General features: G+C 58.3%; 49 protein-coding genes and 1 riboswitch (2 of these 50 only partly in view). Of the genes, 25 read left to right on the forward strand and 24 right to left on the reverse strand.

Features of this window, described 5'->3' with window-relative positions; genetic code table 11:
* On the forward strand, positions 1–273 hold the 3' end of the coding sequence (locus tag ACUZ9P_RS04065) for a putative bifunctional diguanylate cyclase/phosphodiesterase (RefSeq protein ID WP_449248738.1). It extends 1,971 nt beyond the left edge of the window; the window shows 273 of its 2,244 coding nt (coding positions 1,972–2,244); its start codon lies beyond the left edge, outside the window; it ends in the stop codon at positions 271–273.
* A gap of 117 nt (positions 274–390) precedes the next feature.
* Here ACUZ9P_RS04065 and ACUZ9P_RS04070 read toward each other — a convergent pair whose 3' ends face one another.
* Complete coding sequence (locus ACUZ9P_RS04070; RefSeq protein WP_324835750.1) at positions 391–960, reverse strand: hypothetical protein; 570 nt, start codon at positions 958–960, stop codon at positions 391–393.
* 152 nt (positions 961–1,112) lie between these two features.
* Between ACUZ9P_RS04070 and panC the strand changes: the two genes are divergently transcribed.
* The 6 genes from panC (at position 1,113) to ACUZ9P_RS04100 (ending at position 7,884) form a co-directional block, all read left to right on the forward strand.
* Entirely contained in the window at positions 1,113–1,961 is an 849-nt protein-coding gene (gene panC / locus ACUZ9P_RS04075; protein WP_449248739.1) for a pantoate--beta-alanine ligase, read from the forward strand.
* A gap of 40 nt (positions 1,962–2,001) precedes the next feature.
* Positions 2,002–3,174: a methionine adenosyltransferase gene (gene metK / locus ACUZ9P_RS04080; RefSeq protein ID WP_298993905.1), complete on the forward strand. Its 1,173-nt coding sequence runs from the start codon at positions 2,002–2,004 to the stop codon at positions 3,172–3,174.
* A gap of 350 nt (positions 3,175–3,524) precedes the next feature.
* Positions 3,525–4,622 (forward strand): chorismate synthase, encoded by a 1,098-nt coding sequence (aroC, locus tag ACUZ9P_RS04085; protein WP_449248740.1) that lies wholly within the window; start codon positions 3,525–3,527, stop codon positions 4,620–4,622.
* Entirely contained in the window at positions 4,619–4,930 is a 312-nt protein-coding gene (locus tag ACUZ9P_RS04090) for a helix-hairpin-helix domain-containing protein (protein ID WP_449248741.1), read from the forward strand. The genes aroC and ACUZ9P_RS04090 overlap by 4 nt, the downstream gene beginning before the upstream one ends.
* Positions 4,927–7,167 carry an SF1B family DNA helicase RecD2 gene (gene recD2 / locus ACUZ9P_RS04095; RefSeq protein WP_449248742.1) on the forward strand — a complete coding sequence of 747 codons (2,241 nt, stop codon included), beginning with the start codon at positions 4,927–4,929 and terminating at the stop codon, positions 7,165–7,167. The genes ACUZ9P_RS04090 and recD2 overlap by 4 nt, the downstream gene beginning before the upstream one ends.
* A gap of 84 nt (positions 7,168–7,251) precedes the next feature.
* Entirely contained in the window at positions 7,252–7,884 is a 633-nt protein-coding gene (locus ACUZ9P_RS04100) for a CatA-like O-acetyltransferase (protein WP_449248743.1), read from the forward strand.
* A gap of 266 nt (positions 7,885–8,150) precedes the next feature.
* Here ACUZ9P_RS04100 and ribB read toward each other — a convergent pair whose 3' ends face one another.
* From ribB to dsrA, 5 genes are all read right to left on the reverse strand, one after another.
* The gene (ribB, locus tag ACUZ9P_RS04105) at positions 8,151–8,822 is read right to left on the reverse strand and encodes a 3,4-dihydroxy-2-butanone-4-phosphate synthase (RefSeq protein WP_449248744.1); all 672 of its coding nucleotides are present in this window, start codon (positions 8,820–8,822) and stop codon (positions 8,151–8,153) included.
* A 115-nt stretch (positions 8,823–8,937) separates the two neighbouring features.
* Positions 8,938–9,088: riboswitch (FMN riboswitch) on the reverse strand.
* 83 nt (positions 9,089–9,171) lie between these two features.
* Positions 9,172–9,747 carry an AmmeMemoRadiSam system protein A gene (gene amrA / locus ACUZ9P_RS04110; protein WP_449248745.1) on the reverse strand — a complete coding sequence of 192 codons (576 nt, stop codon included), beginning with the start codon at positions 9,745–9,747 and terminating at the stop codon, positions 9,172–9,174.
* A gap of 541 nt (positions 9,748–10,288) precedes the next feature.
* Positions 10,289–10,525, reverse strand: coding sequence for a dissimilatory sulfite reductase D family protein (locus ACUZ9P_RS04115; protein ID WP_022658933.1), 237 nt, complete (start codon positions 10,523–10,525; stop codon positions 10,289–10,291).
* Between the two features lie 60 nt (positions 10,526–10,585).
* Positions 10,586–11,731 (reverse strand): dissimilatory-type sulfite reductase subunit beta, encoded by a 1,146-nt coding sequence (dsrB, locus tag ACUZ9P_RS04120; RefSeq protein WP_449248746.1) that lies wholly within the window; start codon positions 11,729–11,731, stop codon positions 10,586–10,588.
* Positions 11,732–11,749: 18 nt separating this feature from the next.
* On the reverse strand, positions 11,750–13,063 hold the full coding sequence (dsrA, locus tag ACUZ9P_RS04125) for a dissimilatory-type sulfite reductase subunit alpha (protein WP_022658935.1): 1,314 nt from the start codon (positions 13,061–13,063) through the stop codon (positions 11,750–11,752).
* Positions 13,064–13,634: 571 nt separating this feature from the next.
* Between dsrA and ACUZ9P_RS04130 the strand changes: the two genes are divergently transcribed.
* Genes ACUZ9P_RS04130 through ACUZ9P_RS04140 form a run of 3 tightly spaced genes read left to right on the forward strand, consistent with a single transcriptional unit; the run spans position 13,635 to position 15,600 of the window.
* Positions 13,635–13,904, forward strand: coding sequence for a hypothetical protein (locus tag ACUZ9P_RS04130; protein ID WP_449248747.1), 270 nt, complete (start codon positions 13,635–13,637; stop codon positions 13,902–13,904).
* On the forward strand, positions 13,901–14,899 hold the full coding sequence (locus ACUZ9P_RS04135; RefSeq protein ID WP_449248748.1) for a hypothetical protein: 999 nt from the start codon (positions 13,901–13,903) through the stop codon (positions 14,897–14,899). The genes ACUZ9P_RS04130 and ACUZ9P_RS04135 overlap by 4 nt, the downstream gene beginning before the upstream one ends.
* Positions 14,890–15,600: a septal ring lytic transglycosylase RlpA family protein gene (locus ACUZ9P_RS04140; RefSeq protein WP_374042247.1), complete on the forward strand. Its 711-nt coding sequence runs from the start codon at positions 14,890–14,892 to the stop codon at positions 15,598–15,600. Before ACUZ9P_RS04135 ends, ACUZ9P_RS04140 begins: the two co-directional genes overlap by 10 nt.
* 175 nt (positions 15,601–15,775) lie before the next feature.
* On the opposite strand, the gene ACUZ9P_RS04145 is transcribed toward ACUZ9P_RS04140, so the two are convergent.
* A complete protein-coding gene (locus ACUZ9P_RS04145; RefSeq protein ID WP_298997564.1) occupies positions 15,776–16,798 on the reverse strand; it encodes an NAD-dependent epimerase/dehydratase family protein in 1,023 nt (340 codons plus the stop codon).
* 226 nt (positions 16,799–17,024) lie between these two features.
* Between ACUZ9P_RS04145 and ACUZ9P_RS04150 the strand changes: the two genes are divergently transcribed.
* Complete coding sequence (locus ACUZ9P_RS04150; RefSeq protein WP_449248749.1) at positions 17,025–18,182, forward strand: glycosyltransferase family 4 protein; 1,158 nt, start codon at positions 17,025–17,027, stop codon at positions 18,180–18,182.
* Positions 18,179–19,528 (forward strand): sugar transferase, encoded by a 1,350-nt coding sequence (locus ACUZ9P_RS04155; protein ID WP_449248750.1) that lies wholly within the window; start codon positions 18,179–18,181, stop codon positions 19,526–19,528. The genes ACUZ9P_RS04150 and ACUZ9P_RS04155 overlap by 4 nt, the downstream gene beginning before the upstream one ends.
* Before the next feature lie 89 nt (positions 19,529–19,617).
* Here ACUZ9P_RS04155 and ACUZ9P_RS04160 read toward each other — a convergent pair whose 3' ends face one another.
* The 7 genes from ACUZ9P_RS04160 to ACUZ9P_RS04190 all read right to left on the reverse strand — a co-directional run bounded on the left by ACUZ9P_RS04160 (position 19,618) and on the right by ACUZ9P_RS04190 (position 29,676).
* Positions 19,618–22,674, reverse strand: a complete 3,057-nt coding sequence (locus ACUZ9P_RS04160) for an EAL domain-containing protein (RefSeq protein ID WP_449248751.1) — start codon at positions 22,672–22,674, stop codon at positions 19,618–19,620.
* A gap of 341 nt (positions 22,675–23,015) precedes the next feature.
* Positions 23,016–23,423 (reverse strand): (deoxy)nucleoside triphosphate pyrophosphohydrolase, encoded by a 408-nt coding sequence (locus ACUZ9P_RS04165; RefSeq protein WP_192113060.1) that lies wholly within the window; start codon positions 23,421–23,423, stop codon positions 23,016–23,018.
* Between the two features lie 121 nt (positions 23,424–23,544).
* On the reverse strand, positions 23,545–25,545 hold the full coding sequence (locus ACUZ9P_RS04170) for an ATP-binding cassette domain-containing protein (RefSeq protein WP_449248752.1): 2,001 nt from the start codon (positions 25,543–25,545) through the stop codon (positions 23,545–23,547).
* Positions 25,542–26,627, reverse strand: coding sequence for an NAD-dependent epimerase/dehydratase family protein (locus ACUZ9P_RS04175; RefSeq protein WP_449250234.1), 1,086 nt, complete (start codon positions 26,625–26,627; stop codon positions 25,542–25,544). Before ACUZ9P_RS04175 ends, ACUZ9P_RS04170 begins: the two co-directional genes overlap by 4 nt.
* A gap of 2 nt (positions 26,628–26,629) precedes the next feature.
* Positions 26,630–27,760, reverse strand: coding sequence for a hypothetical protein (locus ACUZ9P_RS04180; protein WP_449248753.1), 1,131 nt, complete (start codon positions 27,758–27,760; stop codon positions 26,630–26,632).
* Positions 27,761–27,762: 2 nt separating this feature from the next.
* A complete protein-coding gene (locus ACUZ9P_RS04185; protein ID WP_298997575.1) occupies positions 27,763–28,689 on the reverse strand; it encodes a dihydroorotate dehydrogenase in 927 nt (308 codons plus the stop codon).
* Between the two features lie 177 nt (positions 28,690–28,866).
* A complete protein-coding gene (locus ACUZ9P_RS04190) occupies positions 28,867–29,676 on the reverse strand; it encodes an iron-sulfur cluster-binding protein (protein WP_449248754.1) in 810 nt (269 codons plus the stop codon).
* Between the two features lie 200 nt (positions 29,677–29,876).
* Between ACUZ9P_RS04190 and ACUZ9P_RS04195 the strand changes: the two genes are divergently transcribed.
* The 11 genes from ACUZ9P_RS04195 to lepA all read left to right on the forward strand — a co-directional run bounded on the left by ACUZ9P_RS04195 (position 29,877) and on the right by lepA (position 41,143).
* On the forward strand, positions 29,877–30,950 hold the full coding sequence (locus ACUZ9P_RS04195; RefSeq protein WP_449248755.1) for a M24 family metallopeptidase: 1,074 nt from the start codon (positions 29,877–29,879) through the stop codon (positions 30,948–30,950).
* A 9-nt stretch (positions 30,951–30,959) separates the two neighbouring features.
* Positions 30,960–31,505, forward strand: coding sequence for a shikimate kinase AroL (gene aroL, locus ACUZ9P_RS04200; RefSeq protein ID WP_449248756.1), 546 nt, complete (start codon positions 30,960–30,962; stop codon positions 31,503–31,505).
* Between the two features lie 36 nt (positions 31,506–31,541).
* Positions 31,542–32,612, forward strand: a complete 1,071-nt coding sequence (locus ACUZ9P_RS04205) for a glycosyltransferase (protein WP_449248757.1) — start codon at positions 31,542–31,544, stop codon at positions 32,610–32,612.
* Between the two features lie 426 nt (positions 32,613–33,038).
* Positions 33,039–33,458: an ATP synthase F0 subunit B gene (locus ACUZ9P_RS04210; RefSeq protein WP_449248758.1), complete on the forward strand. Its 420-nt coding sequence runs from the start codon at positions 33,039–33,041 to the stop codon at positions 33,456–33,458.
* 106 nt (positions 33,459–33,564) lie between these two features.
* Entirely contained in the window at positions 33,565–34,146 is a 582-nt protein-coding gene (locus ACUZ9P_RS04215) for an ATP synthase F0 subunit B (protein ID WP_449248759.1), read from the forward strand.
* The gene (gene atpH, locus ACUZ9P_RS04220) at positions 34,143–34,694 is read left to right on the forward strand and encodes an ATP synthase F1 subunit delta (protein ID WP_449248760.1); all 552 of its coding nucleotides are present in this window, start codon (positions 34,143–34,145) and stop codon (positions 34,692–34,694) included. The genes ACUZ9P_RS04215 and atpH overlap by 4 nt, the downstream gene beginning before the upstream one ends.
* A 3-nt stretch (positions 34,695–34,697) precedes the next feature.
* Entirely contained in the window at positions 34,698–36,206 is a 1,509-nt protein-coding gene (atpA, locus tag ACUZ9P_RS04225) for a F0F1 ATP synthase subunit alpha (protein WP_449248761.1), read from the forward strand.
* Positions 36,207–36,232: 26 nt separating this feature from the next.
* Positions 36,233–37,117: a F0F1 ATP synthase subunit gamma gene (locus ACUZ9P_RS04230; RefSeq protein WP_298997590.1), complete on the forward strand. Its 885-nt coding sequence runs from the start codon at positions 36,233–36,235 to the stop codon at positions 37,115–37,117.
* Between the two features lie 10 nt (positions 37,118–37,127).
* Positions 37,128–38,549 (forward strand): F0F1 ATP synthase subunit beta, encoded by a 1,422-nt coding sequence (gene atpD / locus ACUZ9P_RS04235; protein ID WP_298997594.1) that lies wholly within the window; start codon positions 37,128–37,130, stop codon positions 38,547–38,549.
* A 97-nt stretch (positions 38,550–38,646) separates the two neighbouring features.
* A complete protein-coding gene (locus tag ACUZ9P_RS04240; protein WP_298997597.1) occupies positions 38,647–39,048 on the forward strand; it encodes a F0F1 ATP synthase subunit epsilon in 402 nt (133 codons plus the stop codon).
* Positions 39,049–39,337: 289 nt separating this feature from the next.
* On the forward strand, positions 39,338–41,143 hold the full coding sequence (gene lepA, locus ACUZ9P_RS04245; RefSeq protein ID WP_449248762.1) for a translation elongation factor 4: 1,806 nt from the start codon (positions 39,338–39,340) through the stop codon (positions 41,141–41,143).
* Positions 41,144–41,413: 270 nt separating this feature from the next.
* On the opposite strand, the gene ACUZ9P_RS04250 is transcribed toward lepA, so the two are convergent.
* The 9 genes from ACUZ9P_RS04250 to ACUZ9P_RS04290 form a co-directional block, all read right to left on the reverse strand.
* Positions 41,414–41,689: a hypothetical protein gene (locus ACUZ9P_RS04250; protein WP_449248763.1), complete on the reverse strand. Its 276-nt coding sequence runs from the start codon at positions 41,687–41,689 to the stop codon at positions 41,414–41,416.
* A 41-nt stretch (positions 41,690–41,730) separates the two neighbouring features.
* Positions 41,731–43,545 carry a KUP/HAK/KT family potassium transporter gene (locus ACUZ9P_RS04255; RefSeq protein WP_298997605.1) on the reverse strand — a complete coding sequence of 605 codons (1,815 nt, stop codon included), beginning with the start codon at positions 43,543–43,545 and terminating at the stop codon, positions 41,731–41,733.
* 204 nt (positions 43,546–43,749) lie between these two features.
* The gene (locus tag ACUZ9P_RS04260) at positions 43,750–45,390 is read right to left on the reverse strand and encodes an L-lactate permease (RefSeq protein ID WP_449248764.1); all 1,641 of its coding nucleotides are present in this window, start codon (positions 45,388–45,390) and stop codon (positions 43,750–43,752) included.
* A 174-nt stretch (positions 45,391–45,564) separates the two neighbouring features.
* Positions 45,565–46,539, reverse strand: a complete 975-nt coding sequence (locus ACUZ9P_RS04265; RefSeq protein ID WP_449248765.1) for a glycosyltransferase family 2 protein — start codon at positions 46,537–46,539, stop codon at positions 45,565–45,567.
* Complete coding sequence (locus ACUZ9P_RS04270; protein ID WP_449248766.1) at positions 46,536–47,072, reverse strand: GtrA family protein; 537 nt, start codon at positions 47,070–47,072, stop codon at positions 46,536–46,538. The genes ACUZ9P_RS04265 and ACUZ9P_RS04270 overlap by 4 nt, the downstream gene beginning before the upstream one ends.
* Before the next feature lie 27 nt (positions 47,073–47,099).
* The gene (locus ACUZ9P_RS04275) at positions 47,100–48,239 is read right to left on the reverse strand and encodes a DegT/DnrJ/EryC1/StrS family aminotransferase (protein ID WP_449248767.1); all 1,140 of its coding nucleotides are present in this window, start codon (positions 48,237–48,239) and stop codon (positions 47,100–47,102) included.
* A gap of 157 nt (positions 48,240–48,396) precedes the next feature.
* Positions 48,397–48,864, reverse strand: coding sequence for a chemotaxis protein CheW (locus ACUZ9P_RS04280; protein WP_027180850.1), 468 nt, complete (start codon positions 48,862–48,864; stop codon positions 48,397–48,399).
* 244 nt (positions 48,865–49,108) lie between these two features.
* Positions 49,109–49,933, reverse strand: a complete 825-nt coding sequence (locus ACUZ9P_RS04285; protein WP_449248768.1) for a glycosyltransferase family 8 protein — start codon at positions 49,931–49,933, stop codon at positions 49,109–49,111.
* Positions 49,930–52,761 (reverse strand): response regulator, encoded by a 2,832-nt coding sequence (locus ACUZ9P_RS04290; RefSeq protein WP_449248769.1) that lies wholly within the window; start codon positions 52,759–52,761, stop codon positions 49,930–49,932. The genes ACUZ9P_RS04285 and ACUZ9P_RS04290 overlap by 4 nt, the downstream gene beginning before the upstream one ends.
* Before the next feature lie 170 nt (positions 52,762–52,931).
* On the opposite strand from ACUZ9P_RS04290, the gene ACUZ9P_RS04295 reads away from it, so the two are divergent.
* Positions 52,932–53,867: a DMT family transporter gene (locus ACUZ9P_RS04295; protein ID WP_449248770.1), complete on the forward strand. Its 936-nt coding sequence runs from the start codon at positions 52,932–52,934 to the stop codon at positions 53,865–53,867.
* Between the two features lie 9 nt (positions 53,868–53,876).
* Here ACUZ9P_RS04295 and ACUZ9P_RS04300 read toward each other — a convergent pair whose 3' ends face one another.
* On the reverse strand, positions 53,877–55,511 hold the full coding sequence (locus ACUZ9P_RS04300; RefSeq protein ID WP_449248771.1) for a cobyric acid synthase: 1,635 nt from the start codon (positions 55,509–55,511) through the stop codon (positions 53,877–53,879).
* Positions 55,512–55,793: 282 nt separating this feature from the next.
* On the opposite strand from ACUZ9P_RS04300, the gene ACUZ9P_RS04305 reads away from it, so the two are divergent.
* Positions 55,794–57,671: the 5' portion of an AsmA family protein gene (locus tag ACUZ9P_RS04305; RefSeq protein ID WP_449248772.1), read on the forward strand. Its footprint extends 165 nt past the window's final position; only the first 1,878 of its 2,043 coding nucleotides appear in the window; its start codon is at positions 55,794–55,796; its stop codon lies beyond the right edge, outside the window.

Raw genomic sequence — 57,671 nt, forward strand, 5'->3', positions numbered from 1 at the left:
ATTGTGGCCCGCAACACCATCGCTCTGGCGCGCGACCTTGATATGTCCATTGTGGCTGAAGGCGTGGAAACCAAGGAACACGCCCGTTTCTTGCTCAACAGCGGTTGCAACTGCGCCCAGGGTTTCTATTATTCCAGGCCAGTGGATACGGCGGAGTTTGAAGTGCTCAGCTTTGTGCAGGAAAAGGCCTTCTGGGTGCATCCGCAGCTGAAGGAAGACGCCATCCGTCTGGGGCTGCCCATAAGCACGGAAGCCCCCATTAAAGAATACTGATTTCCCCCGACACGCCTTCTCGCCACGCCCCGGCAACACTGATTCAAGCCGTAAAACCACAGCAGAACTGTTGCTGCGCCTGCTGCCTCATCATGCATGGCCGCGGGCTTGCCCCGTTTACAGCGGCAGACGCAGCAGGCGGATGGTATGCGGCTGGATATACAGCAGCTTGCCTTCGCGAATGTCGTCCGCGCGGGTCACAAAGCTGTCCTTGTTCACGTTCAGGATGGCTTCTGCCTCGTGGCTGCAGTCAAAAAGATGCAGCACGTCACCGGTCAGCGAGTCGGCGGTGGTCCAGTGCCGGTTCACAGGCGGGCCATCCGGGGTGATGTGACGCAGAAAACGGAAGATCACAGCCCTGCCGCTGCCCGGCGCAAGCCATGTGCGGCAGCATTCCCATACCTGATCCACAGAGGGGTCGTCCTCATCTGTAAAGGGCTGGCGCACTTCCAGCGGAAAGGAACGGCTCTGGATACGCAGCATGCCGTCAACCAGCCCGCAATAGTCAGTTTCCTGCTCCAGCACGGCACGGAAGGCTTCAGGCGAGGCCGCAAGTCCCATCAGGGTTTCATTAAGAATGTCGCGCGCCTTGAGAACCCTGATGGTGTGGGTCAGCCGCAAGCCGTTGAGCACTGCATAAATTGCGCAAAAAGTGTCCAGTTTGCCCTGATAAAACGGTTTCAGCATGAATACCCCCATCGGTTGTTATGCCCACAGCAACACCCAGGGTCAAGCCTTCCACCCCGCCAGCATTTCTGCTTTTGCAAAGGTCTTTCTTTACAAGCTGCTGCCTCACGTGTATAAATGAGCCTTCACAAACAATATCACAATACCTTGATATGCAGATATTCACAAATCCCCGAGAGTTGGCGGCCCAATGCAAGGCCTGGCACTGCGCCGGAGACGATATCGCTCTGGTGCCCACCATGGGCTACTACCATCAGGGGCACGAAGACCTCATGGCCTATGCCCGCACGCAGGCAAAACGTCTGGTGGTGAGCCTTTTTGTCAACCCTACCCAGTTTGGCCCCGGCGAGGATCTGGAAGCATACCCCCGCAATGCCGAGCGCGATGCGGACATAGCCCGCAGTCATGGGGCGGATGCGCTTTTTATGCCGCAGCCCGAAACCATGTACGCGCAAGACCACGCCACCTGGGTGGAAGTTCCCGAACTTTCCCGAGGCCTGTGCGGCCTCACCCGGCCTGTGCACTTTCGCGGCGTATGCACCGTGGTGCTCAAGCTCTTTATGCTGACCGGCGCGGAAGTCGCCGTTTTTGGGCAGAAGGATTGGCAGCAGCAGGCCGTTTTGCGCCGTATGGTACGCGACCTTGATGTGCCTGTGCGCATTGAAACGCGCGAAACCGTGCGCGAAGCTGACGGCCTGGCCCTTTCCTCGCGCAACGTCTACCTCAGCCCGGACGAACGCGCCCATGCTCCGGAGATCCGCAAGGCCCTGCTCTACGCTCAAAAACTGGCCCAGAACGGTGAAACCAGCGTCAAGCTGCTGCGCGAGGCTGTGCTGCGCCGCTGGGCGGAATTTTTGCCCATGGGGCGCCTTGACTACCTTAGTATTGTTCACCCGGAATCCATGACTCCGCTCACCGAAGTCACCGGTCCGGCGCTTATGGCCTGTGCCGTGCGCATGGGCAAGGCCCGGCTTATCGACAATATTCTGTTGCGACCCTAAAACCCGCGCCGCACTGACGCGAGCGCCCAAGGAGATTCATATGCATACCAAGGGCAAATACTTTTTCACTTCCGAATCTGTAACTGAAGGCCACCCCGACAAGGTCGCCGACCAGATTTCCGATGCCATCCTTGATACCCTGCTTGCACAGGACGCCAACGCCCACGTGGCCTGCGAAACCCTGGTGACCACGGGTATGGCTGTTATCGCTGGCGAAATCACCACCAGCGGCTACGCCGACCTGCCCCATGTGGTGCGCGAGACCATCAAAGGCATTGGCTACAACAGCTCAGAAATGGGTTTTGACTGGCAGACCTGCGCTGTTATCAACGCCATTGGCCGCCAGTCGCCCGACATCGCTCAGGGCGTACTGCGCGAAAAGCCTGAAGATCAGGGCGCGGGCGACCAGGGCATGATGTTTGGCTATGCCTGCAACGAAACCTCCACCCTTATGCCAGCCCCCATCTATTGGGCGCATCAGCTTTCGCAGCAGCTGGCGAAAGTGCGCAAGGACGGCACCGTGGACATCTTCCGTCCCGATGGCAAGACTCAGGTTTCCTTTGAATATCAGGACGGCAAGCCCGTGCGCATCAACAACGTGGTGGTCTCCACCCAGCACAGCGCCAACGCCAGCCAGGCTGATGTGGCCGAAGCCGTGAAAAAGCACGTCATTCGCCCCATCCTGGAACCCTCCGGCTATTTTGACGAAAAGGCCTGCGAAATTTTCATCAACACCACGGGCCGTTTTGTGGTGGGTGGCCCCATGGGCGACTGCGGCCTTACAGGCCGCAAGATCATTCAGGACACCTACGGCGGCAGCGGCCACCACGGCGGCGGCGCGTTCTCCGGCAAGGATCCCTCCAAGGTTGACCGTTCCGGCGCGTACATGGGCCGCTACATTGCCAAAAACGTTGTTGCCGCAGGCCTCGCCCCAGTGTGCGAAGTGCAGATCGCCTATTGCATTGGCGTGGCCCAGCCTGTCAGCGTGCTTGTTTCCTCGCAGGGCACCAGCGACCTGCCGGACGAACTGCTGACCAAGGCCGTGCGCGAAGTCTTTGACCTGCGCCCCTATTTCATCAGCAAGCGCCTTGATCTCAAGCGCCCCATCTACCAGAAGTCTTCCTGCTACGGTCACTTTGGCCGCGAACTGCCGGAGTTCACCTGGGAAAAGACTGATGCCGTAGCCGACCTGCGCACCGCCGCCAAGGTGTAGCGCGAGCCTGCGTATTTGCCCTTTTGAGGTGCAGGAAACTCCTTGCTGAATTTTCTGCACCTCATTTTTTGTCCATATCTTTTTCCTCGCATATTCCGGCCACAGACGTTTTACCGCCTTAATTCCGGGAAAAAATCCCGTTCGCCCGCACGAGTTGCAAGCCGCCCCGCCCTTGCCTATACTGACTCACTTGACCGCGCCGCTCCGGCGCTATTCCGAGCAGTTTCCCCCTGGAACTGTCCGGCGTCTGTTCAAGCAGACCCCCGCCACGAAGGCCCAGGCGCAATACCTTGCGCTGACAAACGCCCACGTGAGCGACTTACAATGCTGTAGTGAAGGCGAGGTAGCACATGGCTGGCAATACATTCGGACAGGCCCTGCGGCTGACAACATTCGGCGAATCCCACGGCGTGGGCCTTGGCGGCATCATTGACGGCTGCCCGGCGGGCCTAGCCCTGACAGAGGCCGACATTCAGGCCGAGCTTGACCGCCGCAAACCCGGTCAGGGCCCCACCGCCACCAAGCGCAAGGAATCGGACACGGTCCGCCTGCTCTCCGGCGTGTATGAGGGCGTCACCACGGGCACGTCCATTGCTTTTTACATCGCCAACGAAGACCAGCGCTCGCACGACTACGGCAATCTTGCCGAAGTTTTCCGCCCCGGCCATGCGGACTGGGGATATTTTCAGAAGTACAACGGCATACGCGACCATCGCGGCGGCGGGCGCTCCTCTGGGCGCGAAACCGCAGCCCGCGTGGCTGGCGGCGTTATTGCCCGCAAGATTCTTGAACGCCGCGGCGTAAAAATCATGGCCGCCTGCGTGGAACTGGGCGGTACCGCCGTGCAGGACTGGGCAACCCTTGATTTGGACAATGCCCGCAATCGTCCCTATTGTGCCGCTACAGAGGCCATGCCCTCCCTGTGGGATCAGGTGGTGCTGGCTGCCCGCAAAGCGGGCGACACATTGGGCGGCATTGTGCGCATTGAGGCGCGCAATGTGCCCGCAGGCCTTGGCGAACCCGTTTTTGACAAGCTGGAGGCCGTGCTGGCCCATGCCATCATGAGCATTGGCGCAGTCAAAGGCTTTTCTGTGGGCGAAGGTTTTGGCGCGGCCAAGTTGCATGGCTCGCAAAACAACGACCCCCTGCTCCCCGCCGACCCGGCGCAGCCCGGCAAGGCCAGCTTTGCTTCCAACCACGCAGGGGGCATATTGGGCGGCATTTCCAGCGGGCAGACCATTGTGATGCACGCTGCGGTCAAGCCTATCGCATCCATAGCCGTTACCCAGCAGACAGTGGACAAGGAAGGCAATGCCGCCTCCGTACTCATTGGCGGGCGGCACGACCTTGCCGCGATCCCGCGCGTTGTGCCGGTTCTGGAAGCCATGACGGCTCTGGCCCTTGCCGATGCCCTGCTGCTCCAGCAGCGCATGGGACTGGGCCTGTGAACAAAAAGGCCGACGCTCGCGCTCTGAACGCCCTGCGTTCTGTTGGCCCGGCAACCATTGAAGACCTGCGCCAGCTTGGCGTTACTGATATTTCCGACCTGGCGGGGCGCGCCCCTCAGGCTCTGTATGATGAATTGTGCCGCATCAAAGGCCAGAAAATTGATATCTGTTGCCTTGATGTTTTCTATTGCGCTGTTGCTCAGGCAAAGAATCCGGAACTACCTGATGATCAGCGCGACTGGTTCTGGTGGTCGCGGCAACGCAAAGCTGCAACAAGCCCAAGGATTGCTGACAAGGCGAGTGCATGAGCAACCTGCCCCTTTTACAAGATCCCGATTCCGTTGAACTCACCGGCACGGTGGAGCGCGTTGTCTTTCATAATGAAGAAAACGGCTACACGGTGCTGCGTCTGTTGCCTGCAAGCGTGAACAGCGGCAGCGGCAATGCTGGCCTCACCCGCCCGCGCGACCCTGTTTCGTGCATCGGGCACATGGTCAACCCGCAGGCGGGAGTGCAGCTCAAAGTATCAGGCCGTTGGGTCAACAACCCCCGATTTGGCCGTCAGATCGAGTTTCAGAACGCCGATGAAATGCTGCCCGCCACCAGCGAGGGCATCCGTCTCTATCTCGCCTCTGGCCTTATCAAGGGCGTTGGCGAAGAAATGGCCGGGCGCATAGTCGAGGCCTTTGGCACGGATACCATACGAATTCTTGATGAAGAGCCAGAGCGTCTGCTCAAGGTGCGTGGCGTGGGCAGCAAGAGCCTTGACCGCATCCGCACCTCCTGGGCTGAACACCGGGGCATGCGCGACCTGCTGCTTTTTTTGCAGCCCCACGGCATCACGCCAGCCTACGCTGTACGCATCTACCGCGCCTATGGCGCGGATGCGCTCGCCATTGTGCGCGAAAATCCCTATCGGCTTGCTATGGACATTCACGGCATTGGCTTTGTCACCGCTGATGCCGCCGCCAGCAAGCTGGGCTTTGAACACGACAATCCCCTGCGGGTACAGGCGGGTACACTCTACGTGCTGCAAAAAGCCACGGACGATGGCAACGTCTATTTGCCGCAGGCGGAGCTGACCGAGGCGGTCTGCGCCCAGATCGGCATTGACGAAGGCCTTGTGGAGGATGCCCTCGCCGCGCTCGAAGCTGATGAACGCATTGTGCGCGAAGAGCTGGACATGCCCGACGCCCCCGGCGAGATCGGCGTGTACATGCGGCGCTACCACCACTGCGAGTCAAAAACCGCCTTCTACATCCAGCGCCTCTTGGGCTCGCCCAAATCCGTGCGTTTTGAAAAGCCGGACGCGCTGGTGGACAAGGTCGTGGGCGAGCTGAACATTTCCCTCGCGCCCGAACAGCTTGAGGCCGTGCGCACCGCCGCCCGCAGCAAGATGATGGTGCTCACCGGCGGCCCCGGCACGGGCAAAACCACCATCATCAACGCCATTATCAAACTCTTTGGCGAGGTACGCGCCCGCATACTGCTGGCCGCGCCCACAGGCCGCGCCGCCAAGCGCATGTCTGAAACATCTGGGCGCGAATCGCGCACCATCCACCGTCTGCTGGAATACAGCCCCAAGGAAGACGGCTTTGCCCGCAATGAGGACAATCCCCTCGCCTGCGGCCTCCTCGTGGTGGACGAAGCCTCCATGATGGACACCCTGCTCTTCTATCACCTGCTCAAGGCCGTGCCGCTGGGCGCAACGCTTGTTCTGGTGGGCGACGTGCACCAGTTGCCCTCGGTAGGCCCGGGCAACGTACTTGCAGACATTATCCGCTCCGGCGTTGTGCCTGTCGTGGAGCTGACCGAAATTTTCCGTCAGTCCGCCGAGAGCGAAATCATCTGCAATGCCCATCTTATAAACCGTGGCGAAATTCCCTCGCTGGAATCCAGCAAGGAGCGGCTCTCGGACTTCTACTTTATCCACCAGAACGATGCAGAAAAAGCTGCGGAACTTATCGTGGATCTGGTGCGCAACCACATTCCCCGGCGATTCAACCTCGACCCCGTTGATGACATCCAGGTGCTCACGCCCATGCACAAGGGCGCTGTGGGCGCTGGCCGCATGAACGCCTGCCTGCAGGAAGCCCTGAACCCGCACGGCATTGAAGTGCGCCGTGGCGACCGCTGCTTCCGCCTGCACGACAAGGTCATGCAGATACGCAACAACTACGACAAGGACGTTTTTAACGGCGACATGGGGCGCATCAGCTTTATGGACGTGCGCGAACGCACCCTCAGCATCACCTTTGACGAACGCGTTGTGCCCTACGAATTTGACGAACTGGACGAAATCGCGCCCGCCTACGCCATTTCCATCCACAAATCGCAAGGCTCGGAATACCCTGCTGTGGTTATTCCCGTCATGATGCAGCACTATGTGCTTTTGCAGCGCAATCTCATCTACACGGGCGTAACGCGCGGCAAAAAACTGGTCATCCTGGTGGGCGAATCCCGCGCCCTGCACATGGCCGTCAAAAACAACAAGACCCGCAAGCGCTTCACCCGCTTGGCGCAACGCCTCGCGCCTGTGGAGTAGCGGGGTCTTCACGAGTTATCTTTCTGAAACTCCCGCCAGTTTGTACTGCGGATTTTAAAGAAACCGCGCCGACCAGGATTCAGTATGAAATACCTTGATGACTCATGGGAAAGAAATGAACACTTCAATTTTTTTCAGTCGCGAAAAAATCCGTGCTTCAGCGTCTCATTTTCGGCAAATGTTGCCAGATTGTACGAAGTAAAAAAACAGAATGGCTTTCGGCTTACGGATTGCATCTATTTTGCCGCAATGCTCGCCGTTCATGGCGTTGTCGGCTTCAGGCAACGCATCGTCAATCTGCGCCCTGTGGAATTTGAGCGCATTGATGCGGCGTTTACCTACATCCCTAAAGGCAGGGCATTGCATTGCAACTGCGTTGCAGAGTTTGATCGTAAGTTTTCCGTATTCAGCAGCAATATCAGCGCGGCGCGGGCCATTGCCGACCAGAATCCAACCCTTTGCCCCGAGGGCGGCGATGTGCAAAGCTTGATCTACTTTAGCTGCCTGCCAGACGTTCCCATACTTTCAGCAACAAATCCCTGGGGTGACCCGTGGGCTGACAGCGTGCCCAGAATCCTTTTTGGCAAAAAGGACGCTTCGGGGAATATCACCATATCCATTGAAGCGCTCCACAGCTTTATTGACGGAACACATCTGGCTGAGTTTTATAAGCTCTTCACGCAAATCATCGAATCTCCCCACGAATACTTCAGCTAATCACAACAGCGCCATTCAAAATTCAAGCCCGGCTCATTCCATGAACCGGGCTATCATTTTTACATAAAGGCCAGATTTGTGTCGCGCCATGTGAGGACGGCGTTTTGCATGTAGGGAGTGTCATTCTTTTGCTCTCCCGCACGATGGATTTTGTTCGCTGACGAGAAAAGCAGGGCTTTTTGCGCAGGGAGTGTACTTTAATGGTACTCGACCGGAGCAAAAAGCCCTGCTTGACGCTATCAGCGGGCAAAAAGACGCGCGCGGAGCTAGGCACTGACGGCAAGATGCAGATCACCCATAGCCAACCTCCACGCAGCAATATCTTCCACACTGCACAAAGGCATATTGTGGGCGCGGGCAAAACCCGCAACTTCGGGCAGACGGGCCATTTCGCCGTCATCCAGAGTCAGCTCGCAGAGTACGCCGCAGGGTTCAAGGCCTGCCATGCGCATGAGGTCAACCGTGGCCTCCGTGTGGCCGCGCCGTTCCAGCACGCCGCCGGGACGCGCCCGCAAGGGGAACACATGGCCGGGGCGGCGAAGATGGGCGGGTTGGGCATCGGGTGCAGCGGCGGCCTTGATGGTGGCAACGCGGTCAGCGGCGGAAACACCTGTGGTAACGCCCGTGGCCGCCTCAATGGTGACGGTAAAGGCAGTTCCCTGCGTGTTGGTGTTGTGGTCGGTCATCATGGGCAGGTCAAGGCGCTGCACATGCTCGTCCGTAAGGCACAGGCAGACAATGCCGCTGCAATGCCTGATCAGCATGGCCATCTGCGGCACAGTGATGTGCTGCGCGCTGAAAATGAGGTCACCTTCGTTCTCGCGGTTTTCGTCATCTACAACGCAAACGCCGCCGCCTTTGCGCAATGAGGCAAGAGCAGCACGAACACGTTCTTCAGAGGTGCCGAAAGACGCAAGGGATAATGAGGACTGATGCATTCCGTTCTCCTGTTTCCGGCCTTGTTTGCCGGGAGATGGTGCATCAGGGCGTGGACGGGCCGCAACACAAAGTACGCCTTCAAATAAAGGACGCACCGCTTTGTGCGCGGCAAAAAACCGTTCTCTTCCATCCGGACTATAACCGTCGGCTTCGGATTCTCACCGAATCTGCTGACCCCAAACACTGGGCGCTCGCGGGCTGGCGGAAGCCTGCTGGCCGCCGCATCACCGCCGGTGGGGACTTTCACCCCGCCCTGAGAAATCTTGTGCAGCTTACACCCCGGAAGGCGCATGTGCAAGTATCTGGTTCAGCTGCCGCTGCCCCCTGCGTGATTATTCTGACACGCACTCAGGCCGCAAAGACAGTGGCCTCGTACCAGAACAATTGCGCACCCGGCAGCTTCCATGAGCCAGGAGCCACACCAGCCTTGAGACACAGATTGTCCAGATAGGCCAGTCGATCCCAGCCTTGCTCCACGGGCACCTGCGGCAAGAACACGCCGCTGCGCCCCTCATAGACAAGCACAAGGCCGTGCCGACCCACTTCTACCGCGTCCGGTCCGGGGCAAGGGCTGAGCTCGTCCAGAACAGAAATATCAAGGGTGACGTGCGGCCATTCGGCAAACGTCAATGAGGGGAAACGCGGGTCTGCAAAGGCTGCGGCCTGCGCCATATGCCACACAGTAGCATACAGAGGCTCACGCCCCACAATATTGCCAATGCAGCCGCGAAGCCTCTCACCCATATTCAGGGTTACAAAAGCCCCAAGCGTTCGCCACAGGGCGCTTTCTGGCGCGAATTGGTCGGCAGGAGGTTGCGGAACATCCGCCACGCTTTTTCCTGCCAATCCGGCTTCGATGGACATGCGGGCATGATGCGACAAAAATTGCTTTTCAGCGTCAGACAGGGAAAATGCAATACTCATTCTGCCTCCCGCGTAACAAACAGAGGGTGAAAGCGAGACAGGACAAACCGGGATACAGGTTTGCCCGTTCAGCACAGATTGCGGGAAACACCCGCGCAGAGCAATCCTTTGTGATCACGCGAGAGCATGGATGCTGCCACGTATGCCTTGTGACTTTCAGCTATGCATCTGTAGGCCAGTCTGCCGTAGCGCTTTAAACAAAGCCGAAGGCGGAGGAGCATACGACCGCCCCCCCAAAAAAACAAGAAATGCCACAACTCGCGTTGCGGCATAACTTGCTGAGGCTTACACGCAAAGGCTGACGCACCTTGCGAAGGCGCATGCATCAAGACATGTCCTTGCCGTTCGGGATAGGAATCCCGACAAATAATCCTGAGGCATTCTGACGAAATATGCCAGACTACATCGGCCAGCAGCCAGATACAGTCGGCAACAAAGACGCGCTTTTTATGCAGGGAACGTACACGTTGTACTCGACCATAATAAAAAGCGCGTTTTGGCGCAGCCGAAAGCAAAGACCCTGGGCCAATGCGGTTTGCTGCTAATCTTCGCCTTCAGCGGCAGACTGCTTGCCCGCGCCCTTCATGCCGTACATGGTGGTGGAACCGGAAGACCAGAATTCCAGCACTTCTTCGTTCACCAGCTTGGTGAGAACTTTCTTCACGTCGCGGGGTCCCTTGTCGGGGAACAGTTCAAGGAAATCCTTGAAATAGAACTTGGACTTGGACGAGGATTTGCTTTTCAGGAATTCAACAACAACGTCTTTGTCGTCAGCCATGGTGAGTCTCCTGTCCCGGCGGCGCAAATAGCGCTGCCGGGGTTGATAAACAAGCTATATCTAGAACTTGAACTGCGTGCTCTGGCGCCACGTGTAGTAGGCGGGATCACGGAAGTCGTCGATGAGGTGGTGGGTGAATTCAAGGCCGGTCATCTTGAAGAAGGTTTCCCAGCCGATGCGTTCAGCCCAGTCGCCCAGACGTTCGTACTTGTTGGCGTTGGCCGCGTACACTTCAACGATGTGCTTCACGGTCTTGGTCAACGAAGGCCAACGGGGCGGTTCGTTGGGGATGTAACCCACAACGACCTTGGAGAACTTGGGCATGCTGATGCGGTTGGAAACTTTGCCGCCAACCATGATGGCAACGCCGTCGCCTTCGCCGTCCGAGATGGGCAGCGCGGGGCACATGGTGTAGCAGTTACCGCAGTACATGCAGCGGTCTTCCTTGATGGCGATGGAGTTCACCTTTTTGCCGTTGTATTCCACCTTGGTGGGACGCACAGCGGCGGTGGGGCAAGCAGAAACAGCCAAAGGAATTTCGCAGAGCTGGTCAGCCCATTCATGGTCGACCATCGGGGGCTTGCGGTGGATACCCACAAGGCCGATGTCCGAGCAGTGCACGGCGCCGCACATGTTGATGCAGCAGGCAAGCGCGATGCGCACGGGGGCGGGCAGACGCATGGACTTGAAGTCTTCAAACACGGCGTCCATCACGGCCTTGACCGGGCCGGAAGCGTCGGTCGCGGGGGTGTGGCAGTGCACCCAACCCTGGGTGTGCACCATGTTGCTGATGCCAGCGCCGGTGCCGCCCACGGGGAACTTGAACGAGCCACCGTCAAACTTGCGGCTGTTCAGGTCGTCGCGCAGGGCCTTCATGCCGGCTTCGCTGTCCACCATGAATTCAATGTTGTTACGGGTGGTCCAGCGCAGGTAGCCGCCACAGTACTTGTCGGCGATGTCGCACAACTCACGGATGTGAGTGATGGACATGGTACGGGTGCCGCCCACGCGGACGGTAAAGCACTTGTCGCCGCTTTCGGCCACGTGCACGAGCACGCCGGGCTCCAGAATTTCGTGATAGAGCCACTTGCCGAAGTTGTTCTTGATCACCGGCGGGAAGTATTCATTATACTTATGGGGTCCGATGTCAGTAATGCGGCCTTCCATCGGTTTTGCGGGATTGTACCCGGAAGAAATAAAAGCCATGTTCTTCTCCCCCTTTGACTAGCGTTGATGGCGTTTGCGGTAAGCAGCAAGGTCACGGGTCCAGCCGCCAGGCACTTCTTCTTCCTTGAAGAAGATGTACGGGTTGGAACGCGGTTCCTTAACATGGTAGGCAGCGGCGGGAGTGTCGGTGACTTCCAGCAGCTTCTGGAACGACAGGCGCTTCATGGTTTCACCCACGCGCTCGCGGTTCTTGCCTTCTTCCATCCACCAGTCCCAAATCTTTTCGATGACTTCTTTCACGTCATCGTAAGGGGCTTCACAGGAAACGAAAGGCACGAGCAGCGAACCCATCTGGGCGCCGTCCACCACGGGGGCCTTGGCACCCACGAGGATGCTCGCGCCGCGTTCGTCACCGATGTGCAGAGCGCGGGGCATGGTGTTGATGCAGTGCATGCAGCGCACGCAGTCGGCGGTCTTGATGGAAAGCTTGGAGCCGTCCCACTTCATGCACTTGGAGGGGCACAGGTCCACGACTTCCTTCTGGATGTCGAACTTGCCCCAGTCGCGACCGGAGTGAGCGCCGGCGTTGGGGGCGAATTCGCCGCCCACGTAGCCCTTCACGGCGTCCTGGTCAATCTTGATGTCGTCCTTCCAGGTACCGACAACGGCAAAGTCGGAACGCGCCATGGCGCACACGCAGCCGTTGGGGCAACCGTCGAACTTGAACTTGAACTTGTAGGGGAAGGCGGGACGGTGCAGTTCGTCCTGATAGTCCATGGTCAGCGTGTAGCACATGTCCTGCGTGTTGTAGCAGGCATATTCGCAGCGCGACTGGCCAAGGCAGGATTCGGGCGTACGCAGGTTGGAACCGGAACCACCCAGGTCAACATTCATGTTGTGGGTCAGTTCGTGGAAGATTTCTTCCAGCTGGGCAGTCTGAGTACCGAGCAGCACGATATCACCGGTGGAGCCGTGCATGTTGGTCAGACCGGAACCACGCAGATCCCAAATATCGCACAGGTCGCGCAGGAACTTGCTGTGGTAGTACTTGCCGGAAGGCTGGGCCACACGCATGGTGTGGAAGTGCGCCACGCCGGGGAACATTTCGGGCTGGTCGCAGTAACGGCCGATAACGCCGCCGCCGTAACCAAACACACCCACGATGCCGCCGTGCTTCCAGTGTGTTTCCATTTCGTTGTAGGAAAGCTCAAGCACACCCAGAAGGTCTTCAGGACAGTCCACAGGGATCTGATAATCAAGACCCTTGGGATTCTGGGCCCGAGAGGCCGCCTCCTGTTTGATGTCGGACACAAAGCTCGGCCAAGGGCCGCTTTCAAGCTGGTCCAACAAGGGGGTTGCATGTTTCGCCATTGCCATACCTCCACATGGTTTGTTTGTATCACGCGCTCGCGTGACGTGCCGGTCAACTGCGGCGATCCGGTGCGGCAATCCGGGGTACAGGCGCGAAATCGCTGCCCGTGCATGCGGGGATACTCCCCCCAGCACACGCATGAAGGTAAAAACCTGCATGCGCCCGCCCCGTAAAATCGGGACGCCCCAAGGGATCGCGGATAACGGACGTGCAAGGGCCACCGACCGTCAGGCCGCAACGCGGTCAAAACACTGATTAGCCCATTTTCCACTTAATGACAACCGGGGCGGCATGATATACGCAAAAGGCGCAAGAATACCCGGCGATCAAGGCTTTGCGACACAATGCACGTGAGCACAGTATGCCAAAATCATTACTTTAGACGAGACGCACAGGCATTTTTTTACGTAAAAAAGCAACTTTTTTCTTAAATATTGTACTATTTTTCACAACAATGTCGCACGGCCTTGGCAAAGTGCTTTCTTGCGCGTATGATTAAAAAGGAATGTGCGGATGCGCCGCACCAACAACGGCCTCGCATGGCCCATATCCGCAAGGATTATCATTATAATGAAAGACGAACTTGGACTGTACTATCACCCGCAGGCGGGCAATGCCCTTTCGCGCGTCTACGTGCGCCGCGGGCCTGACGGCGAGGTTGAATTTCGCCTCTGGCGCGCCGACCATCCCGAAGTGTGGGAGCGGCACCCCTGGCTGAGCATGGCTGTGGTGCGCAGTGCCGCGCGCATGTATCAGCAAGAACGCAAAGCCGAATCTGACCCCCTGCTGCTGTACGACATCGCCGTGGCCCGCGCCCTGCTCCAGGAGGACGAAGCGTGAACGGACGCTGGCTGCTGGCCAACCGCGATTTTCTTGTGCGCGATCTGGTGCGCGACTATTGCACCGTTTACAGCCTGCTGGTCGACCAGCGCCGCCGCTTTGACGTGGACGGAGCCGTTTCTTACACAGCCTTGCGCGACCTTTTGGGCGAGGCCATGCGCAAAGGCGTTTTCTGGCGGCTCAAGGATACGGCCCACCACCTTTTCCGCAACAGCCCCGGCATAGAGGCCATGGCCCCCGGCGGCATGCCGCCGCTGGAGCTGCCGTTGCCGGAAGAACCCGCCGATGATAACGGCAATGCCGCAGAGATGGCGCAGATCACGGCGTTACGCCGCCATGCGGACAATGTGCTGCCTGGCGGCGCTCATGCCCAGAAGGCTTTTGAAACCCTCATTGACTGGTGCATCGGCTACGCCTTTCACGAATGCGCCAAACTGAAGGAAGACGCCTTTCAGGGCCAGCACTACGCCAACCGCCTTATCCAAATTTCGCGCAGGCCTGGGGTTACGGCAGACATGTACAACCCCTTGCGCGGCCTTGGCGGCCAAACCTCTGAAAGCTCCTCGCGCGAACTTTCGCGCATAATGCACGTTCTGGCCCACGGGCTGCGGCTCCTCACAAGTTATCTGGCGGTCGAGCGGCACAACGCCCATCTGGCGCGCTGGCTTGCCACAGAAGAAGACTTTGCCCGTCAGGTCTTTGGCCCGGGTTACGAACACCTCCTGGCTTCGCTCTTTGGCAATGACAGGGAGCGCCTCTACCTTCTGGCTGCAAGGGATTTTCTCAATGCTGGCCGCCGCAACCCGGCACTGGCCCTGCTTGCCCGAGCACGCGATCGCGGCAGTCTGGGGCAGGAAGGCCTTGCCCTGCTGCATGAACTGGAATACACCGCCGCGTCTGAGGCCGACTGCTCCGGTCTGTGCGCCGCCTGCGGCAAAAAGAACACACTCCCCTGCCTGCCCTACCTGAGCAGCCAGGGGCGCGGATGTGCATGACGGTCAGACCGCTCCTTGTTTTTCTTGTTGCTCTGCTTTGCGCCGCGCTCTTGAGCGGCTGCGGTTCACGCTCCTGGCGTAAGGGCGGGGTTCCCGGCAGTCGCCCTTATACGGTGCGCGGCAAGACCTACTATCCCCTCAAGTCAGCCAACGGTTTTGTGGAAGAAGGCACGGCCTCATGGTACGGCCCTGGTTTCCACGGCAAAACTACGGCCAATGGCGAGACCTACAATCAGTACGCCATGACGGCAGCCCACAAGCTGCTGCCCCTGGGCACCAAGGTGCGCGTCACCCATATGGGCAACGGGCGCTCCATCATTGTGCGCGTCAACGACCGTGGGCCTTTTGTGGACGACCGCGTCATTGACCTCTCCCGCGCTGCGGCCACCCGCCTGAACATCCTTGGCCCCGGCACGGCGCGGGTGCGCATTCAGAGTATGGGCGGCGTTGAGCGCATGAAGGAAGACGGCGATCTTACCGGTGCTTTTTATGTGCAGGTGGGGGCGTTTGCCGACAGGGTGAACGCCGACAACCTCATCAACATCCTTTCCCAGACCGGCAACCGAGGACGCCTCATCTACGGCAGCAACAACATGTGGAATGTGCAGGTGGGGCCGTGGCCCGATTCTTTCGGAGCACAGCAACAACTTGATATTTTCCGCGCCATGTATCCCGGCGCTTTTGTAGTGGGCGACAATTAGGGACAGTGTATAGAGGTCAGAGGCGTGAGGATTTCGGCGGAGGGAGCCTCCACCGACTTGAAGAAGTCACCAGCCGCCGGGATTCTCCCGATCTCTGTACCCATTTCTATTTTGACCTTGGACAGCAAAAACCCCGCTTGCGCGGGGTTTCATATTTCTAGTATGCGGTTGGCTGCTACAGGTTGGCTGCGTACCAGTCGCCTGCAAGCCGCAGGCCCTGGCGCACGTCAAACTGGGGGCCGTAGCCCAGCAGGTTTGCTGCACGGCTGATATCGGCAAGGGAGTGCCGCACATCGCCAGCGCGGAAGTCGCGATGCACGCATTCGGCGCTCATGACTTCGGGCTTGTGGCGGGCCACCTCTTCCTTGATGAGGTCAAAAAGCTCATTCAGGGTGGTGCGCTGGCCAAAGGCCACGTTGTAAATCTTATTGGTGGCATCGCCCTGGGCAAAGCTGGCAAGCAGATTGGCCTGCACCACGTTGTCGATATAGCAAAAGTCGCGGCTGGTTTCGCCATCGCCGTTCACAAAAACGGTTTCCTGCTTGATGAGGCTGGCGAACCACTGGGGAATAACGGCGGCATACGCGCCGTAAGGATCCTGGCGCTGGCCGAACACGTTGAAATACCGCAGGCCAACGCTGGAGAAGCCATAGCAGCGGTTGAACACGTCCGCATACAGTTCGTCCACGTACTTGGTGACAGCATAAGGGGAAAGCGGGCTGCCGATCTTGTCTTCCACCTTGGGCAGTTCGGGCGAATCACCGTAGGTGGAGGAAGACGCGGCGTACACAAAGCTCTTCACGCCCGCATCGCGCGCGGCCACAAGCATGTGCAGATAACCGGTGATATTGCAGCTGTTGGACAACAGCGGGTCGTCAATGGAGCGCGGCACAGAACCAAGGGCCGCTTCGTGCAGAACATGCTGCACGCCCTTGCAGGCGGCGTGGCAGGTGTCGATATCGCGAATGTCGCCTTCGATGAAGGTAAACCGACTCCACGCTTCTGGGCCAACGATGTCTCGCACCATGTCCAGATTTTTCTGGTAGCCGGTAAGAAAGTTGTCCAGACCAACCACGGTCTGCCCAAGTTTCAGCAGATGTTCCAGCAGGTTGGAGCCAATAAAACCCGCAACGCCGGTGATAAGCCAACGCGAAGGCTGGGCAGTCATGGACTTGGTAAGATCGGAATACGCGCTCATTTTTGCGTCCTGTTTTCAGATTTCCGGCCTGCGCCAAGGCATACTCCCGGGCAGCAGAACCATTCCTCTTTTACCCTGTAGCAGCGCGACTGTAAAGCTGCGGCGGCCTGCGCCGCCTATATATGCAAAAGCTTCTCCCCTTTTCATAACACGGTTGTAGTGCTATAGGCTTGCGCATGCGACACAAGCCCGCAGGGCAAGCGCCGAACAAGGGAGAGCGCCGAGCATGAAGATCATTGTTCTGGGCAACCAGACCAAAGCCATGAGCAACTTCTGGAGTGTATTGATCCGGCACATGCGCAAGGCCGGGCACGAGGTAGTTTGCTGCGCCCCGCCAGGCGATGCCGATGCTGAAGCAGCACTGGCCGCTCAGGGCGCGCGCCTGCGCCACTATTCGCTGGACAGAAAGGGGCTGAACCCCCTGAGCGACCTGCGCACCACGCGGGAGTTGTTCAGCCTTTTCAGGGACGAAAAGCCAGACCTGCTTTTCGCCTCCACCATCAAGCCTGTGATCTACGGCTGCATGGCGGCAAGAGCGGCTGGGGTTCCCCACATTTATGCCACCATCACCGGCCTTGGTTATGCCTTTGAGGCTGATTCCTTCTTCAAGAAATGCGTCAACCTTCTGGGCCGCCTGCTATACCGCTTGGCGCTTTCGGGCGCGGAAGGCGTTTTTTTTCAGAATCAGGACGACATACAGGTTTTCCGCCAGTCGGGCATCCTCGGGCGCAATGCGCGCGTGCTTACGGCGCGCGGCACCGGAGTGGATACCAAGCGCTTTGCCCCCAGCCCTTTCCCCAACTATTCCGCCGATGGCCGCCTGAGCGGGTCACCCGTTTTTTTGCTGGTGGCGCGGCTGCTTGAAGCCAAGGGCTTGCCGGAATATGCCGAAGCCGCGCGTCTGCTCAAGGCCCGGTACCCTGATGCCCGCTTTCAGGTGCTCGGCCCGCCGGAAAAAGGCCTTGGCAGCGTGAGCATGGAACAGATGGATGCGTGGCAGAAACAGGGCTGCATAGAATACCTTGGTGAAACACGCGATGTGCGCCCCTATGTGGCTGCCGCCCATGTACTTGTGCTGCCTTCGTGGCGCGAGGGAACGCCGACCTCCATTATGGAAGGAATGAGCATGGGCCGCCCCGCCGTGGTCACGGACGCCCCCGGCTGCCGAGAGGTTGTGCGCAACGGCGTCAACGGCTATCTTGTGCCGGTACGCGACCCGCAGGCACTGGCTGGCGCCATGGAATCCTTTATCACCAGCCCTGAAAGCATTGCCCGCATGGGACAGGCCGGGCGCGAACTGGCCCTGAGTGAATTTGACGCAGAAAAAGTGGCCGCGCGCATTCTTGTAGACATGCGCGTGCCCGCCATTGAGGATACCCTATGATAAGCACATACCGCATGGCCATGCTGCAGGTTCTGGATCTGATCTGCATTTTACTGGCTCTCAGCATTTCCGGCTTTCTGACGGTCGAATCCGATCTGAGCATTTTCCACGACTATACGGGCGCTACGCTCTTTACCATCTTCTTTTACATGCTCTTCTTTTACATCCTCGATGCGTACAGCGTGGGCAACGAGGACTTCAAGGAAACCGTGGGCCGTGTGCTGGTAGCCTGCCTGCTTGGCATTATTTCTTCGGCTACCGCATCCTATGCCTTTCAGCACTGGCGTTTTGACCGCGAAACCGTGGCCATGCTTTTTGCCCTTTCGCTGGCCTTTTCTCTGGGCTGGCGCTGGATTTACCATCTCAACGCCGAAAGGCTTACCCACCCGCTGCGCATTTTGCTGGTAGGGGTGGACCGCGCGGGCAAGGTGCGCCAGTTGCTCGCAGAAGGCCTGCCCAAGGCCGAGATTCTTGGCTATGTGGGCGAACGCGATCAGGGGCCTGATGCCGGGCCTTGCCTTGGCGCGCCCTTTATGGCTCTGGACATTGCCAAAGAAAAAAATGCGACCATGATCCTGCTGCTGCCCGATGCGCCCATTGACGACGACATTGCCCATGACCTTCTGGAAGCAAAGCTGCGCGGCAGCATGGTGGTGGATATCCGCAGTTTTTACGAGCACGTGGTGCAGCGCCTGCCGCTCTCGCAGATCAACGATGAGTGGCTGTTGCAGACCGAGGGTTTTTCGCTGAACACGCGTGGCTCGCTGCGCAGGCTCAAGCGCGCGCTGGACGTGCTGATTTCCCTGCTCCTCCTCATTCCCGCAGCACCCATCATGCTGTTGACGGCCATTGTGGTGCGGTTGGAATCGCCCGGCCCGGTCATTTACAAACAGGATCGCGTGGGCCTTTTTGAAAAGGAATTTACGGTCTACAAGTTCCGTTCCATGCGCGCCGATGCCGAAAAGAACGGAGCCGTATGGGCCAGCACCCATGATGCGCGCGTGACAAAGTTCGGCAAGTTCATCCGCAAGGTGCGCATAGACGAGCTGCCCCAGATCTGGAATATCCTGAAGGGCGACATGAGCTTCATCGGCCCGCGCCCCGAGCGTATGGCCTTTGTGACCAAACTCAAAGAAACCATCCCCTACTACAGCCTGCGGCATACGGTTAAACCGGGCCTCACCGGCTGGGCGCAGGTGTGCTATCCCTACGGCGCGTCAGAAGACGATGCCCGGCGCAAACTGGAATATGACCTGTACTACATCAAGAACATGTCCATTCTGCTGGACATAAATATCGTGTTCAAAACGGTCGGCGTTGTGCTCTTCCCCAAGGGAGCGCGCTAGTCCGAGCCTGAAAGCGCATCGCTGCTGCAAATGCCAAAGCCCCGCAGGATAACCCTGCGGGGCTTTTTACGGCCTTGAAAAAAGATAAATTAAGCCATTACCGCCGCAATACTCTTGGCGGAACCTTCCAGATAGGTTGCAAAGTCGCTGCCGCTGAGCGCCTGCGAAAAAATGTACCCCTGAATAGTACTGCAACCATTTTCTGCCAAGAAATCAAGCTGTTCTCGTGTTTCAACCCCTTCGGCTACTGTTGCCATGCCAAGGCCGGAGGCGAGAGTCAGGACGGTTTTGACAAGTTCGTTAGAGGCATTGAGCGGCGCGTTAATGGCGTCAATGAACGACTTGTCGATTTTCAGGCTGGCGATGGGCATGGTGTGCAGGTAATACAGCGATGAATACCCGGTTCCAAAGTCATCCAGATATATCTGTATTCCCTGCTCGCTCAATGCCGCAATGGCCCGGGACGCCTCCGCCATATTGGACATAAAGGCGGTCTCGGTGATTTCCATGCCCAGGTGCTCGGGGCGCATGTCTTCCCGGCCCAGCACATCCAGCACATCATCCACAAATGTTTCAGCAATGATGCTGCGCCCGGACATGTTCACAGACATATGGACATTCCCAAGGCCCTGCTCCCGCCATTCCCTCTGCTGCCGGCACGCCTTGCGCAGCACAAACATGTCGAGCCGACGCACAAGCCCGGTTTCTTCAGCCAGGGGGATAAACACAGAGGGAGCAATCCATGTGCCGTCAGCGCGCTTCCAGCGCACCAGAGCTTCGCAGCCTGCCACTGCGCCGTTGCCAATATCAATCTTGGGCTGGTAGTGCACCTCAAAGGCGGCACTGTCCATGGCGCGAAAAAGCTCAGTTTCCAGCGCCATGCGGTCATTGGCCGCCACCGTGAGGTCTTCTGTAAAGAACGTATGCGTGTTTTTGCCCTTGGCCTTGGCTCTGTACATGGCAAGGTCGGCGCTTTGCATCAGCGCTTCCACTGTAGTGCCATCGCCGGGATAGCAGGCAATACCAATGCTTGCGCTAAGATAGATGGAATATTCGTCCACATAAAAACAGCGGTTCAATGAATGCAACACATTGTTTGCCAGGGCCTCAAGCTGGACCTTCCCCTGCGCCTTGCCCACAACAATGACAAATTCATCGCCGCCAGTCCGGGCCACGCAGTCATCCTGCCGGGCCAGATACGTCAGACGCTCCGCAGCCTGCCGCAAGAGCTTGTCGCCCAGCGAATGCCCGAAGCTGTCGTTCACCTGCTTGAAGCGGTCAAGATCGATAAGCAGCACGCCGACCATCCCCCCGGATTCATGCACTTCCTGCATGGCGGCCATGAGCCGCGTTGCCACCAGAGCCTTGTTGGCAAGCCCTGTGAGCAGGTCATGGTTGGCCCTGTAGGCCAGTTCCCTCTCCATTGCCGAGCGTTCCGAAATATCCAGCAGGGAAATGACTGACAGGCCGCTCTCTGGAACTTTTGCCCGGGTTACCAGCACATTGATGGTTTTTCCCGTGCTGCTCCGGATTTCTGCTTCATATTTTTCACTGCTCCGTGTTGCAGAAGAGCCGAACGACAGCGGCGAATGCCCTTCGCCCTTGCCCAGAAATCTGCTTATGAAGAGCTTTCCTTCAATCTCATCCTGCGGCATGCCCACAAGGTTGGAAAATTCTGTATTTGTCAAAAATATCAGCCCGGTACTGCTGATAACTGCCGTTGCCGTGCCAGTGTTCATAAACAGGGTCTTGTACCGCTCTTCTGAGCGTTGCAGTTCCTTACGTGTTGTTTCCAGATCCGTTATATCCACAAACGATTCCAGAAAAATCTCTTCACCCTTCATCTCAATGGCGCGCACGGATTTGACGATGGTCTTCATGGTGCCGTCTACAGACGTCAGCTGGCCTGCGAGCAACTCGCCCTTGGGATTGCCCTTGCTCATGGGACAGAGATCCACCCCGCCGGGGCAGATAAATTCATGACAGGGCCTGCCCACAATTTCATCAGCGGGCAAGCCGATGAACTGTTGCGCAAAAGCATTGATACTGCGCACTTTCAGGCTGCCCGGTTCAATAGTGATTACGCCAGCCTGAAGAGTATCCAGCGTCTGTTGCAAAAACTTTTCGTTGGATTGCAGGGCATCGATCATGCTGTTGATCTTCTGGGAGAGGTCAAATATTTCGTCATCACCATGAATATCAATCTTTTTTAGCGGTTCGCTGCTTTTTTCAATATGCTGCGCCTGCCGCTGCATGGAGAGAATGCGCCTGAGTATCTGCTTTTCTGTAAACACCAGGAATGCAATCAGCATACCCATGCCTGTGACGACAATCAGAATAAAATTCTGCAAAAACATGCGCTTGCCAAGCTGAGCAATTTCCCGGCCTGTCACAAGCCGCAGACAAAAGGCCGCACAATCAAACACATCGCGCATCACTGAGTATGAATTGATGCTGCCGTCTTCACGCACTATTTTGAAGGCGTTCACATCATCCGCAGCCCCGGGCAGGCTGTTGAACGCTTCCACCGGCAGCACCGTAAAACGCAGCAGGGTATCGTGTTCCACATCCTTTATAAAATCTGCATCAATGGCGCGGGTCATAAAAACCACACCGTTGGCGGGCAGCAGCATGCCCGTATCGCGTATTTTCTGTGCCGCAACAATGTGCGGCACAGAGCCAATCACCATGACCCCTGCAAGACCTTCTTCCGAACTGCCCTCAAGCCTGTTGACCAGTTGCCCGTAAAGGCGTTGCACCTCGGCTGTATGCTCAGGCTTGCGCCAGTCCGCATCGTCTTCAACCATATGTACGTTTGCTGCATCTCTGCTGACATAGGCAATGGACGACAGATTCAACTTTGTCAGCATCTGCTGCCGCAGGTTGGTTCGGACAAACTCATCATTATTGTCCTGCATGAACCGGTAGGCGTCATCCCAGCATGCCCAATCCACTGCGATATGGCTTAGCTGTGTTTCCTGCGCATGGATGTGGTTGCGCAACTGCTTCATTTTTTCGGCGGAACTGTTGCTCTCAATGGCATCCACGCCGCGCACCACCACCAGCTCGGACGTGACATAGGAAATAAGCACGAACAGCCCGACTATGGCGGCGCACACAATAAAGGAAAGCTGCTTTATACGCATAGATCACCTGCCCGGTGTGCGAGCCTGCCAAGGCAGGCCACCTGGGCGACATGCGAGGTTGTACGCCAACACCGTTTGGGAAGGGATAAAATGATGCGGCTGAGCTTGCAGGGTGTAGCCCGCCGTTCCGCTGATAGCATTCGCATAGCCTCTCCCGAATTTTTTGGAAAAAGCAGTGAGCAGTGGCGGCTTAGATAAATACTGGTTTCAAGTTACCTTTTTGCGGGGAACATTTCCACCGCTAGTTACACCCCAATTTTGCCTGCTCATAAAAAAAGCCCGCCAATGGCGGGCTAAAACAAAAAAATTCACTGCGCAGGGGGGGCACCTCACGCAAATTATCAAAGGATGCTCGGTTGCCTCGCTATGAGTTCTTCAAGCACCACGGCATCGGCAGGCAAAAACCCGAGAGCAAAGGCTTCCTGCGGCTCTACCCACCGCAGGTTCTGCCCTTCTTCGCCACAGGGTTCGCCCACGAATTCGGTGACATGAAAAAAATACAGCCGTACGCTGAAGCCGCGCTCCACATATTCATGGTCAAGACTTTTCCAGAACACGACCTGGCGCACGCCCACGCCCAGCTCTTCAGCCAGTTCGCGTTTGAGTGCGTCTTCCGGGCTTTCTCCGGCTTCAAGCTTGCCGCCGGGAAATTCCCAGTACCCTTCAAGAGGCTTGTCGCTGAGGCGCTGGCTGGCCAGAAACCTCTTGCCCCGCCAGATGATGCCCGCAGCTACTTCTATATGTTGCATGCCGCTCTCCACACCGGGCGCGAGGCCCTGGAGCAGTTTTGGGTGAAAACGTATTTATACTATTGCACCAAGCTCTTACGTCACGCAACGCCTTTGTGGGGGTTGCCGCGAAACCTGTCGGTCAATCCTGCTCCACGTTCCACTTTTCCCGCACAGCCGTCATGCCTTCTTCAAGTGTGGTCATTTCTTCCAGAATGGCTTCGCTACGCTGCTTGCACGATTCAAACGTCTTGAGCAGATCGCTGGAACGGGCGTGGTCGGCGTACACATCCGGATCGGCCAGTTGGCCTTCCACAAGGGCCTGCTGGTCAAGCACCGAGGCAAGGTCTGTTTCCAGCGCTTCGTAACGGTTTTGCAGGGGCTTCAGTTCCTTGTGCAGGGCATTGCGCCTGTCGGCCTGTTCGCGCTTGATGCGCTTCTGTTCATCGCGCGATAGCGGCTGCGCGGCGGACGCGTCCGTCTGCCGGACGCTGTTGCCCGATCCAATGACGGCACTCTGGGGGCTTTCGCCCAAACCGTTCTGACGGGCCCTGCGGTTTTCGTCATACGAGGCAAAGTCGGGGAATACGGTCAGCCCGTTCTCATTGAGTTCCCATGCTTCAGCGCCAACCTGCGAGAGCAGCCAGCGGTCATGCGCCACCATGAGCAAGGTGCCGTTAAACTTTTGTAGCGCGCTCACCAGGGCTTCGCGGCTTTCAAGATCAAGATGGTTGGTGGGTTCGTCCAGCAGCAGGAAATTGCAGCGCTTCAAAAACAGCGTCGCCAGTACAAGGCGGCTTTTTTCGCCGCCCGAAAGGGCGCTCACCTGCCGTTCAAAATAGTCCTGCCCCAGCATGAAGAGCCCGAGAACACTCATCAGCTCTTCTTCCGTGGTGCGCGGATCTGAAAGGCGGCGGATTTCGCCAAGCACCGTGGTATCGCCCCGCAGGGTGTCCATCTGATGCTGGGTGTAGTAGCCCATGCGCATTTGCGATGCCGTGACCATATTGCCGCCGCAGCGTTCCAGCGTGCCAGCCAGCAGCTTGAGCAGGGTGGACTTGCCGCAGCCGTTGTGCCCCACCAGAGCCACCCGCTGCCCACGGAACAGGGTCAGGGTCAGGGGCGGCCACATGGTTTTGCCGTCGCCAAAATGAAATTCCAGATCTGCGACGGACAGAACAATCTTTTCTGAATGCGGAGCTTCGGGCCAGCTGAAATTCAGCTCTTTGCGCTTGGGTTCCGGCCTGTAGTCTTCCAGCTCTTTTTCGAGCTTTTTAGCCATCTTCATCCGGGAGCCCGCCTGACGGGCCTTGGTGGCCTTGGCGCGGAAACGCTCCACAAAGGCCATCTTGCGGTCAAGGTCTTCCTTGAGGGCGCGGGCTTCACGCTCACGCTGGGCGTTGTATTCGTCCTGAAGTGTCAGAAACTGCGTGTAGGTGGCCTTGCGGAACACGGGCTTGGACAGCCCGAGGTAGAGAACGTGCGTGCCTACATTATCCATGAACACACGGTCGTGGGCCACAAATACCAGTGCGCCGCTGAAGTCCATAAGGAAGGATTCCAGCCATTCCACGGCTTCTACGTCGAGATGGTTGGTGGGTTCGTCCAGCAGCAGCACGTCAGCGCCGGCGGTAAGCACACGGGCCAGCTTGGCGCGCTCGCGCCAGCCGCCGGAGAGTTCGCGCAGGGTTCGGTTCCACTTGTTTTCGGCAAAGCCCAGACCGGAAAGCACGGCCTTGGCCCGATGCTCGGGATTGTAGCCGTAGAGCGCCTCAAGCTCGCCCTGACGGTGCATCAGGGAGGTCAGGCGCGACTCGTCCTTGCTGGCGGCGGCTTCTTCCCATTCGGCCCAAAAGTCGCTCCAGTCGTGCAGCACGTCCAGCACATAGGTCAGCAGCGGCGTTTCGAGGGATTCCTCTGAAAGCTCCTGCTCCACGAAACCCAGGCGGCAGCCGCGCGGCAGAATTACCCGCCCGCCGTCAGGGCTTTCCACCCCGGCCAGAAGGCGCAGCAAAGTGGATTTGCCCGTACCGTTGGGCCCGCAAACGCACAGCCGCACACCGGGGTCCACTTCCAGCGAGAAGTTGCTGAGAATGTCCCGTCCGCCAAATGCCTTGGAGAGTTCCTGTATGGTGATCTTCACAACCAGCCCTCGCGGCGGTAGCCGTCGACGGCTTCGGTCATACCTGCCTCAAGGCTCACGCGCGGCGCAAAGCCCAGTTCGCGGCAGATGCGGCTGTTGTCGCACAGCCACCCGGCCTGACGGGCTTCACGGTATTTGTCCAGATTCCAGGCCGGGGCGCGCCGCAGCCCACGCCCCAAAAGGCGGCGGAACACGGCATCGGCAGCCACGGCAAAGGCCGTGGACAGCCCGGCAGTACAAGCCATGACGGGCAAAGGCATGCGCACTACGCGCACATTGCGGGGCGCGCGGCCAAGGACCTTGTCCACAGCTTCGCCCATAGCCCGGCAAAAACCGGACATGGTATAGGCCTCGCCGTCACTGAGATGATAAACGCCGCTGGCTTCGGGCCTGCATGCGCACAGCACGGCCTGAGCCATGTCGTCCGCATGCACGGCGCTGACCGGGAACTCGCGTCCAGCGCCGGGGCTCACGGCCACATGGGCGCGCATAACCCCTTGAAATACCGGCAGCAGACCCTTGTCGCCCGAGCCATAAATGATGGGCGGGCGCAGGGTTACGAGGTTTTGCCCAAGAGCGCGCCCAAGCACCTGCTCTGTCAGCATTTTTGACCAGCCGTAGGCGGAAACCGGCGCAGGCGGCGTGGCATCGTCCACACCGGGGGCCGTGCCACAGGGGCCGGTTGCCGCGAGGCTTGAAACAAGCACAAAGCGAAAGTCCGACCCAATGTTTCCCTCTCGGGCAAGGCTGGTTATTGCACTGGCCATGCTGCGCGCGGCAAGGGCATTGGCCCGCAGATAATCCTGCCAGCCAAGGCCAAAAAGCAGGGCCGCCATGTGGATGACCACATCTTTGCCATGCAGGGCTTCTGCAAGCCCCTGACCCGTGCTCAGATCGGCCTGGACTGTTTCCACACCCGCTGGCAGATGCCCGGTACGCGAGACAGCTCGCGTGAGGCAGGTGACCTGCGCTCCGGCTTCCAGCAGCTGCGGCAGCAGATGCCGTCCCACAAAACCAGTGCCGCCCGTAAGCAGCACTTTTTTACCCGCCAGATGCGGTGTATATACGTCGCTTTCAGTCATGGTCACGACTGAATCTCCCTGCGGTAGAGGCGGTAACGCTTGGTAAGCTCGCCCGAGAAATCTTCGAGCAGATCGTTGACGGGCGCATTGTCTTCCAGCACCCAGGAACCCTCAACCCACTGAAAATGCGGGTGCTGACGCGCCTTTTCCAGCATGAAGTCGAGCAGCAGCAAGGGCAGGCCCATGAGGCGGAATTCTTCACGAATACCAAAAAGAATGATGCGGTAGCCGCCGCGAATTTCTGCGCGGGACTGCCACCAGTGCCACAATGCCGAGATGCCCAGCTTGCCGTTGAGCCGCCGCAAGAGCGGGGCCATATCCGGCAGGGCCACCATGCCTGCGGCTGGTTCATTATTGTGGAAGAACAGCACAAAAAATTCCGGATCAAGGACGCTTTTGAGCTCCTTGACGTGCTGCTCCGCCTCGCCGTCAGAAAGGGGAGAAAAACCCCAGTTCTTGGCCCATGAAACTTTGTACAACTCCAGCATGGCGCGGATATCTTCCGCCAGTGTGGCCTTGCTGGACGTGCGGCAGGTAAAGCGCGCCTCGGCCTTGAGGCGCGTCACTTCCTCACTGAGCCATTCCGGCGGCGTAAGGCGCGAGCGCTCAATCTGGTAGGCGAAAAGATCCTGCTCCTTGCGCAGATGCCACGTCTCGAGCAGTTCTGCGTAATATGGCGGGTTCCAGGGCATCATGATGGTGGGCGCAAGGTCAAAGCCGTGCACCAGCAGGCCGCAGGTATAGTTGGCCGAGGGATTCAGCGGCCCGCGCATAAAGCGCATACCCTGCGCGGCCAGCCAGCCGTACGCCGCATCCAGCATGGCGTGGGCCGCCTCGGGATCATTGGCGCATTCAAAAAAGCCGAAGGCTCCGCACTTTTCATTGGCATAGGCATTGTACTTTTCATCCACAATGGCGGCTATGCGGCCAATGGCTCGGCCATCGCGCAACACAAGAAAGAGTTCGCGCCGGGCGCTTTCCCAAAAGGGATGTTCACCGGGCGTGAGCAGTTCACGATCCTGACTTTTAAGGCCAGGAGTCCACAGGGAGCCACGTTCGTACAGGCTCCACGGCAAATCCATAAACTGGTCAAACTCCTGCTTGGAGCGGGCGGGGATAACGGTAAGCGACATAGTTAGTCCAAATCCAGGCTGCCACAATAAGCGCCCAGGTCTTCAATGCCCAGCTTTTCACACAGGGCGGGGAGTTCTTCTGCCAAGGCAAAGGCGCAGTCGGGCCGCATGAAGTTGCCCGTGCCAACCTGCACGGCACGCGCACCCACCAGCAAAAATTCCAGCGCGTCCTCGGCGGTGACAATACCGCCAATACCGATAACGGGGATGTTCACGGCGCGGGCCACCTGCCACACGCAGCGCAGGGCAACGGGCTTGATGGCAGGGCCGGAAAGGCCGCCCACCACGTTGGCCAGCGAGGGCTTGCGACTGTTCAGATCAACAGACATGCCGAGCAGCGTGTTGATGCACGAGATACTGTCCGCGCCCGCGTCTTCAACGCTCCGGGCCATAAGGGCGATATCCGTCACGTTGGGCGAAAGCTTGACCATAACGTGCTTGCCCGGCGCGGCGCGACGCACGGCAGCCGTAACCTGGGCAGCAAGCGCCGGATCCTGTCCAAACAGCACGCCGCCTTCCTTGACGTTGGGGCAGGAGACGTTCACCTCAAGGGCGGCAACGCCCTCCTCTGCATTGAGACGGGCGGCAAGTTCGGCGAATTCCTCCACCGAACCGGCGTAAATATTTGCGATAACGGCTGTTTCCTGCCAGGGCAGGCGGGGCAGCTTGTCTTTGCAGAAAACCTCGACTCCGTCATTTTGCAGACCCACGGCATTGAGCATGCCCGCAGTGGTTTCCACAATGCGCGGCGTGGGGTTGCCCTGACGCGGCAACAGGGAAAGGCCCTTGGCCACCAGACCGCCAAGCGAGGCAAGATCGCCGTAAGAGGCAAACTCCAGCCCATAGCCGAAGGTGCCTGAAGCCGTGAGCACAGGGTTCTTAAGGGTCAGATCGTGCGTCTGCCCCTTGAGTGTGACGGAAAGATCCATGCCGCTTTCTCCAGATTGCCGGCATCCGGCATTTTGTGCGTGGCTTCGCCTGGCAAGACAGGCCCGCGCGTACCCACGCGCGACCGCCAGTTCGCCGGTGCGGCGCGCCATGGCCGTAAGGGATGCCGCATGCGGGCGTTAACGTCGTTTCAGGAATCAAGGAAGCGCAGGCAAAACCTACAGCTCTATCTGATCCGACCAGAATACCGGGCCGTGGTTGCACACTTGCACCAGCCCTTCGCGCTTTTCTTCAACCGGCCAGGTTTCTGTGGTTTTGGTCACGCAACCAAGGCATGCGCCCACGCCGCAGGCCATGCGGTTTTCAAGCGAAACCTGGCAGCGAACGCCAAGTTCGGCGGCAAACTTCTGCACGGTGCGCATAAAAGGCGTAGGCCCGCAGGCAAGCACAAGGCCCTTCTGCTCGGCGTATTCGCTCATGCGCTCCTGAATGGTAAAAATAAAGTCGTCCAGATCGCCGGATTCCGCTTCGCGCAAACTGTCCAGCGGCACGTGCTCGTTGATGCTGTCCACAGGATAGCAGCTGATGTGCTCGCGGTGTCCAAACAGCATGGACACATTCCACGGCTTCGGATGCTCGCTCACGTAACCCACAAAGGGCACTATGCCCATACCGCCTGCCAGCAGCAGGGTCGGGGTATCCGGCTCAACGACAAACCCGTTGCCCAGCGGCCCCCACACGCGCACCTTGTCGCCAGGGCGCAACTCGGACATGCGCCGTGTGCCTTTGCCGCGCACCTGGAAAAAGCAGATCATATGCCGGGAGGTCATATGGCAAATACCAAGGGGACGCGCCCAAGGGATATCCAGCCCGAAATTTCGGGGCCGGATCATGACAAACTGCCCAGGCCGCCACCGAGTCCACTCGGGGCGGGAGAGGCGCAACGCAAAAAAGCGGCTTTCGTTGCCGGTCTGCCCAAAAGGCACAAGATCGAGAACATCAAGCTCGCAAGAAGATGTTTGTGACATGTCTATAATTATAGTCCTAGTTAGGTTCTAGGTCAACTGACCACGCTACTCCAAGCCTCTTTGCTAATGTATACAAGAAATGTATCAATTGTCCATTCTCCCGGCCCGCCTGCCCACCATGATCCGCCTCGTTCAACCCCGTCAAATTTAACCTTTTCAGTCAGCCCCGCGCTGGGTATAGTGCCCGCAGGAGAATTTTTATGAGTGACATCTTCGCTTCCCGCCGTGAAAACCTCCGGCGCGCCATGCGTTTGCGCGGGCTTGACGCCATGCTCATCAGCCAGGCTGCCAACAGGTTTTATCTTTCCGGCTTTGAGCTGCATGATCCACAGTTTAACGAAAGCGCAGGCAGGCTTGTCATCACGTCTGATGGACACGACTGGCTGGCAACAGACGGTCGCTATCTGGACGCAGCCTCACGCATCTGGGATCGCGAACGCATCTTTATATACGGCGGCAGCGCAGCGCGCGAACTGCACAGATTGCTCAGGCGCTGCGGCAGCCGCATCGGCATTGAGGCCAACGGCGTCAGCCTCGCCTTTGCCCGCGAGCTGACTGGCGCTGGCTCCGGCCTGTATTGCGAAGCGGCTGACGGCATGGTCGAGCGCCTGCGCCGCATCAAAGAACCCTGCGAAATCGCCGCGCTGGAAAAATCTTTTGCGCTCAACCACAAGCTGATGAAATGGGTTGAGGGCCAGCTGGAACCGGGTCGCACCGAGGCCCACATAAGCTGGCTCATCGAGCGCTTTTTTCGCGAAAACGGCGCATCGGAGCTTGCCTTTGCCAACATTGTGGCCGTGGGCAAAAACGCCGCCCTGCCCCATGCCATCCCCGGCCAGGATGCCGTTACAGACAACTGCCCGGTTCTGGTCGACGTGGGTTGCCGCGTTGAGAACTACTGCTCTGACCAGACCCGCACCTTCTGGGTGGGCACTGCGCCCACTGACGAGTTTCGCCGTGCGCTCGACCTTACCCGGCAGGCGCAGACGGCGGCCATTGAGGGTATGCGCCCCGGCATGCCTTTGCGTACGGCCTATGCGCTGGCGCACGACGTTTTTGCCAAAGCTGGCGTCGCCAATGCCTTTACGCACGGCCTTGGGCACGGCGTGGGCCTTGAAACCCACGAAGCGCCCAGCCTTTCGCCCCGAGCTGAGGGTGTTCTGGAACCTGGCATGGTTGTGACCGTTGAGCCGGGACTCTACTACCCCAAATGGGGCGGCATTCGCTGGGAATACACGGTGCTGGTCGAAGAAGACGGCGTCAGGATCCTTTAAGGGGGCGGCATGAGCATTCTCTTTCTGGTGGGGGCGCGGGCTTCGGGCAAAACTACCATCGGCAAGGCGCTTGCCAGAAGCCTCGGCCTGCCCTTTGCCGACACCGATCAGCATTTGTTGCACCGGGCGGGCCTTACCGTAGAGCAAATTGTGGCCGCTGAAGGTTGGCCCGGCTTCCGCAGCCGGGAAAGTCAGGCCTTGCAGGAAGTGGCGGACGCGTACCCCGCTGGCTGTGTTGTCTCCACCGGGGGCGGCATGGTGCTGGCGGAAGAGAATCGCCTTCTCATGCGGCAACGCGGCATGGTTATTTTTCTTGATGCGCCTTTGCAGACCCTTGCCGAAAGACTGAGCCGCAACCCTGTCAACAGTCAGCGCCCTTCGCTGACTGGCAAGGGGCTCATTGAAGAAATCAGTCAGATTTTGGACGAACGGCGGCATCTTTATGAACAGGCAGCCCACCACATAGTTGACGCATCGCAGCCCATGCCTGTTGTCTGCCGGCACATAGAACAACTCTGGCAGGAACGGAAACCGCAAGGTCACGCCAAGTCATGACCGCACATTTTCCCCTGCCTTCATTGCTTGCCTTCCATGGCTGCTACTAATCACATTTCATCTCAGTTGCCCGCCCCGCTTGTATCTGTGGTGCTGCCAGCGTGGAATGCGGCCCACACGCTGGGCGCAACCCTGCAAAGCCTGCTCGGACAGCGCCCCGCCCCTGGCGCGCCCTTGCCCGAATTTGAAATTATTGTTGCTGACGACGGCTCAACCGACGGCACCTGCGAGCTTCTGGAGTACTGGGCAAACCCCGCCCGTTGCGGCCACAGATTGCGGGCACTGCACCTTCCCCACGGCGGCATCGTGGCGGCGCTTAACGCAGGCCTTGCTGTAGCGCGCGGCTCGTTTGTAGCGCGCATGGATGCGGATGACACGGCGCATCCCTTGCGCATTGCCAAGCAGACGGCGCATCTTTTTAACAATTCGCAGATCAGCGTGTCCGCAACCTGTGTGGCCTTTGGCGGGGATCGCGCCACAGCACACGGCTTTGCCCACTTTGTGGACTGGCAGAACAGCCTGCTTACACATGACCAGATCAGCCGCGCACGTTTTCGGGATACGCCATTGTGTCATCCCTCGGTCATGTTTCGCAGGAAATGCGTGGACAAATGGGGCGCGTACCATGACGGCGACTTTGCCGAAGACTGGGAGATCTGGCTGCGCTGGCTCCACAACGGTGCGGTGATGGAAAAGCTGCCGCAGGAAATGCTGGTGTGGAATGATGCCCCCACCCGCGCCACCCGCGCGGACAGCAGATACGCGCGCACCGCCTGCGACAGGCTGCGGGCACTGTGGCTGGCTCGCTGGCTTGAGAAACACAATCCCTTTCATCCGGATATCTGGGTAATTGGCGGTGGCCGCGTGGCCCGGCAGCGGCTGGCCCCCTTGTGGACGCTGGGCCCAAGACCTGCCGCTTACATTGATATAGATCCCAGAAAGATAGGCAACCGCGTAAACGGCGTTCCTGTTCTGGGGCGCAGTGCCCTGCCCAAACCTGGGCAATGCCGCGTTCTCAATGCCCTGACGGCCCACGGCGCAGCAGAAGAGGCAGGCCAGTGGCTCTCGCAAACAGGTTATGAGCAACAGGATTGGCTCCTGGTTTAATGCATCCTTTTTTAATAATGCAGACCTGTTAAATCCGGTTTAACATTTGTTTGTGTCTTTCTGCGCAAGCGCTTTTCACTCAGTAACGCGCGCTGCCCACTGCAATACTGCAACTACGGTACACTTTATTACACAATTCTCTGCTTCACGTGCTGCCACAACCAGCCGAGCACTTTATTTGTTTGTTTAAACAGCCAATATTGACGCACAGACAACACGGAGCTGATGCAGTAGACCAAAACAATCGGTATAAAGACTGTTTTACACTTCCCGCAGCTTCAAGCACAAGGCTTGTGAAAAAAAAATTGCGGAGTTTGCGAAATTTGTCACCAATACCCTTTGACATAACAGGGCTGAGCAGATATCTTGCAAGGGCTTTATGTATTTTCAACTCCTTCAATCCGCAATTCACATGGAGGATGCGGCATGCTGGACTTAAACGTCACTCTTCTTTTTCAGCTGGCGAACTTCTTTATCGCCATTTATGTGCTCAACATCCTCCTGATTCGCCCCATCCGCGAAATCATCAAAAAGCGCAACGGCGTCATGGATGACATGGCCGAGGAAGCCGGCTCTTTCGAGTACCAGGCTGGCGAACGGCTCACCAACTATGAGGCCGAACTGGCCCGCGCCCGTCAGGACGCAGGCAGCAACCGTGAGGCTGGCCGTGCCGCAGGCGTGGCCGAACAGCAGAAAATGGTGGGCGAAGCTCAGCAAAGCGCTCGCGATATTCTGGCTGAAACCCGCGCCTCGCTGCAGGCACAGGCTGCGGAAACCCTTGCTACGTTGCGCAAGCAGGTGGGTGAATTTTCCACTCGCCTGGCCGACCGCCTCATCAAGGGCTAGCAAGCGGCGCTGACACAGGCCTTTGCGGGCCGTTCCGCAACGCTCACGTTGCGGCTTCATTGGGAACTGGTTTCGAATCGGTATTATCGAACAGAGGGGGTGGGCTTTGAGCAGATGGAAACACGCGGGGTTTATCCTGCCGCTCGTTATTGCCTTTGCCGCGCTGGTGGTCATTCCTGCGGGAGCCATGGCTTCTGAAGGGCATGCAGCGCCGCGTTGGGGCGACTTCGGCTGGCGCGTGCTCAACTTCGTAATTTTTGCCGGCATCCTCTGGCACTTCGTTGGCGGGCTGGCCAAGCGTTTCTTTAAGAACCGCCGCGAAGGCATCAAGAATGCGCTGGACGATCTTGACGAACGTCGCAAGACGGCCAAGGAGCAGCTGGCCTCGGTAGAGACCCGCATTGCCAACCTTAATGCTGAACGCGAGGCCATCTTGGCCGAGAGCCGCCAGCAGGCCGAAGCCCTCAAGCAGGGCATTGTGGAAGAGGCTCACCGCCAGGCCGCTCAGATTGTGGAGCAGGCGCGCCTTACGGCGGAAAATGAAGGCCGCGCGATCTTTGCTGAAGTGCGCGCCTCCATTGCCGATGAGATCGTGGACGCCGCCGGGAAAGCTCTGAGCTCCAAGCTCAATGCGGCCGAACACGACAAGCTTATCGCCAACTCCCTTAACAAGGTGGTGCTCCATTGATTAACACCGTGGTTGCACGCAGGTATGCCAACGCAATTTTTGCGCTTGGCAAAAAGGATGGGGATGCAGCCCTGAGTTCGCGTGGCGAGTGCCTGGCGTCTCTTGGTGAAATGCTTGCCGTCGCGCCTGGGCTTGACCTTACCTTGAAAAGCCCTGTTATCGGCGTAAGCGAAAAGAAGGCAGTTCTCGACAAGCTGCTGACCAAGCTCAAGGCTGACCAAACCATGCGCAATTTCTGCTTTCTGCTTGCAGATAAGGAAAGGCTTGCCTTTTTGAGCGAAATTGCAACGTGGTACGGCAAACTGCTGGACGAGGCCAAGGGTATTATCCGTGGCCAATGCATAACCGCAGTACAACTTTCCGCAGACAAAAAGTCTAAGCTCAAGGATACCTTGCAACAGAAAGCGGGCACCGATATTGAGCTGACCTTTGCCGTGGACAAAGACATACTAGGGGGTATGGTGCTCAAAATGGGTGACCGGGTGCTGGACGCAAGTCTGCGCGCGCAGTTGGGAATCCTTCGGGAGACATTCAAGAGGGGTGAATAGCACATGCAGATCAAAGCGGAAGAGATAAGCAAGATCATTGAGGATCAAATCCAAAACTACGAGCAGCGCGTCGAAATGAGCGAAACTGGCACCGTACTCTACGTCGGTGACGGTATCGCCCGTGTCTACGGGGTCAAGAACGCGATGTCCATGGAACTGCTGGAATTCCCCGGCGGCATCATGGGCATGGTGCTCAACCTCGAAGAAGACAACGTCGGCGTGGCTCTGCTCGGTTCGGACGTGGGCATCAAGGAAGGCGACCCGGTCAAGCGTACCGGCAAGATCTTCTCCGTGCCTGTGGGCGACGGCGTTATGGGTCGCGTGCTCAACCCCCTGGGTGAGCCCATCGACGGCCTGGGCCCCATCGAGGCAACAGAATTGCGCCCGGTGGAAATCAAGGCCCCCGGCATCATCGCGCGTAAGAGCGTGCATGAGCCCATGCCTACTGGCCTTAAGGCCATTGACGCCATGACGCCCATTGGCCGCGGACAGCGCGAACTTATCATTGGCGACCGCCAAACCGGTAAGACCGCCGTTTGCCTTGACGCCATTCTGGCGCAGAAAGAAACGGACATCCACTGCTTCTACGTGGCCATTGGCCAGAAGAAGTCGTCCGTGGCTCTGGTGGCCGACACCTTGCGCCGTCATGGCGCGATGGAATACACCACCATCATTTCAGCCACGGCGTCCGATCCCGCGCCCTTGCAGTACATTGCGGCATACACCGGCTGCGCAATGGCCGAGTTCTACCGCAACAACGGCAAGCACGCCCTCATCATTTACGATGACCTTTCCAAGCAGGCCGTGGCTTATCGCCAGATGTCGCTGCTGCTCCGTCGCCCCCCGGGACGTGAAGCTTTCCCCGGCGACGTGTTCTACCTCCACTCGCGTTTGCTTGAACGCGCCGCGAAGGTGAACGACAGCCTTGGTGCCGGTTCTTTGACGGCTCTGCCCATCATTGAAACCCAGGCAGGCGACGTTTCCGCGTACATCCCCACCAACGTGATTTCCATCACCGACGGTCAGGTGTACCTGGAACCCAACCTCTTCAACGCCGGTGTGCGTCCGGCCATTAACGTGGGCCTTTCGGTTTCCCGCGTGGGTGGCGCAGCGCAGATCAAGGCCATGAAGCAGGTCGCCGGTACCATGCGTCTTGACCTTGCCCAGTATCGCGAACTTGCGGCTTTTGCCCAGTTCGGTTCTGACCTGGACAAGGGCACCAAGGCCAAGCTTGATCGTGGTGCACGTCTGGTGGAACTGCTCAAGCAGCCCCAGTACAAGCCCATGCCCTCGCATGAGCAGGTCGCCTCCATCTACGCCGCTACCCGTGGTCACATGGATGACGTGCCGGTGGATCAGATCCGCAAGTTTGAAGACGACATGCTCACCTTTATGCGTGATACGCGTAAAGACGTGCTTGACGCCATTAAGGATAAGAAAGTCATTGACGAGGCTGTGGAAAAAGCGCTCACCGAGGCCATTACCGCCTTCAAGCAGGGCTGGAAGGCCTAGGGGCCCCCTCCATACGGGAGATAAGCATGCCTTCACTCAAAGACGTAAAAATGAAGATCGTGGGGGTCGGTAAGACCAAGCAGATCACCAAGGCCATGAACATGGTGGCCTCGGCGAAACTGCGCGGCGCCCAGGCCCGCATCGAGCGCTTCAGGCCGTACGCGGCCAAATACCGCGACGTGCTCGCCGAACTGTCGAGCAAGGTGGAGGGCAACGCCCACCCCCTGTTGGCAGAACATGAGGAAAAGAAACACTGCGCCATTGTGCTGGTTACATCAGACCGTGGCCTGTGCGGCAGCTTTAACGGCAACATCATCGCCACCGCAATGCGGTTGGCGAAGGAAAAAGCCGGGGCAGGGATGGAGATCAGCTTTGCTTGTGTGGGACGTAAGGGCCGCGACGCCATTCGTTCTGCCGGGCACACGATCCTCACTGCCTATGGCGACCGCATGGGGAGCATAGACTTCGCTCTCGCCAGCTCAGTGGCGCAAGAAGTCATTCACGGCTACGAAACCTTCGCATTCGACGAAGTGTGGCTGATCTACGGCGAGTTTGTATCCATGGGCAGCCAGCCGCCCCGCACCCTTCGCCTTCTGCCGTTGCAAACGCCGGAAGCTGAAGAAGTGGCAGAAGTGGCCGGAACGCCCCGTTGCGAATACGTGTACGAGCCGCAGGAAGAAAAGCTGTTGGCGGAGCTTTTGCCCCGCTACGTCAAGGTGCAGGTTTACCGTGGCATGTTGGACACCTCGGCCAGCGAGCACGCCGCCCGCATGGCTGCCATGGACAACGCCACACGTAACTGCAACGAGATGATCAACATGCTGACGCGGCTCTATAACAAGACGCGGCAGGCTTCCATCACCAGCGACCTCATCGACATCGTCGGCGGCGCTGAAGCGCTGAAGGGTTAAGGAGCCAAACATGAGCAAAAACATCGGTAAAGTCGTTCAGGTTATCGGCGCCGTGGTGGACGTAGAGTTCAGCGACGGCAACCTGCCGAGTATCTTCACCGCCCTGGAGATAACCAACCCGAACAATAGCGATGCTCCCAGCCTCATCTGTGAGGTTGCGCAGCACCTGGGCGACAACGTCGTTCGTACCATCGCCATGGACGCCACTGAAGGCCTTGTCCGCGGCATGGATGCGGTCGACACCGGGAACCCCATCATGGTTCCTGTTGGCAAGGCCGCCGTTGGCCGTATCCTGAACGTCATCGGTCGCCCCGTTGACGAACTGGGCCCGGTCAATGCTGAAAAATACTATCCCATCCACCGTCCGGCTCCTAAATTCACGGATCTGAACACCAAGGTGGAACTGCTTGAAACCGGCATCAAAGTCGTTGACCTTCTTGTTCCCTTCCCCAAGGGCGGCAAGATGGGCCTCTTCGGCGGCGCCGGCGTGGGCAAGACCGTTATTCTGATGGAGATGATCAACAACATCGCCAAGCAGCACGGCGGTTCGTCGGTTTTCGCGGGCGTGGGTGAACGCACCCGTGAAGGCAACGACTTGTACCACGAACTCAAGGACGCAGGCGTTCTGGAACGCGCCACGCTTGTGTACGGTCAGATGAACGAACCTCCGGGAGCCCGTGCTCGCGTGGCCCTTACGGCCCTTGCTTGCGCGGAATACTTCCGTGATGAAGAACATCAGGACGTGTTGCTCTTCATCGACAACATCTTCCGTTTCACGCAGGCTGGTTCCGAAGTGTCCGCTCTGCTTGGCCGCATGCCCTCGGCCGTGGGTTATCAGCCCACCCTGGGTACTGACCTTGGTGCCTTGCAGGAACGCATCACCTCGACCAACAACGGTTCAATCACGTCGGTGCAGGCCGTTTACGTCCCTGCTGACGACTTGACTGACCCGGCCCCGGCCACCACGTTCTCGCACTTGGACGGAACGCTCGTGCTTTCCCGCCAGATCGCAGAACTTGGCATCTACCCCGCCGTGGACCCGCTCGACTCCACCTCGCGCATCCTCGACCCCAACGTTGTGGGCGATGATCACTACATGGTGGCCCGTCGTGTGCAGATGGTGCTCCAGAAGTACAAAGAACTTCAGGACATCATCGCCATCCTCGGCATGGACGAACTGTCTGACGAAGACAAGCTGACCGTTGCGCGTGCGCGCCGCATTCAGCGCTTCCTCTCGCAGCCCTTCCACGTGGCCGAAACCTTCACCGGCACCCCTGGCCAGTATGTGAAGCTTGAAGACACCATCAAGGGCTTCAAGGGCATTCTGGACGGCGCATACGACCACATGGCGGAAGGCGACTTCTACATGCTGGGCGGCATTGAACAGGCCGTTGCCAAGTACGAACAGCGCAAGCTGCAGGAAGAGAAGTAAGGCGTTAATCGCAACGCTTTGAGGTTCTGGGTCGCGCCTTGTAAGAGGCGCGACCCGAACCCGGCCATCTGCGTATATCAGGAGCGAAGGAGTACCTATGGGCACGCTGCAACTTGAAGTGGTTACGCCGGACAAAACCGTGGTCAGCGGCGAAGTGGAAATGGCCGTCTGCCCAGGAATTGAGGGCGAATTCGGCGTGCTGCCCAAGCACGTTTCCCTGCTTTCTGCCCTGAAGATCGGCGGCCTGCGCTACCGCGCTGACGGCAAAGATGGGCACGTTTTCATCTCCGGCGGTTTCGCCGATGTGAACAACGATGTGCTCACCGTGCTGGCCGAATCGGCAGAGATGGCGGACAGCATCGACACCGCTCGCGCCATGGCAGCCAAGGAACGCGCTGAAAAGCGCATTACCAGCCATGACGAAAAGGTGGATATTGTCCGCGCTGAAGCCGCTCTGCAACGCGCAGTTGTGCGCTTGCAACTGGCCCAGCTCCGCTGAGCTACCAATTTTCAGATTTGTTGGGCCGCAGCAGCGTGGAAACGTCCGCGCTGCTGCGGCTTTGCTTTTTCCTAAAAGTCCATCTGTTCTGCCTGTTGTGCCTTCAATCTCCCCGCTCCGGCATTTTCATCTGCCCGACCTGACAATCCACGGTGACTCGGGCTGAAATCGGCATTCTGCCAAGAATTCTCGCCTTGCAAAAATAGACTTCCGCACGAATCTTGGATATTAATACAGGTTCAACGCGGGAAATTCGCCGCCAACCAATCCAGTTTCTCAGGACATGATCATGCCCAACCAGGAAAATATCCGCAATTTTTGCATTATCGCCCACATCGACCATGGCAAATCCACCTTGGCCGACCGTATTCTTGAGCTGACCCAGGTTGTCAGCAAGCGGGAGGCGCGTCAGCAGTATCTGGATAAAATGGACCTGGAACGGGAACGGGGCATCACCATCAAGGCCCAATCCGTGCGCATCCCTTACACGGCGCAGAACGGACAGGTGTACGAACTCAACCTCATTGATACACCTGGGCATGTGGACTTCAACTATGAAGTTTCGCGCTCGCTTGCTGCCTGCGAGGGTGCGCTGCTGGTGGTTGACGCCACTCAGGGCGTGGAAGCGCAAACGCTTGCCAACGTCTACCTGGCTCTGGATCACAACCACGAAATCGTGCCTGTGCTCAATAAAATCGATCTGCCCAGCGCGGAAGTTGAACGCGTGAAGGCCGAAATCGAAGAAAGCATCGGCCTTGACTGTTCCGAGGCAATGCCAGTTTCCGCCAAAACGGGCATGGGCGTTGATGCTGTTCTTGAAGCCATTGTGCACCGCCTCCCCGCGCCAAAGGGCGATGTGGCGGGCCCTCTCAAAGCGCTTATCTTCGATTCGTGGTACGACAGCTATCAGGGCGTGGTTATCCTGTTCCGCATTATGGATGGTGCCATCAAGCGTAACGACATGGTGCGCCTGATGAGCACCGGCAAGGAATATGAAGTGCTGCGCCTTGGCGTGTTCTCCCCCGAAGCCACGGATGTGAACGCGCTTCACGCTGGCGAGGTGGGTTTCATGTGCGGCTCCATCAAGGATCTTGGCGATGCGCGCGTTGGCGACACCATCACACTGGTGGAAAACCCTGCCACAACACCTGTTCCCGGCTTTACGGAAGTAAAACCCATGGTTTTCTGCGGTCTGTACCCCACAGAATCAGACGAATACGAAAACCTCAAAACCGCCCTTGAAAAACTTCAGCTCAACGATGCGGCTTTTTCCTTTGAGCCGGAAACATCTCAGGCGCTGGGTTTTGGATTCCGTTGCGGCTTTCTTGGTCTGCTGCACATGGAGATCATTCAGGAACGGCTGGAACGCGAATTTGAGGTCAGCCTCATCGCCACCGCGCCTTCTGTGGTCTACAAGGTGGACACAAACGATGGCAAAACCTTGCAGATCGACAACCCCAGCCATCTGCCAGACCCCACCAAGATCCGCACGCTTTATGAGCCGTATGTGAACATGGACATCCACGTGCCCAACGATTACGTGGGCAACGTCATGAAGCTGTGCGAAGAAAAGCGCGGCATGCAGAAAAATCTGCACTATCTGGCCACCAACCGCGTGGTTGTCACCTATGAGTTGCCGTTTGCAGAAATTGTTTACGACTTTTTCGACCGGCTCAAGTCTGCCACGCGCGGTTACGCCTCCATGGATTACCATCCGCTGGACTACCGCGAATCTGACCTCGTGCGCCTTGATATCATGCTCAATGGTGAAACCGTTGACGCTCTTGCGGTCATTGTTCACCGCGACCGCGCATATACCTATGGACGCGGATTGGCGCTCAAGCTCAAACGCAGCATTCCCCGCCAGCTTTTCCAGGTGGCCATTCAGGCAGCCATCGGGCAGAAGATCATTGCCCGCGAAACCGTTTCAGCCTTCCGCAAGGACGTGACAGCCAAGTGTTATGGCGGCGACATTACGCGTAAGCGCAAGCTGCTTGAAAAGCAGAAGGAAGGCAAAAAGCGCATGAAGCGCATGGGCAACGTTGAGTTGCCGCAGGAGGCGTTTCTGGCTGCTCTCAAAGTGGGCGACGAATAGATTTGAAAATGCAAAAAAGAAGGGTGACTCAAACGAGTCACCCTTCTTTTTTGCATCGTAGCATACCCCTCTGCCATCACGCCCAATCTGCCTCACAAATGCCCCTCCAAAGCGCGACTGAGCCAGCGCGCACCCATCTATCAAAAATCAAAAAAAGCGGCTCACAGGGCAAACCTGGGCCGCACTTTTTTGTCTCTCACCACTTTGGTCGATTTGCGCAGCAACGCAACCCTTGCTGTGCTTGCAATGTCTAGCTTGGGGCAGGCGTGATTACGGCAGGCGCAGCTTGCGCATTTCCGCATCACTGATCTCAAAGCGCCTCATGCACATGTCGTAATAGGCGCGCCACGGGAAGTAGCTAGTGTCACCGCGCCACTCATTGTTCATCTGTGTGGCTTCTGCCCGGCACTGCTGATTGGCCGCCAAGGCCTGCTGATCATCAAATGTCAGGGGAGGCCGCTCACGAGGGGTGCATCCGCATGCCAGGCAACCTGCCATCAGGCACAGCATAAGCAAGCCGCTGCCAACCAATGGATTTTTCTGCATGCCGGGCCTCCCTAGCGCTCATACACGGGCATTGCGCCCAGCTACATGTCTATGCGACTGATAACCCCATGCACGGCATGCACCGGCATTTTGTAAAACTGTACGAACGACGGCGCCAGTTTTTTGATGATGGCGTAAATGCGCCACAAGGGCGAGCTGGTGAGGATGTCTTCCACACCATAAAAAATGACGCGCGGCTTGATGCCCGCCTCAGACAATATGTGGTAGATATCAACTACCTCCATATAACCTGCTGCCACTTCAAAGACACGAATGCCCTCAGCGGGGTCCTCATCAAAATGCCATGTCACGCCAATGGGCTCATTGGTGCGCCCGATGCAAAGCATGATGTTCTGCTCATAAATAATGCCATTGCTGAACATGGTCTTGACTATGTAGGGCGAAACCTTGTCCAGACTGCGCAGAAAAAATATGGCTGTACCGCGTATGGCGCAGCCTCTGGCCCGCTCTTCGGCAAACTTTTCCAGAAACTGCTCCTTGCCCATAGGGCGCATGCGTTGGTACGCAGCCCTCTGCCCACGGGTATAGATAAGGATCACAGTAAGCGGAATAAGGGAAATGAGGATGGACCAGTACCCGCCGTGCGGAAATTTATAAAAGTTGGCAAAGAGGTAGATGAAATCAAGTACACAGACCATGGCCGCAATGACGGAATTGAAGTGCCGTCCCTGCAAATGGAAAATCCATACCATGAATACGCCTGTTATGGACATGGTGCCGGTAACGGCAAGACCATAGGCGGCGGCAAGTTTGTGAGATTCGCCAAAACCGCAGATGGCAAGTACCACTGCCACGTACAAAGCCCAGTTTACTGAATTGATATATATCTGCGAGTGCAGTTCTTTTGAGGTAAAGTCCACCTTGAACAAGGGCATAATGTGAGTTGCCATGCACTGGTACATGATGGAAAACAAACCGCTTATGAGGGCCTGCGAGGCAATGACCGTGGCCATAAGGCTGAGTATCAGGAATGGCACATACAGATGCCTGGCCTGACTGTTGATCAATTCAAACAGCACGTTCCCGGCATCAGGATTGCGGATAAGAAACGAAGTCTGCCCCATATAGCTGGCCACCAGAGCCACAAAAACAATGCCCCATGCCGCAATAATGGGTTTACGCCCCATGTGCCCCATATCCGCATAGAGAGCCTCGCCGCCTGTGGCGCACAAAATAACCTCAGACAGCACAAAGAAGCTCGCAATACCGTTGTGCACCATAAAATCAATGGCGTACATGGGGTTCAGCGCCTTGACCACCTGAGGCGCCTGCGTAATGGAGGCTATGCCTGAAACAGCCAGCACACCGAACCACAACGCCATAATCGGGCCAAACACGCCAGATACCGCGCCGCTACCCTTTTTCTGTACGGCAAACAGCACCGTTGTAAATACCAGCGCAACGGCAATAATCGCAACCTTGGGGGTTTCCTCAAAGCCTGGCACAAGGGTCAGACCTTCCACGGCTGAAAGAATTGAAATGGCCGGGGTAATGACCCCATCGCCAATGAGCAGTGAAACGCCCACAAAGGCCATAATCGAAGCAAAGCCTATTTTTCTGCCAGAGCGCAGCAAGGGCCGCAGGATGGAAAGCAGCACAATGGTACCGCCCTCGCCGCCCTTGCTCAGGCTCATGGCCAGCCACGCATATCCCACTGTCACAAGCAGCAGCAAAGTCCAGATAATCAGCGAAAGAATGCCGATAAAATGGTCTTCTGTGCGCTCGGTCAGCATGAATATGACTGCCAGCGTATATATAGGGCTCGTGCCGATATCGCCAAACACAAGGCCCAGCGATTTGACGGTTGAAGAAAACGTAATCTGCTGCGAATCCATGTACTCCTCCAAGCATTGCAGCGCACCATAAAGCAGACAAGCGCGACTGGCAAGACGGCTTGGAACGCGCGGCCCATAAGGGTTTGCTGGTTCTCTGAAGGGGGTGCGGCTGTGTTTTGCCTTTGCAGCGGCTCACCCCTTCCCATAAATGCAAAAACGCCGCCCCTTGCGGGGCGGCGCCATATTACGGAAGGAAAACCAAGTTTACGGCAGCATCCAATGCAGCACGTTGGACTGCAGGTAGGTGAGCACGCAGATAAAGCCCGTCATGGCCAAACTGTGCCCAAGCGTAAACCGGAAGAGGTCGCCTTCATGACCAACCAGATTGGTGGCAGCAGTTGCCACACTGATGGACTGGGGCGAAATCATCTTACCGGTAACACCGCCTGAAGAGTTGGCGGAGACGGCCAGGGCCGGATCCATGCCCACCACTTCAGCCGTGGAGCGCTGCATACCGCAGAACAACGCGTTTGAAGAAGTGTCCGAACCGGTCAGGAACACGCCCAGCCAGCCCAGAAGGGGCGAGAAGAGCGGGAACAGCGGGCCAGTCAGGGTAAAGGCAATACCCAGGGTGGAGCTCATGCCGGAGAAGTTCATGAGATAAGCCAGGCCCAGGATCATGGCGATGGTCAGGATGGGGAAGCGCAGCTGGTGAATGGTACGGAACAGGCAGTTAACAGCCTTGCCGAACGAATAACCAGGCATGAAAGGCACGGAGAAGAAACCAGCCAGCAGGATGGCCGTACCACCGGCGGAGAGCCAGTTGAACGTGAACACTGCGGGGTAGTTGGGATCCTTGCCAGCGGCCAGAATGGGGGCAGCCTTGTGCACCATGCCGTCAAGAGCAGGCCAGGAGAACTTGAGCACCGAACCGGGCACGGCGTTCAGCATGTTCTTGAACTGGGGCAGGCCCCACAAGAACACCATGACGGCCAGAACGATGTAAGGCAGCCACGCACGAAGCACGATACCCGTTGAAGGGGCAGCACCGCTCAGCACGGTTTCCTTTTCGCCCTCAAAGCGCCACACGGTCTTGGGCTTCCACACGCGCAGCAACAGCACCATCGCGATGATGGTGATAAGAGCCGACATGATATCGGGCAGCGTAGCGCCGTGGTAGTTGGAGAACAGGAACTGCGAACCGGCGAAGCTCACGCCAGCCACGATGATGGCGGGCAGCACTTCCATGGCGCGCTTGAAGCCGCACATGACCACGCAGAGCCACAGGGGCACCAGAATGGACAGGAAAGGCAGCTGACGGCCCACGATCTGGCTCACGTGCATTTCAGGAATGCCGGAAACCTGGGCGCCAACGATGATCGGGATACCAATGGCGCCAAAGGCCACGGGCGCGGTGTTGGCAATCAGACAGATACCAGCGGCGTACAGGGGGCGGAAGCCCAAGCCCACCAGCATGGCAGCGGTGATCGCCACAGGGGTGCCGAAGCCGGCGGTACCTTCAATGAAGGAACCAAAGGCAAAGGCGATAAAGATAGCCTGCAAACGGCGGTCGTCTGTCAGACGCGCGAGCGATTCTTTGATGTATTCGAATTCGCCCGACTCCACAGTCATGTTGTACACCCAGACCGCCGTAATAACGATCCAGATGATGGGGAAGAGACCAAAGGCCGCGCCGTAGCTAAATGCGCCCAGCGCTGTTCCGAACGGCATGCCCCACACGGCAACCGCCAGAACGAAAGAAAGTGCCACAGCAAGAACCGCAGCGTAATGCCCCTTAGCACGACGCACGGCCAGCATGTAAAAAAGGCTGATCAGGGGGATACCTGCCAGCAGGGCGGAAACTACTGCTCCGCCAAACGGATCATACACTTGTGTCCAAGCCATATAACAGACCCTCAACTGTTATGTGTTGCAAGGGGGGCCTGAGCAAAGTGAGTCCCTTCCGTGCGACCCAGAAATGCTACCTCTTTCCCCCCACTAAGACCTTTGAGTGCGAATATAATCTTTCAGCAAAAAATACAATATGTTTCCCTATCCAAGTCGAGACAAAACTTACTGTTATTGTCGCAAATTGGCTGGCAGCGCGAAATACAGGCGGGCGGCCACGTCAAAAAAAAATCCTGGCAGATAGCTTGCCCACCAGAAAAGCCTGAATTTGCGCCCGCTGTTCCGCCAGGGTTTTATGGCCTCCCGCGCGGCGGCGTTGTGCCCTTCGCGCCACAGGGCCACAGCTTTCTGAAAGCATGCCCTGCGGGTCATCATTGTGACAAGGCCTGAATATTCCTGATCATAGCCAGGGTACAACACCCGGTGTTTCTCAAGAATTCGCAAAGTTTCATCTGCAAACTGGCCAAATTTGCGAAAAGTCGTGTTGCCCCCATGCACCCGCCAAAGGGTCAGAGGCTCATCCACATAGTCCAGCTCCCAATCGTGGGCGATGCGATAAAAAACATCGGCCTCCTCGCACACGTTGAGGCTCTGGTCAAACCACCCACCGTTGCGGCCTTCGCCCGACGGAGTTTTGTCAGCCGAAAGGCTTGCCAGTGCCTCGCGGCTGACCATGGCAGACGACATGGAAATCCACTGGCGTTCCATCAATGCGGCAAAGGCCATACCCCGCGCAGGGGACGTTTCGGCAAAAAGCCTCTTGAACACACGCTTGCCGTCAAAAATTTCCGTATCCGTGCACACCAGGCCCACACGCGGACTGCCTTCAAACAGAGCCACCTGGCGTTCCAGCTTGGTAGGCCGCCACACGTCATCGCAGTCAAGAAAGGCCAGATTCCGCCCACGGGCCTGCGCCAGGGCCAGATTGCGTCCCTCGCCCAGAGGCACAATGCTCTCTCCCCGGAAATAGCGCACCTTTTCGCCGTAGCTTTTGGCAATGGCGGGGCTTTCGTCCGTTGAGCAGTTGTCCCAGAAAACAACCTCAAAATCCGTGAATGTCTGGGCCATGAGGCTGTCCATGGCTTCGCGCAGATCGCGGGAACTGTTCAGGCAATTCATGATGACCGAAACTGCGGGGGCGTTCATGCTTTATCCTCATTGCGCGCGGTGGGGGGTGTAGATGTCTGTTGCGCCGGGCTTTGCCCTGCCCCGGCGGGAGCGAATGAAGCCTGCGTTCTGAATACCCAGACCTTGCACAGCGCATAAACCATGACAGGCACGGTTAGAACAGCAACGGGCATGGCCCAGGCATAAGGAACACCAAACCGCACCAGCAGCCAGACAATGGCCGAATTGCAGCACAGGCCCACAGCCTGGGTAGCCGCAAAGCGCGGCAGCATGGTGCGATGGCTGGCAATGCCAACGGCGGAATCTGCGGCGCGGAACGTCCACAGGCATTGCCCAAGATAGGAAACAATAAAACTGAGCGCATAGGCCAGGGCGTTGCCCGCCAGCGTGGGCAAACCTGCCACATTGACGAACAACAACCCCAGCAGAAAGTAGCTTACGGAAGCCGCGCCGCCCACAATGCCAAAGCGCACCCAGCGCCGGGCCAAAAGCCCGCGCACCAGATCCGCCAGCCATCTGAAGCCTGGCACAGCCTGCCAGCCGCTAACCACGGCAAATCTCCAGCGCACTGGCGAGCGCTACTTGAGTGCGGCAACAAGCGCGTCGCACACGCTCTCCACATCTTCGGCGCTGAGGCCGGGGTGCAGGGGCAGGGTCACAAGTTCGCCATAGAGCTGTTCCGTCACGGGCAGCGACTCCGCGCCCCCGCCAAAGCAGCTGAGCAGGTGATTGGGTTTGTAATGCACCCCGGTGGGGATATCGCGTGCCGCCATAAATTCCTTAACGGCATCTTTGCGGCCACCTAGCACACGCACGGGCATGATATGGCGCACCACAAAGTCCTGCGGGTCAGTGGCCAGCAGGGCAAGGCCCTCCACAGTTGCGAGGCGCTGTTCATAAATGGCTGTAAGCATGCGGCGTGCGGGGATAAATTCCGATTCAAGCCGCCCAAGCTGCACCCGCCCGATGGCGGCCATGATATTGCTCATGTGATAACGCCAGCCCTGACGGGTCACATCGGGATCCCACGAACGCCCGCCAGTAAAGCGCTTTTGCGCATCGTTGGCTACTGAAAGCAGACGGGCGTCAGAAGCCAACTGTCCCGCTTGCTCGTCAAAGGCCACCAGACAACCGCCTTCACCGCAGGTAATATTTTTGATGCCGTCAAAGCTGAAGCAGACCATGTCGCCAAAGCTGCCGATCATGCGGCCCTTGCTTTTGCAGCCAAAAGCGTGGGCGGCGTCTTCCACCACGCGCAAACCCTTTGCACGGGCAAAATCGTATACAGCGTCAATCTGCCAGGGATTGCTGGCATAGTGTACAGGCATGATGGCAATGGTGCGGGGGGTCAGGCGGCGTTCGGCATCGGCAAGGTCAATGGTGCCTGTTTCGGGCAGCACATCGCAGGCCACAGGCTGACAGCCTGCGGCGGTAATGGCCTGAAAAGACGCCACAAAGGTAAGGGAAGGAACCAGAACTTCCGGCTTGCCGTCTACGCGGCACTGGGCGGCAACGGCATCCACGGCCAGATGCAGGGCCGCAGTACCTGTATTTACGGAAATAACCTGACTGGGCTTGACGCCGAGGTAGCGGGCGACTTCTTCTTCAAAAAGACGCACTTCGTTGCCCATGCCGAGATAGCCGTCTTCAGTAATAACACGGCTTACGGCGCGGGCTTCAGCTTCACCCACAATGGAGCGGGAAAGACGCATGGACATAAGGCCTCCTGCTGCGGCGGCATAACCGTAGCGGCTGTGCCGCTCCGGCTGGCGAAGGCTTCAGGCTGCGCGTCGTTCACTCAAAACACCGCAGGACGCCGGGCTTTAAAAAGTCCGCCGTCCGCACGGAATCAGTAGTGCGCGCCTGGCCGCCATGCTAACCCGCATCGGCGTTCATGTCGCTCAATAACGTGTCGAGGTCAAGCAGAATGAGCAGGCGGTCTTCAAGCTTGCCCACGCCCCGGATATACTCGGAGCCGATACCGCAAACCACCGGTGGCGCAGGCTCCACAGTGGAGGCCGGAATGCGCAGCACTTCGGACACGCCGTCCACCAGAAAACCCACTATCTTCTGGTTAAATTCCATCACAACAATGCGCGTGTTGCCATCGTGCTCCAGGGCGGGCATGCTGAAGCGCGTGCGCATGTTGACGACCGGAATAACCTTGCCGCGCAGATTGATGACGCCTTCAATAAAGGCTGCGGCATGGGGTACCATGGTGATCTGCATGAGACGGATGATTTCCTGAACGGAAAGGATGTCCACCCCGAACTCTTCTTCGCCAATGCGGAATGTCACCAGTTGGAGCAGATCGCCCTCATGTTCCTGCCCGGAACCTTGCAGCACGTCCTGCCTAGTCGCCTGCGCCGCGTCCATTGTATCCGTCATGGGATGGCCTCCATGGTATAAGCGGGCGTTTTCCGCCCATGAATCGCCGCTTTTGCGGCAATCCGTCATATGCAATCCGCTGCAATCTGCGCCGGGATCGACCCCGCTAACTGGAGCGTTCAGGCCCCGGTTTCAACCTTATCGGACAGAGCGGAGAATACTTCAGAGTGGATGACAAAAACAATACTTTCGGGCCGGGTTACGCCCAGCTTTCCACCAGCGCGCGTTCCTGGGGATTCAGGTATTCCATCCAGATTCCCCGCATGTAGTCATAGTGATTGATGCACAGGTCAGGCAGGTTGGTTCGTTTATATGCCCAGGGCTTGGGGCCGTGAAAATGCACTATCCGTGCTTCATCCCTGCATTCCTCTCTATAGGGGGGGCTGTTCCAGCAGTCATCCAGCCGCGTTATGCGCTTGCCAAAAAAATAATTCACCAGCGACTGATCAAGGTTGCCGATGCGCGATTCATTTTCCCGGCAAAAAGCCATGAAATGCCCTATCAGATCGCGCTTGCGCAGCCGCTCAAGATTGAACAGCGCCACTCCGCTGGAATATGTCCAGATGGGAAAAGGCATGGGAACGGTATACCGTTCGCCCCTGTATTCATAAAAAAGCTGCTGGTGCTGGTGATAAAATGGAGCTGTGTATTCCCTTGCCATACCCACGTAGGGTGGATGTTGCGCAAAAAGTTCGTCCAGAGGGCGATAAAAAAGCACATCCGTATCGCAGTAAAGTACACGGTCGTCCTGGGCAAGCTCGGGCACAAGAGCAAGCTCAAGTTTGAGAAAGCATCCGGCGCAGGCCTGTCCCAAGGGTGTGAAACCGCTTGGGTCAAGGCGCGGCGTATAGCGCGCAACAGGAATATTTTCCGCAGTAAGTTCTGCCAGCAAGGCCGCATCATTTCCGGCGTAGACGCAGAGGCAGGGGGCGTCATTGCCCTGCACTGCGCGCAATGACCGCACCGCCACCTTGAGCAGGGTCAGATACTTGATCTTGTCGTCAAGGCAAAAAACGGTCTTCACAGGCTTTCTCCGCGCAGACGCCGTTGCAGGGCTGCCGCCTGCCCCTGTAGGGCCGCATTGTCAAAGTCTTTTACCGAGGCAAGAATTGCGGTCAGATCTTCTGCATAGGGGGTGCCGTTCACAAGAGGCATAAACAGTTCAATGGCGCTTTCCGCATTGCCCCAGTCCGTTTCCATCAGTTCGGGCAGTTCAGCAAGCAGAGCCAGCAGGTTGTCCCGGTGCTCGCCTTCCAGATGCATGGTGCCTGCTGTGGCCACGCTCCCATCGCCTTCTAGACAGCGTACGCGCAGCAGCACTTCGTTCATGCACGCTTCAAACTCATCCATCAGTTCTTCACTCGGCGGAATAAGGGGCAAAGAGTTTTCCATGTGCCGCGTAAGGCGGCATACCCGCTCCACGCCAAGGTTGGCGGCAACGCCCTTTACCGTATGCGCCAGACGGGCCGCGCCACGCAGATCGCCGCAGGCAAGCAGCCCGCGCAGCTCCCTGGCGCTCTCGCCGTAGTGATCCACAAAACGCAGCAGCAGTTCACGGTACAATTCGCGGTTGCCGCCTACGGTTGCAAGGCCAGCCTCCACATTGACCGCCTGCCCCTCCGGTACAGAAGAGGCTTGGGCCGGATCGCGCATAACGTCCAGCGAAAGCCGTTCCTCACCCTCATGAACACGGCTTTCCGCGGCTGCTGCGGCAAAAAAATCATCCGGGCCAACATCTGCGGTCAGCGGATTGGAGTGCAATCCGCCCGGAAGCCACGTTTCAAGGGCGGCATACAGAGCGGCAGGATCAACCGGCTTGGTGAGATAATCGTTCATGCCCACGTTCTTGCCTTCCAGACGGGAAGCGGCATCAGCATGGGCAGTCATGGCAAGAATGGGCAGATCCGCAGGTGAAAAACCCAGCGCGCGGATGCGCATGGTGGCTTGAAGCCCGTCCATTACGGGCATCTGCACATCCATGAGCACAAGGTCAACACCGCCGCCCCGTACTTCTTCAACCGCCGCAAGCCCGTTGGAGGCCACACGCACGGCAAGCCCGGCCTGGGTCAGCAGCTCGCTGGCGATCTGGGCGTTGATCTCGTTATCCTCCACCACAAGTACAGTGCGGTGCGACGGGGTTGCAACGCCAAGGGCACTGTCCACAACAGCGGCGGCTTCTTCCTGAGCCGAGGTGGTCTCCGTAATGGCTTCGCCCTGTTGCACCCAGCCGAAGGACAATTCAAAGAAAAAGCGGCTCCCCTTGCCGGGTGCGCTTGCCACAGAAAGCTCGCCGCCCATGAGGTTGACCAGTTGCCGCGCCAGCGCAAGCCCGAGGCCAAGGCCACTGTTTGAACGGGTCAACGACTCGTCGCCCAAGGCAAAGGGTTCAAAAAGCTTGTCCTTAAGAACAGCATCCATGCCGGGGCCGCTGTCGGCCACCACAAAGAGCAGACGACATCCGCCATCTTCCAGACCGCCGTGGGCAAGCTGCACACTGCACTCCACGGAGCCAGTGCGGGTATACTTGACCGCATTGTCCAGCAGGATGCGCAACACTTCTTCCAGATGCCGTTCGTCACCTTCCACAACCACCGGCACAGCCGGATCAAGTGTAAAAATCAGCTCCAACTGTTTTTCAAGGGCGCTGCCCGCCACGCTCTGCCGCAACAGCTCCAGCAGGCGGGGCACCTGAAATGCCCGGTTTTCGCGGCGCAGCAAGCCCTCGTTTGCACTTGAAAAATCAAGAATCCTGTTGACCATGTCCAGCAGCAGGCTGCCCGATTTGTTGATCTGGGATAGATAGTCGCGCTGCACGCCACTGAGGCCCGCTTGCAGGCTAAGATAGCTCATGCCGATGATGGCATTGAGGGGCGTGCGGATTTCGTGGCTCATACGGCGTAAAAAATCTTCCTGCACGTGTGAGGCCCTTTGGGCGAGTTCCAGTGACGACAAGGCCTGCGCACGGGCAAGCACGGCCTGCTGCTTGCTTTTGCGAGCACGCCTTTCGGCCTCTTTCAGTTCGCGGATACGGGAGAACAGCGTTCCCTTCATGCGTTGCAGGGAGGCGAACATGACGGCCAGTTCATCCCGGTACTTGAGCTTCAAGGGCTCGGGATCCTCGCCCGCCGCCACGCCTTCCGCGTACTGGCTGACCTCGCCCAGCGGCTTGGCGACCCTCTTCTGAAAGATATAAATATTGGCAACCGCGCTGGCCCCCAAGGCCAGCAAGGCAAAAAACATGGCCCAGACCATCTGGACAAGCGGAGACTCCTGTTTGCTCACCTGTTCCAGAAAGCTGCGGTACTGCACTTCGCGCAGGGCCAGCGCGCTGAAAAGAACCTGCTGCGCTTCACTGTCCAGATTGACCCTGTCTACCCAGCTCTGCGCGCCTTTCAGGTCAAGCCCGTCCCTGTCCCACAGGGGCGGTCCGCTATTGCCCACAGCCATGTTCATGGCGGTATCAAGCAGGCTGTCGAGGTGCCTGCGCTGGGCAAGAAGCGCCTGAACCTGCCCTTGCAGACCTCCCGTCACATTGAGATTGCGGGCAATATGTTCAAAGGTTCCCTCGTGCCCGACGGCGTCCTGCATCTCGTGGACGCGATCCTGATTCAGCATCTGCCACTTGGCGTAACGCTCTGGATTTCCTGTAAAAATAAAGGCATGGGCTTCTTCGTAACTCTGCCGGGTATTAGTTTCCACATCCACCAGGAGGGAATCAAGCCTGTAGTAGTTTTCGAGTACCCTGCGGCCCTCATTCAGGCCACGCCCCAGAGAGACCAGGCAAAGCCCAAGCAGCAGAAGAAGCAGCAACTGCGCGAGGTTGGAAGTTTTTATGATGGTTCTGATGCTCATGCTTCTTGCTCCCGCAGGCAGCGGACAGTGCCTTTCGTCAAGCTTGAACCCGGACAGGCAGGCACCCCCGCGCGACTGGCGGATGGCCTCATACCTTGAAGTATTGGCATTCTTACCATAGGCTGCCGCAAAAATCACCCGCGACCATTCTGGAGAAACTGAAAACCCTCATGTCCCCCACCGCCCGAAATTTATTGCCCCACGCGGCCTTGCTGACAGCCATGGCCTTTTGGGGCTCCACCTTTGTAGTGCTGCGCATCGCACTGACCGCCTTGACCCCCCTGCAAACCATGGCCGGACGCATGCTTGTGGCCTGCATTGTTTTTTTGCCCCTGTGGCCGCGCCTCTGGCGCGAACTCAAGGAACACGGCAATCTGGGGACGCTGACGCTCATGGCCCTGTGCGAACCCTGCCTCTTTTTTCTGTTTGAAACCAACGCGCTGCGCCTGACCACGGCCTCGCAGGCTGGCATGATAACATCCCTGCTGCCCCTGCTGGTGGCGGCAGTAGCCTTTGTAGCCCTGCGCGAGCACGCGGGCCTGCGCATGTGGCTGGGTTTTTTGCTGGCAGTTTGCGGCGTCACGTGGCTCACCCTTGCCGCGGTTCCGGACGAAAAAGCCGCCAATCCCCTGCTGGGCAACATCCTTGAGGGTATCGCCATGTGCTGTGCCGCCGGATATACCGTGCTGGCCCGCCACCTTTCAACTGTATACAGCGCCCTGTGCATCACCGCGGTTCAAGCCTTTGTAGGCATGATCTTTTTTTGTCTGCTGGCTCTTGTGGTGCCGGAATCAGACACGCTTATCAGCCTTGGCAGAGATTTTCCCGCCTGGGTTCCCGGGGCCTGCGTGTTCTATCTGGGCGGCATTGTGACCTTTGCAGGATACGGCCTGTACAATTTTGGCGTTAAGCGCCTTTCTGCTGGGCGCGCCGCCGCCTACACCAATCTCATACCTGTTTTTGCCCTGCTCTTCGGCGTCGCCCTGCTGGGCGAGAAACTCCCGCCCGCGCAATATGGCGGGGCCTTGCTTATCGTGCTTGGCGTGCTGCTGAGCCAATGGCGGGGAATAAGCCGCAACGCCCTGGCCCAAAAACCGACAGCATGATTTTTCTGCTCAAGCCAGTTGCAGCACGTTGAGTATGGCTGGCATGTCCAACGCTGCTTCCACAGCATCGGCCAGCCTGTCCAGCTCGGGGCCGAGGCTATAGGCTGTTTCCGGCGCTGACGGCAAACCCGCCTCATGCCGCAGGCGGCGCAAAAATGCATGGCGAAAGGCATCCTCGTCAAAAAGGCCGTGCAGATAACTGCCCCACACGCGGGCGCTCCCCCGGGCATCGCACCGCCCCCAGCCCAGGGCGCTCCCCCCGGAGTCGGTCATCACAACCCGCATGACGGCAGACGCGACATCGCCCGCAGCTGGTTCTCCAGCTATATCCGACAATTCTCCTTGCAAGGAGGAGGTCTCGCCGTGATGGATTTCATAGCCTGTCACGGCCTGACGTTCTGCTCCGGTCACGCAGGCATCCACCCATCCGGCGGCGCGGCACAGGCGCTTGGCTGCCAGCAGCCTTGTGTGGAGGGGCAGCAGGCCAAGCCCCGGCTCGCATCCGCCTTCTTCAATCAGCAGGGGGTCGGCTATTTCAACTCCAAGCATCTGCAAACCCCCGCAAATGCCCACCAGTGCGCCAGTGCTGCGCGCCATGCACTGACGGGCAAATTCCTTAACCAGCCCGGCCAGCCCGGTACTCCGCAAAAAATGCAGATCACCCACGGTATTGCGGCTGCCCGGCAGAATGACCACATGCGGCGCGCCCCACTGCTCGGCGTGGCGTACAATACGCAACTGCACCCCCGGTTCGTCCCGCAGGGCGTCAAGATCCGTGGCATTACTCAAATGCGGCAGATCGGGCACCACAATATCCAGCAAGCCGGGGCCACCAGAGGTTTGCCCCATGCGCAGGCCAGGGGTCAGACCTTCCTTGAAGCTTACGGAGTCCTCTTCGGGCAGGCGCAGGTTTTCCAGCATGGGCACAACCCCCCAAAAGGGTTTGCCCGTGCGTTTTTGGAGCATGATCAGGGCGGGATCCAGCAGGCTGGCGTCGCCCCGGAACTTGTTGAGAATAAAGCCCCCTACCCGCCCCCTTTCCGCGCGGGTGAGCAGGGCCATGGTGCCCGCCAGGGCCGCAAAGGCCCCGCCACGGTCAATATCCGCCACCAGGGCCACATGCGCCCCGGCATAACGGGCCATGCGCATGTTTACAATATCATGCGCCTTGAGGTTGATCTCAGCCGGGCTGCCCGCCCCTTCAAGCACCATAACATCCATATCTGCGGCCAGGCTGCGGTAGGCACGGCGCACGGCCTTCCAGGCTTCCGGCTTATAGGCGAGATACTCGCCCACGCGCATGTGCCCCACGGCTTCGCCCAGTACAATAACCTGAGAGCCCACGTTGGACGTGGGCTTAAGCAGCACCGGGTTCATGCGCACGTCTGGCGCGAGGCCGCAGGCGGCGGCCTGCAAGACCTGAGCACGGCCCATTTCCTTGCCGTCGCTGGTTACAAAGGAATTGAGCGCCATGTTCTGCGCCTTGAAGGGTGCAACCCGCAGCCCTCTGCGCGCCAGTAGACGGCATACAGCCGCCGTAATCAGGCTTTTGCCCGCGTTTGAGCATGTTCCCTGAATCATGAGAGCCGGGGGCAAAGAACGCCCCGGCCCCGATTGCGCCGTGTGAACCGGTCTGGCCGCCATGTGCGGTAATCCTCCCTGCACCTGCGGCAATGCCCGTTCAGTGCTGTGTCTTTTATAATATCTTTCCGACAATATATGGATTGAGGGAAGCTACCGCAACCGATGCGCCCGTGCAGTCCGCCAAAGTGCAAAGCTGACCTGTTGCGCTGTGCGTTCTTCGCCTTGCACTGCTTGCCAGCTTTTCGTATAAAAGAAATGGTGGTCATACAAATACCCGCCGCAGCCCTGAAGGGCACGGCGGTTTACGCGGCCGCCATGGCCGCAAATACCTGCGGAGTTTCAATGAAGCGTGTATTTTTATGGATTCTGGGTGGCGCCACGGTTCTGGCAGTGGCGGCGGCTGTTCTGCTCAGCAGGGTAGACGCTGGATTTGTGATGCGGCAGATAGCCGATGCCACGGCCAAAGCCACTGGGCAGCCTTTAACGTTTGACAGCCCGCCTGGAATTTCCTTTTTCCCCCCCGGTGTCAATTTTGGACAGGCGCACTGGGGCAGCGCCAGCGATGGGCAGGGCGTGGTCATATCCGTCAAAAGCGGCATGGCCCAACTGGAGCTGAGCCCCCTGCTTACGGGCAATGTTGTCGTGCGTGAAGTTCGGCTGAACAGCCCCGTGATTGAAGTCCGCGAAAACAAGGCCGTTGCCGCTGCCAAGCCGGACGCGGAAAAAACCGCCGTTGAAACCAAGCCCGCCGCTGTGACCCCGCCAGCCCTTCCCATTGAGCTGAAGCGCCTTGTACTGCGTCAAGGTGTTGCGACCTACACAAGCGCAAATGGTAAAACGCTGCGCATTGATGATGTAAACTTTTCTGTAGAAAATCTGCGCACCGGGCAAGAAGCAGTGGTGCAGTGCGACTTTGCCTTTATTTTTGGCGACAGCACCGCCGGGCCTGCTGCCCCCGCCGCCAAATCTGGCGCAAACAACATCTCGGGTACGCTGGCATTTTCTTCCCGCCTGCGCTACGCGCCGCCTCAGCTGCTTTTCCGGCAGACTGCGCTGACTGTCACACCGCTCACCGGAGCGCTGCCCAAGGAAGCCGGGCCCTTGCAGTTCACCTGTGAAGGCTCGTTGCGGCTGAGCGATCTGCACCTCCAGTTGAGCAAGGCCTTGCTCAATACGCCCCAGGCCCGGGTGAGCGCATCCGGCGAAGGCGGGCTGGCCCCTCTGGCGTTCAACGGCGCTCTTGAGATGGAAGGCTCGCCCCACAAACTTGCCGCGCTGGCAGGCCACAAACTGGCGACTCCCTCTGCCAAGGACGATCTGCGCTTCAGAACAATGGTGCGCTATACCGCCAATGCCCTAAACCTCAGCCAGATGCTTCTCCAACTTGACGATCTTTCCCTGCGCGGCGGTTTGCGCCTTGACCTGCCCGAAAGCGCCCCCATGCTTGTGACTGCTGACGTGCAGACCGGCATGCTCAATCTTGACCCCTACATGCCCCAGGCAGAATCCGGAAAAAATGCGGCGGAAACCAAGCCTGCGGGGCACGACGGCACAGCTGCTAGCGGCAAGCGCGCCAAGCCGGATGCGGAAGCGGCACGGCGCATGCCGGGGCTGGACATCCGCGCCAAAGTGGCTGGCATTACCAAGAGCGGATTGCAGGTAAAAGACATTGCGCTGGCCATCAAGGGAGAAAAAGGACGCTATGCCCTGACCTCCTTAACCGCCAGCCTTGGCAGCGGCGGGCTTATCAAGTCCACCGGCAACATGGATATGGCAACTGAAACTTGCACTCTCAAGGCGCAGGCCGCCGATGTGGAGCTTGGCCCGCTGCTGGTTGCCCTTGGAAAGGGACGGCTGGCCGACGGGCAGGCCTCGCTGGATGCGGATGTGACCATGAGGTGCGCGGACGCCAATGATATTCGCCAAAGTCTTGGTGGACGCGGGCTGCTTGAAATACGCCGCCTGCATGTTCCGGCCATGGCGGAGCTTTCCAAGAGCATCCCCTCGCTCACCGGCAGGGGGGGGGCGCTGCCCGACCGCTTTGATCTGGCCCGTGCGCCCTTTACCGCCCGCGATGGCGAAATCAACGCAAGTCCCATCACTGTCACCTCCGCCACTCTCAACGCTGCGGGCAAGGCGCGCATAAGCCTGCCCAAACAGTACATGGACGCGGCTCTGGACATCAAAACCATGGGGCTGACAATTCCTGTGACGGCTAAG

It is taken from the genome of Desulfovibrio intestinivivus (assembly GCF_053570665.1).

Excerpts from the sequence above, each read along its gene's own strand:
- ACUZ9P_RS04100 (WP_449248743.1), top strand. The coding sequence starts at position 7,252 with ATGAAATACCTTGATGACTCATGGGAAAGAAATGAACACTTCAATTTT.
- ACUZ9P_RS04250 (WP_449248763.1), bottom strand. The coding sequence starts at position 41,689 with ATGCAGAAAAATCCATTGGTTGGCAGCGGCTTGCTTATGCTGTGCCTG.
- ACUZ9P_RS04295 (WP_449248770.1), top strand. The coding sequence starts at position 52,932 with ATGTCCCCCACCGCCCGAAATTTATTGCCCCACGCGGCCTTGCTGACA.
- ACUZ9P_RS04115 (WP_022658933.1), bottom strand. The coding sequence starts at position 10,525 with ATGGCTGACGACAAAGACGTTGTTGTTGAATTCCTGAAAAGCAAATCC.
- ACUZ9P_RS04260 (WP_449248764.1), bottom strand. The coding sequence starts at position 45,390 with ATGGCTTGGACACAAGTGTATGATCCGTTTGGCGGAGCAGTAGTTTCC.
- atpA (WP_449248761.1), top strand. The coding sequence starts at position 34,698 with ATGCAGATCAAAGCGGAAGAGATAAGCAAGATCATTGAGGATCAAATC.
- ACUZ9P_RS04300 (WP_449248771.1), bottom strand. The coding sequence starts at position 55,511 with ATGGCGGCCAGACCGGTTCACACGGCGCAATCGGGGCCGGGGCGTTCT.
- ACUZ9P_RS04145 (WP_298997564.1), bottom strand. The coding sequence starts at position 16,798 with ATGAGCGCGTATTCCGATCTTACCAAGTCCATGACTGCCCAGCCTTCG.
- ACUZ9P_RS04275 (WP_449248767.1), bottom strand. The coding sequence starts at position 48,239 with ATGTCCATGCGTCTTTCCCGCTCCATTGTGGGTGAAGCTGAAGCCCGC.
- aroL (WP_449248756.1), top strand. The coding sequence starts at position 30,960 with ATGAGCATTCTCTTTCTGGTGGGGGCGCGGGCTTCGGGCAAAACTACC.
- ribB (WP_449248744.1), bottom strand. The coding sequence starts at position 8,822 with ATGCATCAGTCCTCATTATCCCTTGCGTCTTTCGGCACCTCTGAAGAA.
- ACUZ9P_RS04070 (WP_324835750.1), bottom strand. The coding sequence starts at position 960 with ATGCTGAAACCGTTTTATCAGGGCAAACTGGACACTTTTTGCGCAATT.
- ACUZ9P_RS04165 (WP_192113060.1), bottom strand. The coding sequence starts at position 23,423 with ATGCAACATATAGAAGTAGCTGCGGGCATCATCTGGCGGGGCAAGAGG.
- dsrB (WP_449248746.1), bottom strand. The coding sequence starts at position 11,731 with ATGGCTTTTATTTCTTCCGGGTACAATCCCGCAAAACCGATGGAAGGC.
- amrA (WP_449248745.1), bottom strand. The coding sequence starts at position 9,747 with ATGAGTATTGCATTTTCCCTGTCTGACGCTGAAAAGCAATTTTTGTCG.
- ACUZ9P_RS04290 (WP_449248769.1), bottom strand. The coding sequence starts at position 52,761 with ATGAGCATCAGAACCATCATAAAAACTTCCAACCTCGCGCAGTTGCTG.
- ACUZ9P_RS04210 (WP_449248758.1), top strand. The coding sequence starts at position 33,039 with ATGCTGGACTTAAACGTCACTCTTCTTTTTCAGCTGGCGAACTTCTTT.
- lepA (WP_449248762.1), top strand. The coding sequence starts at position 39,338 with ATGCCCAACCAGGAAAATATCCGCAATTTTTGCATTATCGCCCACATC.
- ACUZ9P_RS04150 (WP_449248749.1), top strand. The coding sequence starts at position 17,025 with ATGAAGATCATTGTTCTGGGCAACCAGACCAAAGCCATGAGCAACTTC.
- dsrA (WP_022658935.1), bottom strand. The coding sequence starts at position 13,063 with ATGGCGAAACATGCAACCCCCTTGTTGGACCAGCTTGAAAGCGGCCCT.
- ACUZ9P_RS04190 (WP_449248754.1), bottom strand. The coding sequence starts at position 29,676 with ATGTCACAAACATCTTCTTGCGAGCTTGATGTTCTCGATCTTGTGCCT.
- ACUZ9P_RS04265 (WP_449248765.1), bottom strand. The coding sequence starts at position 46,539 with ATGAACGCCCCCGCAGTTTCGGTCATCATGAATTGCCTGAACAGTTCC.
- ACUZ9P_RS04205 (WP_449248757.1), top strand. The coding sequence starts at position 31,542 with ATGGCTGCTACTAATCACATTTCATCTCAGTTGCCCGCCCCGCTTGTA.
- atpD (WP_298997594.1), top strand. The coding sequence starts at position 37,128 with ATGAGCAAAAACATCGGTAAAGTCGTTCAGGTTATCGGCGCCGTGGTG.
- ACUZ9P_RS04175 (WP_449250234.1), bottom strand. The coding sequence starts at position 26,627 with ATGACTGAAAGCGACGTATATACACCGCATCTGGCGGGTAAAAAAGTG.
- ACUZ9P_RS04195 (WP_449248755.1), top strand. The coding sequence starts at position 29,877 with ATGAGTGACATCTTCGCTTCCCGCCGTGAAAACCTCCGGCGCGCCATG.
- ACUZ9P_RS04130 (WP_449248747.1), top strand. The coding sequence starts at position 13,635 with ATGAAAGACGAACTTGGACTGTACTATCACCCGCAGGCGGGCAATGCC.
- ACUZ9P_RS04185 (WP_298997575.1), bottom strand. The coding sequence starts at position 28,689 with ATGGATCTTTCCGTCACACTCAAGGGGCAGACGCACGATCTGACCCTT.
- ACUZ9P_RS04155 (WP_449248750.1), top strand. The coding sequence starts at position 18,179 with ATGATAAGCACATACCGCATGGCCATGCTGCAGGTTCTGGATCTGATC.
- metK (WP_298993905.1), top strand. The coding sequence starts at position 2,002 with ATGCATACCAAGGGCAAATACTTTTTCACTTCCGAATCTGTAACTGAA.
- ACUZ9P_RS04140 (WP_374042247.1), top strand. The coding sequence starts at position 14,890 with ATGTGCATGACGGTCAGACCGCTCCTTGTTTTTCTTGTTGCTCTGCTT.
- recD2 (WP_449248742.1), top strand. The coding sequence starts at position 4,927 with ATGAGCAACCTGCCCCTTTTACAAGATCCCGATTCCGTTGAACTCACC.
- ACUZ9P_RS04160 (WP_449248751.1), bottom strand. The coding sequence starts at position 22,674 with ATGCGTATAAAGCAGCTTTCCTTTATTGTGTGCGCCGCCATAGTCGGG.
- ACUZ9P_RS04230 (WP_298997590.1), top strand. The coding sequence starts at position 36,233 with ATGCCTTCACTCAAAGACGTAAAAATGAAGATCGTGGGGGTCGGTAAG.
- ACUZ9P_RS04255 (WP_298997605.1), bottom strand. The coding sequence starts at position 43,545 with ATGGATTCGCAGCAGATTACGTTTTCTTCAACCGTCAAATCGCTGGGC.
- ACUZ9P_RS04180 (WP_449248753.1), bottom strand. The coding sequence starts at position 27,760 with ATGTCGCTTACCGTTATCCCCGCCCGCTCCAAGCAGGAGTTTGACCAG.
- ACUZ9P_RS04240 (WP_298997597.1), top strand. The coding sequence starts at position 38,647 with ATGGGCACGCTGCAACTTGAAGTGGTTACGCCGGACAAAACCGTGGTC.
- aroC (WP_449248740.1), top strand. The coding sequence starts at position 3,525 with ATGGCTGGCAATACATTCGGACAGGCCCTGCGGCTGACAACATTCGGC.
- panC (WP_449248739.1), top strand. The coding sequence starts at position 1,113 with ATGCAGATATTCACAAATCCCCGAGAGTTGGCGGCCCAATGCAAGGCC.